At 70.9% G+C, this 57,123-nt stretch carries 55 protein-coding genes (1 of these 55 only partly in view); 39 read left to right on the plus strand and 16 right to left on the minus strand.

Translation table 11 applies throughout. From position 1 onward, the window contains the following. The 4 genes from FJ091_15780 to FJ091_15795 form a co-directional block, all read left to right on the plus strand. Nucleotides 1–395: hypothetical protein (locus FJ091_15780; protein MBM4384812.1), on the plus strand; the 395-nt coding region annotated here is incomplete at its 5' end. Nucleotides 396–399: 4 nt separating this feature from the next. Further along, nucleotides 400–1,008, plus strand: coding sequence for a GNAT family N-acetyltransferase (locus FJ091_15785; GenBank protein MBM4384813.1), 609 nt, complete (start codon nt 400–402; stop codon nt 1,006–1,008). Next, nucleotides 1,001–1,948 (plus strand): DnaJ domain-containing protein, encoded by a 948-nt coding sequence (locus tag FJ091_15790; protein ID MBM4384814.1) that lies wholly within the window; start codon nt 1,001–1,003, stop codon nt 1,946–1,948. The genes FJ091_15785 and FJ091_15790 overlap by 8 nt, the downstream gene beginning before the upstream one ends. Nucleotides 1,949–2,026: 78 nt before the next feature. Next, nucleotides 2,027–2,704 carry a TetR/AcrR family transcriptional regulator gene (locus FJ091_15795; protein ID MBM4384815.1) on the plus strand — a complete coding sequence of 226 codons (678 nt, stop codon included), beginning with the start codon at nt 2,027–2,029 and terminating at the stop codon, nt 2,702–2,704. 7 nt (nt 2,705–2,711) lie between these two features. On the opposite strand, the gene FJ091_15800 is transcribed toward FJ091_15795, so the two are convergent. Then, entirely contained in the window at nt 2,712–4,298 is a 1,587-nt protein-coding gene (locus FJ091_15800) for a sigma-54-dependent Fis family transcriptional regulator (protein ID MBM4384816.1), read from the minus strand. A 168-nt stretch (nt 4,299–4,466) separates the two neighbouring features. Here FJ091_15800 and FJ091_15805 point away from each other — a divergent pair, with 168 nt between their 5' ends. From FJ091_15805 to FJ091_15825, 5 genes are read left to right on the plus strand one after another with little or no spacing between them, the layout of a single operon-like run. Next, nucleotides 4,467–5,813, plus strand: a complete 1,347-nt coding sequence (locus FJ091_15805; protein ID MBM4384817.1) for a porin — start codon at nt 4,467–4,469, stop codon at nt 5,811–5,813. A gap of 42 nt (nt 5,814–5,855) precedes the next feature. Beyond that, on the plus strand, nt 5,856–6,863 hold the full coding sequence (locus tag FJ091_15810) for a sulfate ABC transporter substrate-binding protein (protein ID MBM4384818.1): 1,008 nt from the start codon (nt 5,856–5,858) through the stop codon (nt 6,861–6,863). A gap of 7 nt (nt 6,864–6,870) precedes the next feature. Then, nucleotides 6,871–7,713, plus strand: coding sequence for a sulfate ABC transporter permease subunit CysT (gene cysT / locus FJ091_15815; GenBank protein MBM4384819.1), 843 nt, complete (start codon nt 6,871–6,873; stop codon nt 7,711–7,713). Between the two features lie 17 nt (nt 7,714–7,730). Beyond that, entirely contained in the window at nt 7,731–8,597 is an 867-nt protein-coding gene (gene cysW, locus FJ091_15820; GenBank protein MBM4384820.1) for a sulfate ABC transporter permease subunit CysW, read from the plus strand. Further along, nucleotides 8,594–9,724: a sulfate ABC transporter ATP-binding protein gene (locus tag FJ091_15825; GenBank protein MBM4384821.1), complete on the plus strand. Its 1,131-nt coding sequence runs from the start codon at nt 8,594–8,596 to the stop codon at nt 9,722–9,724. Before cysW ends, FJ091_15825 begins: the two co-directional genes overlap by 4 nt. Nucleotides 9,725–9,730: 6 nt before the next feature. On the opposite strand, the gene FJ091_15830 is transcribed toward FJ091_15825, so the two are convergent. Continuing rightward, the gene (locus tag FJ091_15830; protein ID MBM4384822.1) at nt 9,731–10,276 is read right to left on the minus strand and encodes a gamma carbonic anhydrase family protein; all 546 of its coding nucleotides are present in this window, start codon (nt 10,274–10,276) and stop codon (nt 9,731–9,733) included. Further along, the gene (locus FJ091_15835) at nt 10,273–11,196 is read right to left on the minus strand and encodes a TraB/GumN family protein (protein MBM4384823.1); all 924 of its coding nucleotides are present in this window, start codon (nt 11,194–11,196) and stop codon (nt 10,273–10,275) included. The genes FJ091_15830 and FJ091_15835 overlap by 4 nt, the downstream gene beginning before the upstream one ends. Before the next feature lie 110 nt (nt 11,197–11,306). On the opposite strand from FJ091_15835, the gene FJ091_15840 reads away from it, so the two are divergent. The 6 genes from FJ091_15840 (at nt 11,307) to rplS (ending at nt 14,665) form a co-directional block, all read left to right on the plus strand. Continuing rightward, a complete protein-coding gene (locus FJ091_15840; protein ID MBM4384824.1) occupies nt 11,307–12,254 on the plus strand; it encodes an NADPH:quinone oxidoreductase family protein in 948 nt (315 codons plus the stop codon). Between the two features lie 167 nt (nt 12,255–12,421). Further along, nucleotides 12,422–12,706, plus strand: a complete 285-nt coding sequence (gene rpsP, locus FJ091_15845) for a 30S ribosomal protein S16 (GenBank protein MBM4384825.1) — start codon at nt 12,422–12,424, stop codon at nt 12,704–12,706. Nucleotides 12,707–12,708: 2 nt separating this feature from the next. Then, nucleotides 12,709–12,936, plus strand: coding sequence for a KH domain-containing protein (locus FJ091_15850; protein MBM4384826.1), 228 nt, complete (start codon nt 12,709–12,711; stop codon nt 12,934–12,936). Continuing rightward, a complete protein-coding gene (gene rimM, locus FJ091_15855) occupies nt 12,933–13,478 on the plus strand; it encodes a 16S rRNA processing protein RimM (protein MBM4384827.1) in 546 nt (181 codons plus the stop codon). The genes FJ091_15850 and rimM overlap by 4 nt, the downstream gene beginning before the upstream one ends. A gap of 54 nt (nt 13,479–13,532) precedes the next feature. Further along, a complete protein-coding gene (trmD, locus tag FJ091_15860; protein MBM4384828.1) occupies nt 13,533–14,234 on the plus strand; it encodes a tRNA (guanosine(37)-N1)-methyltransferase TrmD in 702 nt (233 codons plus the stop codon). Next, a complete protein-coding gene (gene rplS, locus FJ091_15865; protein MBM4384829.1) occupies nt 14,234–14,665 on the plus strand; it encodes a 50S ribosomal protein L19 in 432 nt (143 codons plus the stop codon). The genes trmD and rplS overlap by 1 nt, the downstream gene beginning before the upstream one ends. A 38-nt stretch (nt 14,666–14,703) precedes the next feature. Here the strand turns inward: rplS and FJ091_15870 are convergent, their stop codons facing one another. Both FJ091_15870 and FJ091_15875 read right to left on the minus strand, forming a co-directional pair. Continuing rightward, nucleotides 14,704–15,075, minus strand: coding sequence for a cupin domain-containing protein (locus tag FJ091_15870; GenBank protein MBM4384830.1), 372 nt, complete (start codon nt 15,073–15,075; stop codon nt 14,704–14,706). Between the two features lie 45 nt (nt 15,076–15,120). After that, entirely contained in the window at nt 15,121–15,513 is a 393-nt protein-coding gene (locus FJ091_15875; GenBank protein MBM4384831.1) for a YraN family protein, read from the minus strand. 156 nt (nt 15,514–15,669) lie between these two features. Between FJ091_15875 and rsmI the strand changes: the two genes are divergently transcribed. Beyond that, nucleotides 15,670–16,524, plus strand: coding sequence for a 16S rRNA (cytidine(1402)-2'-O)-methyltransferase (rsmI, locus tag FJ091_15880; protein MBM4384832.1), 855 nt, complete (start codon nt 15,670–15,672; stop codon nt 16,522–16,524). Between the two features lie 2 nt (nt 16,525–16,526). Then, nucleotides 16,527–18,203, plus strand: a complete 1,677-nt coding sequence (locus FJ091_15885; GenBank protein ID MBM4384833.1) for a heparinase II/III family protein — start codon at nt 16,527–16,529, stop codon at nt 18,201–18,203. A gap of 50 nt (nt 18,204–18,253) precedes the next feature. Here FJ091_15885 and ligA read toward each other — a convergent pair whose 3' ends face one another. Together ligA and FJ091_15895 are read right to left on the minus strand one after the other, a co-directional pair. Beyond that, nucleotides 18,254–20,455, minus strand: coding sequence for an NAD-dependent DNA ligase LigA (gene ligA / locus FJ091_15890; protein ID MBM4384834.1), 2,202 nt, complete (start codon nt 20,453–20,455; stop codon nt 18,254–18,256). Between the two features lie 9 nt (nt 20,456–20,464). After that, on the minus strand, nt 20,465–20,788 hold the full coding sequence (locus FJ091_15895) for a helix-turn-helix transcriptional regulator (GenBank protein MBM4384835.1): 324 nt from the start codon (nt 20,786–20,788) through the stop codon (nt 20,465–20,467). A gap of 277 nt (nt 20,789–21,065) precedes the next feature. Between FJ091_15895 and FJ091_15900 the strand changes: the two genes are divergently transcribed. The 3 genes from FJ091_15900 to FJ091_15910 all read left to right on the plus strand — a co-directional run bounded on the left by FJ091_15900 (nt 21,066) and on the right by FJ091_15910 (nt 24,574). After that, nucleotides 21,066–22,460 carry a sigma-54-dependent Fis family transcriptional regulator gene (locus tag FJ091_15900; GenBank protein MBM4384836.1) on the plus strand — a complete coding sequence of 465 codons (1,395 nt, stop codon included), beginning with the start codon at nt 21,066–21,068 and terminating at the stop codon, nt 22,458–22,460. Nucleotides 22,461–22,756: 296 nt separating this feature from the next. After that, nucleotides 22,757–23,545 (plus strand): SGNH/GDSL hydrolase family protein, encoded by a 789-nt coding sequence (locus tag FJ091_15905; protein MBM4384837.1) that lies wholly within the window; start codon nt 22,757–22,759, stop codon nt 23,543–23,545. A 6-nt stretch (nt 23,546–23,551) separates the two neighbouring features. Further along, complete coding sequence (locus FJ091_15910) at nt 23,552–24,574, plus strand: glycosyltransferase family 4 protein (GenBank protein MBM4384838.1); 1,023 nt, start codon at nt 23,552–23,554, stop codon at nt 24,572–24,574. On the opposite strand, the gene FJ091_15915 is transcribed toward FJ091_15910, so the two are convergent. From FJ091_15915 to wecB, 8 genes are all read right to left on the minus strand, one after another. Next, nucleotides 24,571–26,439 carry a hypothetical protein gene (locus tag FJ091_15915; GenBank protein MBM4384839.1) on the minus strand — a complete coding sequence of 623 codons (1,869 nt, stop codon included), beginning with the start codon at nt 26,437–26,439 and terminating at the stop codon, nt 24,571–24,573. The two genes, FJ091_15910 and FJ091_15915, sit on opposite strands and share 4 nt — an antisense overlap. Further along, a complete protein-coding gene (locus FJ091_15920) occupies nt 26,399–27,610 on the minus strand; it encodes a hypothetical protein (GenBank protein MBM4384840.1) in 1,212 nt (403 codons plus the stop codon). Before FJ091_15920 ends, FJ091_15915 begins: the two co-directional genes overlap by 41 nt. A 7-nt stretch (nt 27,611–27,617) precedes the next feature. Next, a complete protein-coding gene (locus FJ091_15925) occupies nt 27,618–28,370 on the minus strand; it encodes an SPASM domain-containing protein (protein ID MBM4384841.1) in 753 nt (250 codons plus the stop codon). Continuing rightward, a complete protein-coding gene (locus tag FJ091_15930; GenBank protein MBM4384842.1) occupies nt 28,334–29,173 on the minus strand; it encodes a glycosyltransferase family 4 protein in 840 nt (279 codons plus the stop codon). The genes FJ091_15925 and FJ091_15930 overlap by 37 nt, the downstream gene beginning before the upstream one ends. A 72-nt stretch (nt 29,174–29,245) precedes the next feature. Further along, complete coding sequence (locus FJ091_15935) at nt 29,246–29,398, minus strand: hypothetical protein (GenBank protein MBM4384843.1); 153 nt, start codon at nt 29,396–29,398, stop codon at nt 29,246–29,248. Between the two features lie 48 nt (nt 29,399–29,446). Then, complete coding sequence (locus FJ091_15940) at nt 29,447–31,234, minus strand: carbamoyltransferase (GenBank protein MBM4384844.1); 1,788 nt, start codon at nt 31,232–31,234, stop codon at nt 29,447–29,449. Nucleotides 31,235–31,244: 10 nt separating this feature from the next. After that, nucleotides 31,245–31,502, minus strand: a complete 258-nt coding sequence (locus tag FJ091_15945; GenBank protein MBM4384845.1) for a hypothetical protein — start codon at nt 31,500–31,502, stop codon at nt 31,245–31,247. After that, nucleotides 31,499–32,605 carry a UDP-N-acetylglucosamine 2-epimerase (non-hydrolyzing) gene (wecB, locus tag FJ091_15950; GenBank protein MBM4384846.1) on the minus strand — a complete coding sequence of 369 codons (1,107 nt, stop codon included), beginning with the start codon at nt 32,603–32,605 and terminating at the stop codon, nt 31,499–31,501. Before wecB ends, FJ091_15945 begins: the two co-directional genes overlap by 4 nt. Before the next feature lie 316 nt (nt 32,606–32,921). Between wecB and gmd the strand changes: the two genes are divergently transcribed. The 19 genes from gmd (at nt 32,922) to FJ091_16045 (ending at nt 55,783) form a co-directional block, all read left to right on the plus strand. Beyond that, entirely contained in the window at nt 32,922–33,923 is a 1,002-nt protein-coding gene (gene gmd / locus FJ091_15955) for a GDP-mannose 4,6-dehydratase (GenBank protein MBM4384847.1), read from the plus strand. Then, the gene (locus tag FJ091_15960) at nt 33,920–34,861 is read left to right on the plus strand and encodes an SDR family oxidoreductase (GenBank protein ID MBM4384848.1); all 942 of its coding nucleotides are present in this window, start codon (nt 33,920–33,922) and stop codon (nt 34,859–34,861) included. The genes gmd and FJ091_15960 overlap by 4 nt, the downstream gene beginning before the upstream one ends. Beyond that, nucleotides 34,858–36,165, plus strand: a complete 1,308-nt coding sequence (locus FJ091_15965) for a UDP-glucose/GDP-mannose dehydrogenase family protein (GenBank protein MBM4384849.1) — start codon at nt 34,858–34,860, stop codon at nt 36,163–36,165. The genes FJ091_15960 and FJ091_15965 overlap by 4 nt, the downstream gene beginning before the upstream one ends. Nucleotides 36,166–36,169: 4 nt before the next feature. Continuing rightward, complete coding sequence (locus FJ091_15970; protein MBM4384850.1) at nt 36,170–37,258, plus strand: mannose-1-phosphate guanylyltransferase; 1,089 nt, start codon at nt 36,170–36,172, stop codon at nt 37,256–37,258. Nucleotides 37,259–37,275: 17 nt separating this feature from the next. Next, on the plus strand, nt 37,276–37,959 hold the full coding sequence (locus FJ091_15975) for a Crp/Fnr family transcriptional regulator (GenBank protein ID MBM4384851.1): 684 nt from the start codon (nt 37,276–37,278) through the stop codon (nt 37,957–37,959). A 266-nt stretch (nt 37,960–38,225) separates the two neighbouring features. Next, nucleotides 38,226–39,275 carry a hypothetical protein gene (locus FJ091_15980; protein MBM4384852.1) on the plus strand — a complete coding sequence of 350 codons (1,050 nt, stop codon included), beginning with the start codon at nt 38,226–38,228 and terminating at the stop codon, nt 39,273–39,275. Then, nucleotides 39,272–40,675 (plus strand): sigma-54-dependent Fis family transcriptional regulator, encoded by a 1,404-nt coding sequence (locus tag FJ091_15985; protein ID MBM4384853.1) that lies wholly within the window; start codon nt 39,272–39,274, stop codon nt 40,673–40,675. The genes FJ091_15980 and FJ091_15985 overlap by 4 nt, the downstream gene beginning before the upstream one ends. A gap of 61 nt (nt 40,676–40,736) precedes the next feature. Then, on the plus strand, nt 40,737–43,277 hold the full coding sequence (locus tag FJ091_15990) for a tetratricopeptide repeat protein (protein MBM4384854.1): 2,541 nt from the start codon (nt 40,737–40,739) through the stop codon (nt 43,275–43,277). Between the two features lie 307 nt (nt 43,278–43,584). Then, nucleotides 43,585–44,430, plus strand: a complete 846-nt coding sequence (locus FJ091_15995; GenBank protein MBM4384855.1) for a LysM peptidoglycan-binding domain-containing protein — start codon at nt 43,585–43,587, stop codon at nt 44,428–44,430. Nucleotides 44,431–44,439: 9 nt separating this feature from the next. Then, nucleotides 44,440–44,733, plus strand: a complete 294-nt coding sequence (locus tag FJ091_16000) for a hypothetical protein (GenBank protein MBM4384856.1) — start codon at nt 44,440–44,442, stop codon at nt 44,731–44,733. 185 nt (nt 44,734–44,918) lie between these two features. Then, the gene (gene dprA / locus FJ091_16005) at nt 44,919–45,983 is read left to right on the plus strand and encodes a DNA-protecting protein DprA (protein ID MBM4384857.1); all 1,065 of its coding nucleotides are present in this window, start codon (nt 44,919–44,921) and stop codon (nt 45,981–45,983) included. Nucleotides 45,984–46,234: 251 nt separating this feature from the next. After that, a complete protein-coding gene (trmFO, locus tag FJ091_16010) occupies nt 46,235–47,542 on the plus strand; it encodes a methylenetetrahydrofolate--tRNA-(uracil(54)-C(5))-methyltransferase (FADH(2)-oxidizing) TrmFO (protein ID MBM4384858.1) in 1,308 nt (435 codons plus the stop codon). After that, nucleotides 47,539–48,471 carry a tyrosine recombinase XerC gene (locus FJ091_16015; GenBank protein MBM4384859.1) on the plus strand — a complete coding sequence of 311 codons (933 nt, stop codon included), beginning with the start codon at nt 47,539–47,541 and terminating at the stop codon, nt 48,469–48,471. Before trmFO ends, FJ091_16015 begins: the two co-directional genes overlap by 4 nt. A 68-nt stretch (nt 48,472–48,539) precedes the next feature. After that, nucleotides 48,540–49,994, plus strand: a complete 1,455-nt coding sequence (locus FJ091_16020; protein MBM4384860.1) for a response regulator — start codon at nt 48,540–48,542, stop codon at nt 49,992–49,994. A gap of 242 nt (nt 49,995–50,236) precedes the next feature. After that, a complete protein-coding gene (gene argB / locus FJ091_16025; protein ID MBM4384861.1) occupies nt 50,237–51,115 on the plus strand; it encodes an acetylglutamate kinase in 879 nt (292 codons plus the stop codon). A 530-nt stretch (nt 51,116–51,645) separates the two neighbouring features. Next, the gene (locus tag FJ091_16030) at nt 51,646–52,599 is read left to right on the plus strand and encodes a DnaJ domain-containing protein (protein ID MBM4384862.1); all 954 of its coding nucleotides are present in this window, start codon (nt 51,646–51,648) and stop codon (nt 52,597–52,599) included. Nucleotides 52,600–52,632: 33 nt separating this feature from the next. Next, complete coding sequence (gene dnaK / locus FJ091_16035; protein MBM4384863.1) at nt 52,633–54,207, plus strand: molecular chaperone DnaK; 1,575 nt, start codon at nt 52,633–52,635, stop codon at nt 54,205–54,207. A 53-nt stretch (nt 54,208–54,260) separates the two neighbouring features. Further along, entirely contained in the window at nt 54,261–54,842 is a 582-nt protein-coding gene (locus tag FJ091_16040) for a hypothetical protein (protein MBM4384864.1), read from the plus strand. After that, on the plus strand, nt 54,839–55,783 hold the full coding sequence (locus FJ091_16045; GenBank protein MBM4384865.1) for a PAS domain-containing protein: 945 nt from the start codon (nt 54,839–54,841) through the stop codon (nt 55,781–55,783). The genes FJ091_16040 and FJ091_16045 overlap by 4 nt, the downstream gene beginning before the upstream one ends. Nucleotides 55,784–55,985: 202 nt before the next feature. On the opposite strand, the gene FJ091_16050 is transcribed toward FJ091_16045, so the two are convergent. After that, nucleotides 55,986–57,123 carry the 3' portion of an AarF/ABC1/UbiB kinase family protein gene (locus FJ091_16050; protein MBM4384866.1) on the minus strand. 176 nt of this gene lie beyond the right edge of the window, so the window shows 1,138 of its 1,314 coding nt (coding positions 177–1,314); its start codon lies off the right edge, out of view; the stop codon is at nt 55,986–55,988.

Raw genomic sequence — 57,123 nt, forward strand, 5'->3', positions numbered from 1 at the left:
GGGTGCCGGCGCTCGCGGGCGTCGGGCCGCTGCCGTTCACGCTCGCGTTCATGCTGCACGGCGATCCCACGTTCGCGCTGTGGATCGCGACGCCCGGCATGGCGATCGCGGCGTTCTATCAGGGCCCAAGCTTCGCGACCGTGCAGAACCTCGCGCGCCCCGAGATGCGCTCGGTCGCGAGCGGCCTGATGCTCTTCATCACCACGATGATCGGCTACGCGCTCGGCCCGCCGACGATCGGGCTGCTGAACGATCACGTGTTCGCGCACCACGGCGACTTCGCGGTCCGCTACTCGCTCGCGCTCGTGCTCTCGGTCGCTGGCCTCGCCGGCACGCTCAGCTACGTCGTGGCGGGCCGCTACCTGCGCGCAGACCTGCATCGCGCAGCCGCCTGACGAGGTGAGCGCGCCCGAGCTCTCGCCGCTGCGCGCGGACGAAGTGCGCGAGGCCGCGCGGCTGCTCGCGCGCGCGTTCTGCGAGAACGCGATGAACCGCGTCGTCGCGCCGGGCTCGGCGCGCAGCCGCGAGCGCAGCAACGCCGCCGGCATGCGCGCCGTGCTGCCGCTCGCGCGCGTGCGGGGCGAGGTGCTCGCGGCGCGCGCAGGGCGCGAGCTCGCAGGCGTGCTCGTGGCGCTGCCGCCTGGCGTCGTCAGCGTGGGCCGCCCGGCCGTGCTCGACGCGCTGCGCCTCTTCTTCGTGCAAGGCCCGGGGGTCGCAGGCCGCTGGTCCGCCGTCGCGGAGGCGCTTCAGCTCCATCGCCCCGCCGCGCCCCACGCCTATCTCGCGACCCTCGGCGTCGCGCCCGACCGGCAGCGCGCCGGCGTCGGGCGCGCGCTGCTCGCGGACTGGCTTGCGCGCGTTGACGCTGGGAAACAGCGTGCATATCTCGAAACGGATTCGAGCAAGAACGTCACGTGGTACGAGCGCTTCGGCTTCGCGGTCCGCGCGGAGCTCGAGGTGCTCGGCGTGACCGTGCACCTCATGGAGCGAAGCCCGCGAGATGCCTGAGAAGTCTCTCTACGACACGCTCGGCGTCGCGCGCGAGGCCGACGCGGACGCGATCAAGAAGGCCTACCGGAGGCTCGCGAAGAAGTTCCACCCCGACGCGAACCCCGGCGACAAGAAGGCCGAGGAGCGCTTCAAGCAGATCTCGCGCGCCTACGACACGCTCTCGGACGCGGAGAAGCGGCGCGCCTACGACGAGTTCGGCGACATCGCGCTGCAGGCCGGCTTCGACCCGAACGCCGCGCGCCGCGCGCAGGCCGACTTCGGGCAAGCGTTCCGCGGCACCCACGGCAGCGATTTCGACTTCGGCGGCGCGGACATGGACGACCTGCTCGGGCGCATGTTCGGAGGCGCACGCGGTCGCGGCGCGGGCCGCCAGATGCGCGGGGCGGACGTCGAGGCCGAGCTCGAGCTCGAGTTCCTCGAAGCGGTGCAGGGCGGGGAGAAGAAGCTCACGCTCTCGCTCTCCTCCGCGCGCGGCGGCACGAGCGAGACGGTGACCGTGCGAATCCCGCCCGGCGTCGCCGACGGCGGACGCATCCGCCTCGCCGGCAAGGGCGGCGCCTCGCCCGGCGGCGGCCCGCGCGGCGACCTCTACTGCACGATCCGCGTGCGCCCCCACCCCGTGTTCCGCCGCGAAGGCCGCGACGTGCTGCTCGACGTGCCGATCAGCGTCGCCGAAGCCATCCGCGGGGCGCAGATCGAGGTGCCCACGCTCGAGGGCCGCGCCACCGTCGCGATCCCGCCCGGCACCGACAGCGGGCGCAAGCTGCGCCTGCGCGCGAAGGGCGTCCCCGATCCCGGCGGCGGCCCGCGCGGCGACCTCTACGTCGTGGTGCAGATCAAAGTGCCGCGCGGCCTCGACGCGAACGCGCTCGCCCACGTCGACGCGCTCGCCGAGCACGAGGCGAAGGACCTGCGCGAGGGGCTGTTTCGGGCCTGAGTGGCCATCGGTGCCAGGCACCGATGGCCAGGCGCGACTCGACTCCGCGCGCGCGCGTATGTCAGGCTGCTGCGCGCCATGACGACGCCCCCTACCACGACCGCCTCCGTCGACAAGAAGTCGCGGCGCGCGCGGCGCCCCGACGACGGGCGGCTCGTTCGCGGGCGCAAGAGCCGCGCGAAGATTCGCGCCGCGTTCCGCACGCTGTTCCGCGAGCACGGCTTCGACGCGACCACGCTGCGCATGATCGGCGAGCGCGCGGGCATGGGCGCGAGCTCGATCTACCGCCACATCCGCAGCAAGGAGGAGCTGCTCGTCGAGGACCTCGCCGAGCTGCAGAACGAGGCGTGGAAGAAGTTCCGCGCCGCCTGCCCGCGCCGCCTGCCCGCGCGCGAGCGGCTGCGCCGCTTCCTCGACGCGGAGCACGCGCTGCTCGCGCAGGACCGCGACTTCACCGTGGTGATGCTGCGTGCGACGACGCACCCCGAAGCGCGCGTCGCGAAGCGCGTGCTCGCGCTGCAAGACCGCACGATCGGCCTCGTCGCCGAGATCCTGCAAAGCGCGCGCTCGCGCGGCGAGCTGCGCAAGGACGCCGACGTGCTCGCCGCCGCGCGCACCGTGCTGCACGTGACGAACGGCGCCCGCATCGCGTGGGCGAACGGCCAGCTCGATGCCGAGGAGTGCCGCGAGGCGATCGCGGCGGCGGTGGAGTTGTTGTTCGCGGGGATTGCGGCGCCGGCGAAGAATGCGCGCTAGCGCGCGCTCAGCCGCGAAAGCTCGCCACGTCGATGCGCAGCTTTCGCATGCGCGCGCGCAGCGTGTGCGGGTTGATCGCGAGCAGCTGCGCGGCGCCGCGCGGGCCTTCGACGCGACCGCGCGTGTGCGCGAGCGCGCGCTCGATGTGAGCGCGCATCGCGTCGTCGAGGGTCGCGATGGCAGCTTCGGCGGGAGGCGCGCTTCGGTCGCGTGATGCCGAGGCGGCTCGCGGAGGCTCGGTCCGCTGAGGCCGCGCCGCGCGCGCGGGCGAGCCGAGCGCGGTCGCGACGTCGAGGCGATCCTGATCGCCCAGGATCACCGCGCGCTCCATCACGGCGCCGAGCTCGCGCACGTTGCCCGGCCAGGAGTAGTCGAGCAGCAGCTCGAGATCGCCGCGCGTGGGCAGGCGCGGTGGGCTGCCGAAGCGCGTCGCCGCGCGCAGCGCGAAGTGGGTCGCCAGCGCGGGAATGTCCTCGGGCCGCTCGCGCAGCGGCGGCAGCTCGATCGGGAACACCGCGAGCCGGTACCAGAGGTCCTCGCGGAACGCGCCGTCCGCGACCATCGCGCGCAGATCGCGGTGCGTCGCGGCGACGATGCGCACGTCGGCGTGCAGCGCGCGCTGCCCGCCCACGCGCTCGAAGCTGCCGTCCTGAAGGATCCGTAACAAGCGCACCTGCGCCGCGAGCGGCAGCTCGCCGATCTCGTCGAGAAACAGCGTCCCGCCGTCGGCGCGCTCGAACCAGCCTTTGCGCAGCGCGCCCGCGCCCGTGAACGAGCCGCGCTCGTGGCCGAACAGCTCGGAGTCGACGAGCCCGCTCGGAATCGCGCCGCAGTTCACGCGATGAAAAGGCGCGCCGGCGCGCCGCGAGCGCTGGTGAATCGCGCGCGCGACGACTTCTTTGCCCGAGCCGGTCTCGCCGAGCACGAGCACCGGCACGTCCGAATTCGCGACGCGATCGACGCGCGCCATCACGCTCGCGAGCCCGGCCTCGGCGCCCACGATCGTCTCGCGGTTCTCGCTGCGGCCGAGGCGCGAGAGCAGCGCGACGCGATCGGCCTCGGCCGCCGCTTGCTGCGTGGCGAGCGCGCGCACGCGCTCCTCGTTCTCGAGCGCGGCACTGAGCGGCTCCGCGAGCGCCTCCGCGAACGCGACGTGCTCGGGCGCGAAGTGGGCGCCGCGGCGCGCGACGAGCAGCAGCGCGCCCGCCGGCGCCTCGCGATGCCCGAGCGGCGCGAGCAGCGCGTCGCCGCTCAAGCCGCTCGGGATCGCGCCCGGTGCGCGTGGTTCGAGTGCGCGCGCGCGCCCGTGCAGGACACGTCCGGTCAGCGCCCAGCCGACGAGGTCCTCGAGCTGCGCGGGCTCGAGCTCGCTGCGCTCCGCGCCCGGCGCGTGCGCGTGCGCGTGCGGGGGCACTGCGGCCGACGCGACCGTCTCGACGCACGCGCGCGCCCGATCGATGCGTCGCACCGCGAGCGCGCCGATCGGCAGCTGGCGCGCAACCAGCGGGGCGATCGCCTCGACGGCGGGCGCGAGCGACGAGGCGCCCGAGATCTCGCGCCAGATCGCGAGCAGAGAGGCGTGATGGCGCTGCATGCGTGCTCCCAGGAAATGTGACGGACAAGAATTAGTCATAGATAGCCAGCGAATGTGACGGATCAATCCCGTCCTATTTGACGGCAAATGGCCCAGGCCGCTTCTCAGGCGCCGGCGCGGCTGGCATGCGGGTTGCTCTGCGGCTCCGGGACTCGAAGGAGCCACGTCATGGAGTTGCGGAAGAAGCTCGCTGCGCTGTCGGCGGCGCTCGTGCTCAGCGCTTCACAGCCGATCGTCGCGGAGACGGACGCCGAGCTGATCGAGCGGCTGAACGCGCTCGAAGCGGAGCTCGCGCTGGTGAAGCGCAAGCTCGAAGTGAAACAGGAGGAGGACGAGAACAAGGCGTCGACCGCTGCGCTCGTGACGGCCGACAAGAGCGGCTTCCAGATCACGTCGCCGGATCGCACGAGCTTCCGCTTGCGCATCCGCGGCTACGCGCACGCCGACAGCCGCACCTTCCTCGAGACGCGCTCGCTCACCGCGCGCGAGACGTTCACGCTGCGCCGCGCGCGCCTGAACCTCGAGGGCACGCTGTTCGAGCACGTCGACTTCCGCCTGATGCCCGACTTCGGCGGCTCCGGTCCGTCGCTTCAAGATGCCTACGTCAACCTGCGCTACTGGCCGCTCGCGCAGCTGCAGGCGGGTCAGTTCAAGTCGCCGTTCGGGCTCGAGCGCTTGCAGTCGGCGACGGCGCTCACGTTCGTCGAGCGCGGCTTTCCCACGCAGCTCGCGCCGAACCGCGACCTCGGCGTGATGCTGCAGGGCGACTTCCGCGAAGGCGTCCTCCAGTACCAGCTCGCCGCCGTGAACGGCGTGACCGACGGCGCGAGCGCGACGGGCGACTCCGACGACTCGAAGGATGTCGTCGCGCGCGTGTTCGCGCAGCCGTTCCTCGAGACGAGCTGGGCGCCGCTGCAGGGCCTCGGCGTCGGCTTCGCCGCGAGCTACGGCGACCAGTCGCGCGCGACCACCACCTACCGCACAAACGGCCAAGACGTGTTCTTCCGCACCGTGAACGGCGTGACCGAGGACGGTGAGCGGCTGCGGCTCGCGCCGCAGGCGTACTGGTACTGGGGTCCGTTCGGCTCGCTGTTCGAGTGGACGAAGTCCGAGACGAATCTGCAGAGCGCGACGCTCGGCAGCATCGAGTCCGACGTGCGCGCCTGGCAGGTGGCGGCGAGCTGGGTGCTCACCGGCGAGTCGGCGAGCTTCCGCGGCGTGAAGCCGCGCAACCCGTTCCGCCCGAGCGACGGCACCTGGGGCGCGCTCGAGCTCGCCGCGCGTTACCACCGCCTCGAAGTCGACGACGACGTGTTCGCCGCGGGCTTCGCCTCGCGCACGGTCTCGGCGCAGCGGGCGGACGCGTGGACCGTCGGCCTCAACTGGATGCTGAACCCGTTCGTGAAGCTCGTCCTCAACTACGAGCGCACCGAGTTCGACGGCGGCGGCGCGGTGCTCGGCACCGATCGGCCGGGCGAGGACCTCCTCGCGACGCGCGTCCAGCTCAACTACTAGCGCCGGCCCTCGCGCGGCCTGACATCGACGAAGGATCAAATCATGCGCTCGATTCGCCTGCTCACGATCTCGCTCGCGCTCTCGCTGCTCCCGCTCGCCACAGCGGCGCAGACCTCGCTGCTCAACGTGTCGTACGACCCGACGCGCGAGCTCTACGACGACTACAACGCGCTGTTCGCCAAGCACTGGAAGCAGAAGAGCGGTGGCGACGTCGTCGTGCGCCAATCCCACGGCGGCTCCGGCAAGCAGGGCCGCGCCGTGATCGACGGGCTCGAGGCCGATGTGGTGACGCTCGCGCTCTCGGGCGACATCGACGCGCTCGCGACGCGCGGGAATCTGCTGCCGAAGGCGTGGCAGAAGCGCCTCCCTAACAACTCGTGCCCGTACACGTCCACGATCGTGCTGCTCGTGCACAAGGGCAACCCGAAGAAGATTCACGACTGGGACGACCTCGCGCGGCCCGGCGTGGTCGTGATCACGCCGAACCCGAAGACCTCCGGCGGCGCGCGCTGGAACTTCCTCGCGGCCTGGGGCTGGGCGCTCGACAAGTGGAGCGGCGACGAGGCCAAGGCGCGCGAGCTGCTCGCCGGCATCTTCAAGAACGTGCCGGTGATGGACACCGGCGCGCGCGGCTCGCTCACCACCTTCGCGGAGCGGCGACTCGGCGACGTGATGATCGCTTGGGAGAACGAGGCGCTGCTCGCGCGCGAGTCGCTCGGCGCCGACAAGTTCGAAGTGGTCGTGCCGTCGGGCAGCATCCTCGCGGAGCCGCCCGTCGCGCTCGTGGACGTGGTCGCGCGCCGCAAGGGGACGACCGCGGTCGCGAGCGAGTACCTGAAGCACCTCTACTCGCCCGCGGCGCAGGAGCTGATCGCGAAGCATCACTACCGCCCGTCGGACGCGGGCGTCGCCGCGAAGCACGCCGCCAAGTTCCCGAAGCTGAAGCTGTTCACGATCAGCGACAAGTTCGGCGGCTGGGCGAAGGCGCAGGCGCGCTTCTTCAACGAAGGCGGCGTGTTCGATCAAATTCAGGCGCAGGCGCGGCGGTAGCGCGGCCGTGGCGGCGAAACGCAAACGCCGGGTGCTGCCCGGCTTCGGCCTCTCGCTCGGCTTCGCCGCGACTTATCTCGGCCTCGTCGTGCTGCTGCCGCTCGTGGCGCTGATCGTGAAGGCGGCCGAGGCGACGCCGAGCGAGTTCTTCGCGGCCGCGTTCTCAGAACGCGCGCTCGCTTCGTACCGCGTGTCGTTCGGCGCTTCGCTCGCGGCGGCCGCCTTCAACGCGCTCTTCGGGCCGCTGCTCGCCTGGGTGCTCGCCCGTTACCGCTTCCCCGGCCGCGAAGCGATCGATGCGCTCGTCGATCTGCCCTTCGCGCTGCCGACTGCGGTCGCCGGCATCACGCTCACCGCGCTGCTCGCGTCCACCGGCCTCGTAGGCGCGCAGCTCGCTAAGCTCGGCGTCGAGGTCGCGTACACGAAGCTCGGCATCGCGGTCGCGCTCGCGTTCATCGGCCTCCCGTTCGTCGTGCGCACGGTGCAGCCGGTGCTCGCCGATCTCGACAAGGAGTGGGAGGAGGCCGCCGCCACGCTCGGCGCCGGCCGCTGGCGCACGTTCCGCAGCGTGCTCTTGCCCGCGCTCTGGCCCGCGATCGCGACGGGCTTCGCGATGGCGTTCGCGCGCGGCATCGGCGAGTACGGCTCGGTCGTCTTCATCTCGGGCAACATGCCGTACGAGACCGAGATCGCTCCGCTGCTGATCGTCACGCAGCTCGAGCAGTACGACTACGTCGGCGCGACCGCGATCGCGGTCGTGATGCTGAGCGCGTCGTTCACGCTACTGCTCGCGATGAACGCGCTGCAGCGCCGGCTCGGCGCCGCCAAGGCGCAGGAGGTGCACGCGTGAGCGCCGCCGACTGGAGCGTGCTGCGTCCGAAGCGCTCGCCGCATTCGCTCGCCACGAGCGAGCCGAGCGGCGTGCGCGCCGCGCTGATCGCGTTCGCGGTCGCGTTCGCCGTGTTGTTATTGGTGCTGCCCCTCGCGACGGTGTTCGTGAGCGCCTTCGCGAGCGGCATCGGCGCGTTCTTCGAGGCGCTGAGCGAGCCCGACGCCCTCGCCGCCGTGAAGCTCACGCTCTGGATCGCGGCGATCTCGGTGCCCCTCAACGCGGTGTTCGGCGTCGCCGCCGCGTGGGCGATCGCGCGCTTCGAGTTCCGCGGCAAGGCGCTGCTCGTGACCGCGATCGATCTGCCGCTCGCCGTCTCGCCGGTCGTGTCCGGCCTCATCTACGTGCTCTGCTTCGGCGCGCAGGGCGTGCTCGGGCCGTGGCTGATGGAGCACGGCATCCGCATCATCTTCGCGGTGCCGGGCATCGTGCTCGCCACCACCTTCGTCACGTTTCCGTACGTCGCGCGCGAGCTGATCCCGCTGCTCGAAGAGCAGGGCGACGAGGAAGAGCAGGCGGCGATCTCGCTCGGCGCGAGCGGCTGGCAGATGTTCCGCCGCATCACGCTGCCGAACATGAGCCTCGGTCTGCTGTACGGGATCGTGCTGCTGAACGCGCGCGCGATGGGCGAGTTCGGCGCGGTGTCCGTCGTCTCGGGCCACATCCGCGGCGAGACGAACACGATCCCGCTGCACGTCGAGGTGCTTTACAACGAGTACCAGGGCCAGGCCGCGTTCGCGGTCGCGTCGCTGCTCGCGGCGCTCGCCGTGGTCACGCTCGTCGCGAAGCGCCTGCTCGAAAACCGGCTCGCGCGCGCGAGCCGCAACGCTCCGGAGAACTCATGAGCATCGAAGCCAAGTCGATCACCAAGCAGTTCGGCGCGTTCACCGCGTTGGGCGGCGTCGACCTGCACGTGAAGGAGGGCGACCTGCTCGCGCTGCTCGGGCCTTCGGGCTCGGGCAAGACGACGCTGCTGCGCATCCTCGCGGGCCTCGAGACGCCCGACGCGGGCCGCGTCTTCATCGACGACGTGGATGCGACGGATCACGCGGTCGGCGACCGCGGCATCGGCTTTGTGTTCCAGCACTACGCGCTGTTCAAGCACATGAGCGTGCTCGAGAACGTCGCGTTCGGCCTGCGCGTGAAGCCGCGCCGCCAGCGCCTCGCGGACGCGGAGATTCGCAAGCGCGCGCTCGAGCTGCTGGACTTCGTGCAGCTCGCCGGCCTCTCGGAGCGCATGCCGGCGCAGCTATCAGGCGGACAGCGCCAGCGCGTCGCGCTCGCGCGCGCTCTCGCGGTGCGGCCGCGCGTGCTGCTGCTCGACGAGCCGTTCGGCGCGCTCGACGCGCGCGTGCGCAAGGACCTGCGCCGCTGGCTGCGAAAGCTCCACGACGAGCTGCACATCACGAGCGTGTTCGTGACGCACGATCAGGAGGAAGCGCTCGAGCTCGCCGACCGCGTCGTGGTGATGAACCAGGGCCGCATCGAGCAGGTCGGATCCACGGACGAGCTCTACGAGCGCCCGGCGTCGCCTTTCATCTTCGACTTCCTCGGCGACGCGAACGTGCTTCCCGCGGAAGTGCGCGGACGCAGCGTGTTCCTGCAAGGCGCCGAGCAGCCGATCGCCAGCGACGCGATTCATCCGAGCGGCGCCGCGGATGTCTACGTACGGCCTGGCGACCTGCGCCTCGCCGACGCGGGCGCGGCGGGCGTCGAGGTCGTGATCGAGAGCGTGCAGCGCACGGGGCCGATCGTGCGCGTGGCCGCGCAGCTGCGCGGGGGGCGGCTGCCCGTCGCGATCGAGCTGCCGCACCTGCATCACGACGTGCCGCACTTCGTCGCGGGCGCAGCGCTGAGGCTGCGGCTCATGCAGTTCAGCGTGTTCCCGCGAGAGGCGCGCGCGCCGTCGCCGCCGACACTCGCGGCGCCGGTGCTGATCGGGCGTGAGCGCGAGCGCGAGATCGCGGGCTGAGCGCGCTCACCCCCGCGCCTTCAGCTCCTGGCGAAACTTTGCGAACGCCTCGCCCTCCCACGCGCGATGCTCGCCCTTCGCGTAGGCCTGCGCGTTGCGCGCGTAGTTCCAGGCGTTCTCGCGGTTCTCGCGCGTGAAGTCGCGCTGCTTGATCACCTTGCCGGGCACGCCCGCCACGAGCGAGTGCGGCGGCACGATCATCTTCTCGCGCACCACGGCGCCCGGCGCGACGATCGAGCCGCGGCCGATCACGGCGCCGTCCATCACGATCGCGCCGATGCCGATCAGGCAGTCGTCCTCGATCGTGCAGCCGTGGACCACGGCGCGGTGGGTGATCGAGCACAGGTCGCCGATCACGGTGGGGTCGTCGTAGCCGACGTGGATCATCGTGAAGTCTTGGATGTTCGTGTTGCGCCCGATCTGCACGCGCTGGCACTCGCTGCGAATCACGACGTTCGGCCACAGCGAGGAGCCTTCGCCCACTGAGATGCGCCCGTAGAGCTGCACGCCGGGCGCGATGAACACGCTCGGATGGATCTCTTGCACGCTCACTCCTTCGCGCTTCGCCGCGCGCGCGGCGTCTTCGGGATGCGCTCGACTCGATAACCGAGCGCGGCGAGAAGCTGCGGGATCGCGGTCTCGCCCACCATGTGGCCCGCGCCGAGCGCGACGAACCAGCGCCCGCCCGCGTCGACGAGCTTCGCGATGTCGGCGGCGAAGTCGCGATTGCGCGCGTGGTAGATCGACTCGAAGTACGGGGCCGCGTCCGGCCCGGTGGGCGAGGCGAAGACCGCGCGCGCGAGCGAAGCGAGGTCGCCGCGCTGCCAGGCGAGCGCGAGCGTGTCGACGGGCGATCCCGGCGCCGGGAACACGGCGTCGCGCAGCAACAACTCCTGCGTGGCGAGCGGCATCGCGTCGAAGCGCGCGATCTGCTCTGCGGTGGTCTCGAGGCCGCGCGCCGGCTTCTGCGCGGCGATCGCGTCCGCCGCGAGGCTGCGCTCGACGCCGACTTCGCGCGAGAAGCCCTCGGCTTCGAGCTGATCGCTCGCGAGCGCGAGCGTCACGACCCACGGCTCCCAGCCGAGCCAACGATCGAGCGGGATCTTTCGCTCGCGAAAACGCTTCTCGACGGCGCTGAAGACTTCCGGCGAGATCAGCTCACGGAACGTCTTGCCCTCGGGGAGCTGACCGAGGTCGATGATCAGGTTCGTGACGAGCGGCGAGCCGAGTTCCTCGGGCGCCACTTCGAGCACGAGCTCGTCCGCGGCTGCGAGCGCGCTCGCGATTGCGGGATCGAGCGCGAGCTCCTGCTTCCCGACGTGCAGCGTGCCGAGCAGGTGCGCGCTGCCGCCCGCGCCGTCGGCGCGCGCGATGCGCCAGAACACCAGCTCGCCCGTCTCGCGCGGGCGCGGTGTCGTCGCGCACGCCGACAGCGCGAGGGCGAGAGCGAGCAGCGTGCGCGTCCCGGTCACGTCGCGGCTCGCTCCCTAATCACTCGCGCGCGGCGCTGCGCGCGGGAGCGCTTATCGTAGGTGCTTCTCGCGGAGGAACTCGCGTGCGTGCAGTCGTCGTGGATCGCTGGATGGACCCCTCGGAGCTGCGGGTGTCGGAAGCGCCGGAGCCGGAGCTGCGGCCCGGCGCGCTGCTCGTCGACGTGAAGGCCGCGGGCTGCAACTTCTTCGACATCCTGATGGTGCAGGGCCGCTATCAGCAGAAGCCGCCGTTCCCGTTCATCCCCGGCGCCGAGATCGCGGGCGTGGTGCGCGCAGTGGGCGACGGCGTGCGCGGCTTCGCGCCCGGCGACCGCGTGCTCGCGGGCCCGGGCCTCGGCGCGTTCGCAGAGCGCGCGCTGGTGGCCGCCCGCGATGCGCACGAGCTGCCGAGCGCGATGAGCTTCGCGGAGGGCGCGGCGCTTCCCACGATCTACCCCACCTCGTACGCGGGCCTCGTCTTCCGCGCGCGCCTCGCGCAGGGCGAGACCCTGCTGGTGCACGCCGCAGCGGGCGGCGTCGGCAGCGCGGCGGTGCAGATCGGCCGGGCGCTCGGGGCGCGGGTGATCGCCACGGCCTCGGGCGAGGAGAAGCTGAAGATCGCGCGCGAGGCGGGGGCCGACGTGGCGATCGACTACACGCGCGAAGACTGGGTCGCGCGCGTGCTGGCGGAGACCTGGGGGCGCGGCGCCGACGTGATCTACGACTCGGTGGGCGGCGACGTCTTCGACAAGTCCCTCAAGTGCATCGCCTGGAACGGGCGCCTGCTCGTGATCGGCTTTGCCGGGGGCGAGATCCCGAGCGTGAAGGCGAACCGCATCCTGCTGAAGAACATCGCCGTGGTGGGCCTGCACTGGGGCGCCTACGCGAAGTTCGAGCCGGAGCGCATCCCCGAGACGTACCGGGCGCTCTTCGACATGGCCGAGAAGGGCGAGATCCGCCCGCTGATCTACCGCGAGTACCCCCTGGCCGAGGTGGCCGCTGCGCTGGCGGCGCTCGGCTCGAGGCAGAGCTGGGGGAAGGTGATCCTCGCGCCGTGAGCGGGTCACGCGGTGGCACGCTTGGGGTCAGACCCCGGGCGTGACTCCGCAAATTCCGCGTTGACCCCTCCCGGCGCCTCGCCTAGCTTGCGCGGCCTTTCGCGGGCCCAATTCGGCGATTTCGCGACGAAATTGCTCCCTGCGGCGCGCGGTTCCCCGGAGTCCTCATGGTCAAGATTCGTCTCATGCGTGCGGGTGCGAAGAGCCGCCCGTACTACCGCCTGATCGCGATCGACGAGCGCGCGCCCCGCAACGGCCGCAAGCTCGAAGAGCTCGGCACGTACGACCCCATCGCGAAGGGCGCGCAGATCAAGCTGTACGGCGAGCGCATCGCGAAGTGGGTGGGCAAGGGCGCGCAGATGACTCCCGCCGCCAAGGCGCTGGTGAAGCGCGGCAGGAAGCTCGAAGCGACGCTGCTCGCAGCCGCCGCCGCGAGCGAGGCCTCGGCGTAGTCGTGGCCAGCGCAGCGGAGCTCGTGGAGTTCATCGCGAAGGGCATCGTGGACTCGCCGGACGCGGTGCGCGTGAATGCGCAGGACGGCGGGCGGCTGCTCGAGCTCGTCACCGCGGACGAGGACCGCGGGCGCGTGATCGGGCGCCAAGGCCGCGTCGCGAAGGCGATCCGCTCGGTGCTCGCCGCCTCGCGCAGCGGGCGCGACGTGCGGCTCGACATCGTCGATTGAGTTTTCGCGCGCCCTCGCGCCGAGTGATCGTCGGGCGCATCGCGGGCGCGCACGGGATTCGCGGGGAAGTTCGCGTCGAGCTTCAGTCGAGCGCCGAGTTGCTCCTGGGATTGCAGCGCGTCGCGCTCTCCCGAGTTGGCATCGACGACCCGCAGGCAACTGAAACCGAGATCGAGGGAGGAACGACAGCAAGGCCGGGCGAGGCGAGGCTCAGGCTCAACGGCATTGCGGATCGCGATGCGGCTGAGGCGCTGCGCGGAACGCTCGTGCTCGCGAGCACGCAAGACCTGCCGCCGCTTCCCGCGGGCAGCCACTACTGGTTCGAGCTGGTGGGCTGCGCGGTCGAGAGGGCGAGCGGCGAGCGCGTCGGTGAGGTGAGCGAGCTCTGGGACACCGGCGCCGCGCACGACGTGCTCGTGGTCGCGGGCGACGACGGCAAGCGGCGACTGATCCCGATGGTGAGCGCGCTCCTGCGCACGGTGGACGTCGCGGCGAAGCGCATCGTGCTCGAGGACGTCGCGGGCCTCGCGGATCCGGCGTAGCAAGCGAAGCGCGCAGCAAGCCGAAGGCGAGCGAAGTTCAGCGCGGAGCGCCGCATGAAACGAGTGGACGTCATCACGATCTTCCCCGAGCTGTTCGCGCCGTTTCGCGAGGCGGGCGTGCTCGGGCAGGCGATTGCGCGAGGCGAGCTGATTCTCGAAGCGCACGACCTCCGGAGCTGGACGAAGGACAAACACCGCAGCGTCGACGACATCCCCTACGGCGGGGGTCCCGGCATGGTGATGAAGCCGGAGCCGATCGTGGAGGCGGTCGAGGCGGTGGTGGGAGCGAAGGGCGCGCGCGGGGCGCGCGTGCTGCTGATGAGCCCGCAGGGCGAGAGGTTCACGCAAGAAAAGGCGAAGGAGTGGGCCCGGGAGAGCCATCTCGCGATCGTGTGCGGCCGGTATGAGGGCGTGGACCAGCGCGCCATCGAGCTGGCGATCGACGAGGAGATCTCGATAGGGGACTACGTGCTGTCGGGCGGCGAGGCCGCGGCGATGGTGGTGATCGAGGCAGTTTCGAGATTCGTGCCGGGGGTGCTCGGGAACCCGGCTTCAGCGGAGACGGAGTCGTTCCAACAGAGTTTGCTCGAAGGGCCGCAGTACACGCGGCCCGCCGAGTTCCGGGGGCTCGCAGTGCCCGAGGTGCTGCGCTCCGGGGATCATGCAAAGATCGCGCGCTGGCGGGCGGAAGCGGCGCTCGCGCGCACAAAGCAGCGGCGGCCGGACCTCTTGGCGCGCGGCGAAGGAGACGAGTGATGAATGCAGTAGACGTGATCGAGCGCGAGTCGCACCGCAAGGACCTGCCCCCGTTCCGGTCGGGCGACACGGTGCGCGTGCACGTGAAGATCCGCGAAGGCGACAAGGAGCGGACGCAGGTGTTCGAGGGCGTCGTGATCCGCCGCCGCCGCGGAGGCTCGAGCGGCAGCTTCACCGTGCGCAAAGTCTCCTACGGCGTCGGCGTCGAGCGCATCTTCCCCACCGATTCGCCGAGCGTGGAGAAGCTCGAGATCAAGAGCCGCGGCCACGTGCGCCGCTCGCGCCTCTACTTCCTGCGCGACCTGCGCGGCAAGAAGGCGCGCCTGCGCTCGAAGCTGCGCGACCTCTCGGGCCTCGTGCCCGAGGAAGGCGCCGACGAGCGCGAAGCGGTGCTCGCCGCGGCTGCCGCAGGCGCACCCGAAGCGAAGTAGGCACGCGGCCATCGGTGCCAGGCACCGATGGCCACTCGTCAGGCCTTGCTCGTGCCCTCGCGCCCGAAGTCGTCCTCGATGCGCACCACGTCGTCGAGCTCGGGCGTCGACACCTCCATCACCTCGACGCGCTCGAGCGCGATGAAGCGGTGGATGCGGCCCACCGGCACGCGCCGGTGCTCACCGGGCCCGAGGTCGATCTCCTGCAGCTTGCCCGCATCGTCCTCGAGCACGAGGCGCAGCTGGCCGCGCACGACGTAGATCGTCTCGTCCTTCTTCAGGTGCTTCTGCAGCGAGAGCCGCTTGCCTGCTTCGATCACGAGCAGCTTGCCCACGTAGCGATCCGTGTGCGCCCAGATCAGCTCGTGACCCCAGGGCTTCTCCACCCGCCGCGCGCCGTCGCCTGCCACCACACACCTCGGTCTGGCGAGTATCGGCGCGCCCGCCGCGAGGCTTCACCGCTCCTCGCTCGCGTCGAAGGCCGCCTGCCAGTGGCGCAACTCGTATCCGCCGCCCGGGAGCGCCGCCACTGCGATCACGTCGAAGCGCGCGCGCAGGTGCGCCGCGCGCCGCGCATGGAGCCACGCGTACGCCCCGCGCACGAGCCGCGCACGCTTGCGCGCATCCACGGCTTCCTCCGCCGCACCCGCGAGCGCGCCGCGCCGCGTCTTCACCTCCACGAACACGCACACGCCGCCGCGCAGCGCGACGAGATCGAGCTCGACGCCCTCCGCGCGCGCGTTGCGCGCCACGACGCGATAGCCGCGTCGCGCTAGATACTGCGCCGCGCAGCGTTCGCCCGCGGCGCCGAGCGCGAGCCGCTCGGGATCCCGAGTTGTTACGGCCACGTTCCGTCTCCCGGGACCAGCGGGGCGACCAGCCGACGCTAGCGAGCGAGCGGAGCAAAGGAATGACAGTGGGCGATCGGCAAGCCTGCACGCGCCGCCGAAGTCGGCGGCGCAGCAGGCGCGCAGTGAGCCGCAGGCGAGCGGAGTTCGGAAGAGATGGGAACGCTGCACGTGATCGCGACGCCGATCGGCAACCTCGACGACATCACGCTGCGCGCGCTCGCGGAGCTTCGTGCGACTGAGGTGCTCTACGCCGAGGACACGCGCCGCACGCGCATCTTGCTCGATCGCCACGGCATTCCCGTGCGCGCGCGCTCGCTGCACGCCCACAACGAGGCCGAGCGCTGCGCGGAGGCGCTCGCAGCGCTCGCGGAGGGGCGGCGCGTCGCGCTCGTGTCGGATGCCGGCACGCCGACGGTCTCGGATCCGGGCGCGCGGCTCGCGGCGGAGGCGATCGCGGCGGGGCACACGGTCGTGGCGCTGCCCGGTGCTTCGGCGGTGCTCACTGCCCTCGTCGTGTCCGGCTTGCCCGCGACACCGTTCACGTTCGTCGGCTTTCTGCCGCGCCGTGGGCGTGAGCGTTCGGAGCTGATCGATTCGCTCCGCTCGCGTCCGGAGACGCTCGTCTTCTTCGAGTCGCCGCAGCGCATCGCGGATACGCTCGGCGAGCTCGCCGACGCGCTCGGCGATCGGCGCGGCTGCGTCGCGCGCGAGCTCACGAAGCTCCACGAGGAGGCCGCGCGCGGCACGCTGCGCGAGCTCGCGGCGCGATTCGCCGAGGGCGCGCGCGGTGAGATCACGCTCGTGGTCGAGGGCGCGCGCGCGGAGGATGCGCCGGCGCCGAGCGCGGAGGCGCTGCGCCGGCGCGTCGCGGAGCTGCTCGCGAGCGGGCTCTCGCCGCGCGACGTTGCCGACGCGCTGCGCGGCGAAACGCGGCTCCCGCGCCGCGAGCTGTACGCGCTCGCGCTCACGCTGAGGGCAGAGCGCGCAGCTGAGAGCGAGGCGGAGTGACCGTGGCAGGCGAGGCGACCAGGGGCGGAGCTTCCGAGGGCGTGCGCATCCCGACGCTGCTGCGCACGCTCTGGTACCTGCGCCCCGAGCAGATCGCGGGGCAACTGAAGCGCGCGCTGTCAGGGCGCGAGGTGAAGCCGCGTGCCTTCAGCGGCGAAGCGCCGCGTGCCGCGTTCGAGGCGCCGCGCGCGGCTTGGCTCCCCGCGCCGCCGCACGCGCGCGCGGCGAGTGCGGCGCGCATCGAGCTCATCCACCGCGCGCAAGGCAGCGCGAGCGCCGCCGAGATCGACTGGGCTTCGAACGCGCACGGTCCCCTCTTCGCGTACCACCTGCACCAGTTCGACTGGGCGCGCGACGCGCAGCTCGCGCCGGCCGAGCGCCTCGCCGCGATCGAGAGCTGGATCGCGCGCCATCCGCGCGGCGTCGGCTGGGACAGCGGCCCGATCAGCCTGCGCGCGTTCGCGTGGACGAAGCTGCTGACGACGCGGGCTGCGCTGCCCGAAGCGGCGGACACGGCGCGCATTCGCGCCTCGCTCGCCGCACAGCTCGAGACGCTCGCGGCGAATCTCGAGACGCACTTATCAGGGAACCACCTGCTCTGGAACCTGCTCGCGCTCGTGTTCGCCGGCGCCGCGCACGCCGGCGCCGCGGCGGATCGCTGGCTCGCGTTCGCGCCGCGCCTCGCCGCGGAGCTGCGCGAGCAGCTCCTCGAGAGCGGCCTCCACTACGAGCGCAGCCCGATGTACCACGGGTTGTTACTGGAGAACGCGCTCGATCTCGTGAATGTGGACGCGAGCGCGCCAGGGCGCCTCCCGCGCGAGCTGGCGTCGGAGCTGCGCAAGACCGCAGCGCGCATGCTCGGGGCGCTCGCCGTCGTGACGCACCCCGACGGCGAGATCGCGCTCTTCGGCGACTCCGCGTTCGGCATCGCTCACGTGCCCGCGCGGCTCGCGGAGTACGCCGCCGCGCTCGGCATCGCGCCGATCGCGCCGAAGGAGCCCGGCGTGCTGCGCGACGCCGGCATCGCGCGGCTCGAGGACGCGGCGCTGTGCTGCATCGTCACCGCGTCGCGCCCGTGGCCCGAGCACCAGCCGGGGCACGCGCACTGCGACGCGCTCTCGTTCGAGCTGAGCGTGGGCGGCGAGCGAGTCGTTACGGACAGCGGCGTCTCCGAGTACGCGCCCGGCGCGAAGCGCGACGCCTCGCGCGCGACGCGCTCGCACGCCGTGGTGCAGATCGACGGGCGCGAGCAGGCCGAGTGCTGGGCCGCGCACCGCATCGGCGGCCGTCCCGACGTCGCGCTGGTGCGCGCGGAGCCCGCTCGTTTCGTCGAGGCGGTGTGCGCGGGCTGGGCCACGCCCGAGGTGCTGCACCGCCGCCGCTTCACGCTCGAAGCTGGCGCGCTCGCGATCGCCGACCACTTCGACGCGCCAGCGCCGCACGCGCGCGCGTTCCTCCCGCTCGCGCCCGGCCTCGAGCCTGCGCTGGCGGGCCGCGCCGCGACGATCACGCTGCGCCGCGGTGGCGCGCTGCGCATCGCATTGCCCGAAGCGCTCGCATGGCGCATCGAGCGCGCGCCGTACTTCCCCGAGTTCGGGCTCGAGGAGGAGCGCGCGGTGCTGGTGGGCGAGGGCGAGAACGTGGTGCGCGCGGAGTGGCGGTTCGACGTGCTGCGCTAGCCGCGGCGAGCGTCACTCCGTGCCAAACCCCAGTTGACCTCCCGCGGGGCTCACGGCTCGAACAGATCCCCCGTCTCGCCCGGCTCCGGCTCCGCGCCCTTCTTCGCCTTCCGCCTTCGCTTCGGCTTGCCCTCGCCGTCGCTCGCGGCATCGGCTTTCGCGCTCGCGTCAGCGGGCAGCGCGCCTCCGGCGAGTGCGGCGAGCAGCGTGGCCTCATCGATCACCGTGACGCCGAGCTCCGCGGCTTTGCGCAGCTTCGAGCCGGCCGCTTCGCCCGCGACGACGTAGCTCGTCTTCTTCGACACGCTGCCTACGACGCTGCCGCCGCTCGCCTTGATGCGCGCCTCGGCGTCGGCGCGCGAGAGCGTCGGCAGCGTGCCCGTCAGGACGAACGTCTTGCCCGCGAGCGGGCCCCCCGCCACGGCGCCGGACGCGCGCACCTCCAGCGCGGGCCAGCGCACGCCCAGCTCGCGGAAGCGCGTGATCTCGGCTCGGTGCGCGTCGTCGGCGAAGTAGTGCGCGACGCGCTCGGCGATCACGGGGCCCACGCCGTCGATCGCGGTGAGCTGCTCTGCGCTCGCACTCATCAGCGCATCGAGATCGCCGAAGTGCGCGGCGAGCAGCTCGGCGACCGTCGCGCCCACTTCGGGAATCCCGAGCGCCACGAGAAAGCGCGGCAGCGTCGTCTCCTTCGCGCGCTCGATCGCGGCGACGAGGTTCGCCGCGCTCTTCTCGCCCATGCGCTCGAGCGCGCCCAGCGTCTCGGCGCTCAGCGCGAACACGTCGGGCGCGGCCGTGACGAGTCCGCTGTCGAGCAGCTGCGTCACGATCTTCTCGCCGAGTCCGTCGATGTCGAGCGCGCCGCGGCCGGCCATGTGTAGGAGGCGATTCTTCAGCTTCGCCGGACACGCGCGGTTCGGGCAGCGCGTCACCGCGTCGCCCTCGGCGCGCACGAGCTCGCTCGCACACACCGGGCACTCGCGCGGGAGCTTGTAGGGCTGCGCGTCCGCGGGGCGAAGTGACTTCACGACGGACACGATCTGTGGAATCACGTCGCCTGCGCGCTGGACGACGACCGTGTCTCCAACCCGCACGTCCTTACGGTCGACCTCGTCTTGGTTGTGCAATGACGCATTCGACACAGTCACACCGCCGACGAACACCGGGCGCAACTTCGCTACCGGCGTGACTGCGCCTGTTCGGCCCACGCTGGGGAAGATCGCCTCGACAACGGTGTTTTCCTGATGAGCCGGGAACTTGAACGCAATCGCCCATCGGGGTCTATCGGCCAGCTCGCCGAGATCCCTCTGCAAGGCAAGATCGTTAACGATGAAGACGACCCCATCGATCTCAAAGGGGAAGCTCTCGCGACGAGCCAAGTACTTGCGGTGGACTGCGACCGCTTCTTCGGCGCCTGAACAGAGCGTGCGTGTCGGCGTCGTGAAACCCCAGGCATCAAGGGTCGCAACGAGATCCTCTTGTGTGCGCGTGCTCGCGGGGAGTCCCTCGGCGATCGCGTAAGCAATGAATTGGAGTGCCCGAAGCCGCGGAACGTCGAGCTCATTGATCTGGCGCAAGGAACCAGCCGCCGCGTTCCGTGGGTTCACGAACGGATCGAGGCCCAGCGACTCGCGCGCGCGGTTTAGTCGTCGGAACCCCGCGATCGTCATCACTATCTCGCCACGAACTGAGACACGTTGCTGAAACGCGCGGATGTCGCCTCTCAGCGCGCGGGGGACGTTCACGACCTGCTTTAGGTTCGCCGTGACATCTTCGCCGACTCTTCCGTCGCCTCGCGTGGAGCCGACGCGAAGCTCGCCATCGACGAAGACAAGCTCAACGCCCAGCCCGTCGAGCTTGGGTTCAGCGAGGAGCGAAACCTGGCCTTCGCGATCCAATGATCGTTGGACGCGATCGACGAACGCTTGCATCTCGATTTCGTTCATCGCGTTGTTCAGCGAGAGCATCGGGCCTCGGTGCTCGACTGGTGCGAGGCTGGACTGCGCGTACGGGAGCTCAAGTTCGTCCTGGCGATGGGGTGCGCCGAACCCCTCTGCCGCAGGCGCCCCGACGCGTCGCGTCGGCGAGTCCGGCAGTACGACGCCGGTCTCTTTCTCCAGCGCCTCCAGCTCGCGGAAGCGCCGGTCGTACTCGGCGTCGCTGATCTCCGGCGCATCGAGCTGGTGATAGAGGCGCAGGTGCCGGTTCAGATCGTCGACGAGGGAGCGTAGGCGGGCTTCAGCCTGGGGCACGTGAGGCGCCTACGCCGCGCGCGTTCGCGTGATTAGGCGCGCGAGGTCGCGCGGCGTAGTCCCGACGGCGAGTAGCGAGCGAACCAGGAGATCGAGGCTCACCGAGCGATCCCCCGCCTCCATCTTTGCGACGCGCGATTGACTCGACTCGATCTTCAGCGCGAGTTGCGTCTGAGTGAGGCCCTCCTTGAGGCGGCGCTCCTTCAAGCCTTCCGCGAGCGCGAGCTTCAACTCGACGAAGGCCGCCTCTTCGTCGCCGAGCCCGAGGAACTCGCGCGCCGTTCCGACGGCCCAGCCACTGGCGACGAGACGCCTTCGCTTCGCTGCCTTCATCCCTTGTCTCCTTCGTCCAAAGCGTCGTACTCACGCAACCGCCGTCGGCAGCCCGCTTCGATGCGTGCCTCGGATGAGAACGGCGGTGTCTTGACCTCGCCCTTCAGCCAAACGACCGGCTTGTCACGCCCCGGCATTGGTTGAACATATGTCCGATCTGATATTCGAACAAGTCGAGTCGCGCCTCGGTTCCCCGGTCAAGCCGCCCCCCGCGCTGCGCCGATACGTCGCGAATCGTGGAGGATGCCATGGGCGGCGCGGGTGCAGGGGTGTGCGCGTGAGCGGGAAGGCGCTGCGGCGCGCGCTCGTCGCGGACGACTCGGCGGCCACGCGCGCGCGCATTGCGGACGTGCTCGCGGCGCACGGGCTCGCGGCCGAGCTCGCGGAGAGCGCGGAGCGCGCGCTCGGCCTCGTGCGCTCGGGCGGTCCCTTCGAGCTGCTGCTGCTCGACCTCGGGCTCGCGGGCGAGGAGGCGGGCGACTTGTTGCGGCGCGTGCGCGCGCTCGATCCGGCCACGCCCGTGGTGATGCTCGCGGGCGGCGGCAGCGCACGCGCGATCGTGCAGGCGATGCAGGCGGGCGCGAACGATCTCGTCGCGAAGCCGATCGACGATGCGGAGCTCGCGGCCGCGATCGACCGCGGCCTCGCGCGCGCCGCCGAGACGCGCACGAAGCCGCCGCGCCCGCGCGCCGAGAACGCGAGCGCGCTCTGGGACTCGCCGAGCCTCGCGCGCGTGCGCGAGACGATCGAGCAGATCGCGGACACGGACGTCGCGGTGCTGATCTCGGGCGAGAGCGGCACGGGCAAAGAAGTCGTCGCACGCGAGATCCACCGCAGCTCCGGCCGCCGGGAGCGCGCGTTCATCAAGGTGAACTGCGCCGCGTTGCCAGGCGAGCTGCTCGAGAGCGAGCTGTTCGGCTTCGAGAAGGGCGCCTTCACCGGAGCCGCGGCGCGCAAGATCGGCAAGTTCGAGCTCGCCCACGGCGGCACGATCTTCCTCGACGAGATCGGCGAGATGAGCGCCTCTGCGCAGGCGAAGGTGCTGCACGTGCTGCAGGACCGCGCGTTCGCGCGGGTCGGCGGGAACCGAGAAATTCAGGTGGACGTGCGCATCCTCTCGGCCACGCATCGCCCGCTCGCGGAGCTGGTCGAGCAGCGCCGCTTCCGCGAGGACCTGTTCTTCCGCATCAACGTGGTGAACGTGCACGTGCCGCCGCTGCGCGAGCGCCGCGACGAGATCCCCGTGCTCGCGAAGCACTTCCTCGCGCGCGCCGCCGAGCGCTACGGGCGCGCCGCGCCTAGGCCGAGCGCGCGGTTGATCAATGCACTCGATGCGCACGCGTTTCCGGGCAACGTGCGCGAGCTCGAGAATCTGATGAAGCGCATGGTGGTGCTCGGCGGCGAGTCGCACATCCTGCGCGATCTCGGCGCGCGCGCGCGCGGCCGAGGTCGCCGCCGCTTCGAGGATTTGCTCGCCGAGTTCGACGAGACGGCAGGCCAGCTGCCGCTGAAAGAAGTCGGCCGCCGCGCCGCCGTGCTCGCTGAGGCCGACACGATCGCGCGCGTACTCGACGGCACGCACTGGAACCGCCGCCGCGCCGCGCGCCTCTTGGGCGTGAGCTACAAGACGCTGCTCGCGAAGATTCGGGAGTGCGAGCTGAGCCCGGAGTGAGGGGCAGTGGGAGAGTTGTGAAGCCGAGTCGAGCGATTCTGCTCGCGGGACTTCTCGCAATCGTTGCGGCAGAGATCGGCCTCCGCGTTCTGACCAGTGCGGACAGCCGCTGGAACGTGCGGCTCGGCGCAGCGCGGGAGTTCGATCCCATTGCGGGGTTCCGCAACAAGCCGGGCTACGAGCTGGCGCCGGGGATTCGCACGAACGCCCTCGGCTACCAAGCGCCTCAGCCCCTGAGGGTCGCGCCCCCAAGCGGTGTGCGGCGAGCGATTTTTCTCGGCGACTCGAACTCGGTCATGCCGACGATCGGCGCGTATCCCCAACAGGTCGAAGCGTTGCTCGACGCGGAGCTCCCCGGCGAGATCGAAGTCGTGAACGCGGCGGTCCCGGGCTACTCGAGCGACAACGCGAGGAATCTCTTCGAGCACGAGTTGTCCCGATTCGAGGGCGACTACTTCTTCGTGTATCTGGGCTGGAACGATCTCGGACAGTTCGGGCCCGAGGGGCTCCCGTACAAGCGGCAGGCGACGGGCTACCAGGTGACGCCCGTCCAGCGCGTGCTGTCGAGCATCTATCTGCTTCGTTACGCATTCCTCATGCCGAGCATGCTCGATCGGGAGCGCGAGACCTTCGATCGTCCGCTCGACGCGCGAGAGCAGAAGATCTACGGCGACTACCGTCCCACACACTTCGAGCGCAACCTGCGGCAGATCCTCTCGCTGGCGAAGCGGCGCTATCCGCACGTGTTCGTGATGAACCTCGCGACGATCACCAACGCCGACCCGACCCCGTCCGAGTTGCAACGGGCTCACTTCCCACGCGGAATGGGGAAGAACATGCGCAAGCTCGACCTTCTGGTCAGGCACTACAACGACAGCGTGGCGGTGGTTGCGCGCGAGCAAGGCGTCTCGTTGATCGACTTGCACGCGGCGTTCGACAGCCGCGAAGCGCGCGAGACCTTCACCGACAGCTGTCACATGAACCGGGCTGGCGCGGCGCGAGTCGCGAGGTTGATCGCGGATGAAATCGGCGCCCTCGAGCAAACGCGCGTTCGGGATCTGGCGCGACCTGCCGCCGACTCATAGCCGCGCGTGAAGCCGCTTCGCCTGCTGCTGTTAGGGACGCTCCCGCCTCCGCCGGGCGGGACGACGCTCTTGTTCGAGCAGCTCGTGCGAAAGCTCGCTGCCGATCCCGCGGTGCGCGCGCACGTCGTCGACACGGGCGCGCGCGGGCTGTTCGCTCGCGCCGCGGTACTCGCGCGCTTCGCGGCCGCATTGCCGCGCTGCGACGTAATCGCGCTGCACGCGTCGCCGCCCGGCATCGCGCGTGCAGGCCCGTGGCTGCTGCGCTGCGGTAAGCCGCTCGTCGTGCGCGTGTTCGGCGGCAGCCTCGACGCGGACCTCACGAGTGGCGGCGGGCCGCAGCGCGAGCGACTCGAATGCGTACTCGCCGGCGCCGCGCGCGTCTTGGTGGAGACCGACCTCGTTGCGCAGTGGCTCGCGACGAGTCGCCCGCGCGTGCGCGTCGCGATCCAGCGCAACAGCCGCGAGCTCGCTTCGGGAGCGCCTGCGCCGCCCATCACGGCCAAGCACTTCGTCTTCGCCGGCAGCGTGAGCGAGGTGAAGGGCGTAGGAGAGCTGCTCACCGCGATGCAGGAGCTCGCGCGCGAGGGCGTCACGCTCGACGTGATCGGCGCATGCGAGGACGCGCGCCTGCGAGAGCGCCTCGCGCGCACAGCGGGAGTGCGGTACTCGGGCGAGCAGCCGAACGCGCGCGTCGTGGAAGCGCTCGCGAACGCCCGAGCGCTCGTGTTGCCCACGCGCCACGCCGCAGAAGGCCACCCCGGCGCGATCCTCGAAGCATTCGCGGCGGGGCGGCCCGCGATCGCGACGCGCTTCCGCGCGATCCCGGAGCTCGTCGCGCACGGCGAGAACGGGCTCCTCGTGCCGCCAGGCGATGCGCGCGCGCTCGCCGCTGCGATGCGCACGCTCGCGAGCGACGACGCGCTCGCTGCTCGCCTCGGCGCGGCGGCGCACGAAACCGCGCGCGCCTACGACGCCGCGGTTTGGGCGGAGCGCTTCGTCGCCGTGTGCCGCGAGGTGGCCCGCGCCTAGTTGCCGGCGGGGATCAGCAGCACCTGCCCGCTCTGACACCCGCGGCCCGACAAGACCGTGGCGTTCGTGACGGGTCTTCCGACGTAGCGAGTTGTGCCGCCGCGCGTCGCGAGCTTGGGCAGCGAAACTGCCGCGACCGCCGGGTCCGCTCTCCACTCGAGCTCGCAGCTGGGGTCGGGCAGGCGCGCGGAGTGCGCGATGAAGTCGCCCGCTGCCGTAGGCGCCAGCAGCGACGCACCGGCGCGCCAAAGCGTCCAGCGCTCTGCGTCGTGCCGCACGAACGGGTACGGGCCGATGACGGTGCGCGGATGCGTGCGCGCGTAGCCGGTGAGGTCGAGCGTGCCGGTCGCGTCCGAGTCGGCGCCGAGCAGCGCGAGCCAGCGCGGATCGTGGCGACTGTCGTCGCAGCCCTCGCTGCAGCCGACATCGCTCGCGCTCACGCTCGCGGCGAGCCGCACGCTGCCGGAGCGAAAGCCGGCGCCGAGGTCGATGCCGTTCCAATCGGGCTCCGCTTCGTGCGCGCCATCGAAGCCGCGGTCGCCGCCGACTTCGCCCGTGACGCGAAGCGTGCCGATCGGGAACTTCGTCTCCGGGATCGCGAGTCGGCCGCCCGGACAATCGTTCCGCGGCGGTCCGGCGAACACCGAGTCGACGAAGCCGGGCAGGCCATCGCGCGCGCCGCCGACGCACACGCCGCCGAACAGCCCGAGATTCGGCGCGCGCATCGGGCGATCGCCGCGCGCGTCGCAGCGTGGGGTGGAGCAGTGCGCGCCGCCTTCGCCCCTGAAGTCGACGCGCACGCGGTCAACGGTGCCGAACACGAGCAGGTTTCCGCCCGCGTTTCCTTCGACGACCCCTGATAACTGCAGCGAGCTCAGTCCGGAGTCGACGAACGTGCCGCAGGTCTCGACGCCGTCGCGCGCATCGCCGTCGTCGCCCACGCAGGCGCCGCCCGCCGCGAAGCTGCTGATTGCGCCGCCGCGTGCGGGCGTGCCGAACGCGATGCCAGGCCCCGCGTTCGCCGTGACGTACACGTCTCGATACGACGAATCTGCGGAGCCGAGCGCGAGGACGCCCCCGCCGCCGAACTCGCCGCAGCGCAGTCCCTGCACGCGCACGCCCCAGCTGTGGTGATGGATCACGCACGTGTCGTCGTGATCGCGCGCGGGCCAGCCCGTGGCGTCGAGCGTGAGCTTCGTGAGATCGGAGCGCATCAGGCCGTTCACGAACATCACGGTGCGGCCGGTGCCCCGCTGGCTGAGCAGCGTCTCGGGACGCAGCTCGGGCGCCACGCCCGCGCGCTGGCCGCCATCGCAGTCGCCCTCGAAGTGCACGCGCAGGAAGCCTGATAACTGGACGCCGCCGCTGATCGTGCCGCCCGCGTACTCGTGCGAGCCGGCCTCGTAGCCCGCAAGCCAGCCCGCGCCGAGGAACAGCGCCACGAAGTCGCGCGACTGCCCGCCCTCGCAGCGCACGCGCAGCTCGACGTTCTCGAAGTGAATGCGCGCGAACGCACCGCTCAGCGAGGAGCCGTCGGCTACGGGAGCGCCGCGAAAGAACTTCGCTCGCGTCGTGGGGATCAGCGGCACACAGGCGCGAATCTTCGATTCGAGCGGAGGCCCCGGCCTCGCGCCGCCGGTGCGGTAAAGCACCGGCACGCCGAGCGCATCCGCGCTGCCCGTCAGCGAGCCGGTCACCTTCACGAAGCGCGACGACGCGGATCCTTCGAGCAGCGGCTGGAGTGCCGCGACGATCGGGCGGCACGATGTCTCGCGGTCGAGATCGACCACCGCGTCCCAGCCGTCCTCGCGCGCGAGGGTGGCGCTAGCGAGCAGCGTCGTGAGCGCGAACAGCAGCTTGTGCATGCGAAGGCTTCACCCCCTCTTGAGCGAGCGACTCGAGCGAGAGCCGAAGGATGGCCGCTTCGCGCTCGCGCGTCCTGAGTGGATTCACGAGCAGCGCCTCCGTGGTTTGCGCATCCGGCCGAAGTAGCCGCACGGCAGGATGCGGGCGGCTCGCATCAGGCGTCACCGCCCACTCGTGCACGAGCCGCGGCTCGCCGCGCTCGACGAGCCACAAGGAGGCGCTCGTCTCCGCGAGCGTGATCACGCCGCGCTCGCCGCCGCGCGCGGCGGCGTAATAACCCGGGTGCGGCAGCTCGGCGCGCGACTCGCGCAGCGCACCACTCGCACGCTCCCAGCGCACGACGCGCTTCACCGCGCGTGGCGAATCCATCGCCCACGTCACGGCTTCGTGCGTGAACAAGAAGCTCACCGCGCGGAACGTCTGCGAGCCCGCGCCGACCCAGGTGAAGCTCGCGCCGCCGTCGCGCGAGTAGCCGATGCGGCACTCGGCGTCGCGGTCGCCCGTCGCGACCCAGAGCGCGGCGCCGTGCGGGTCCCACTGCACCGCGTGCACGTGGCGCACGGCGCCCGGCGCGAACTCGTGCGCCATTTCCCACGTGCGCGCGGCGTCGCGGCTGCGCCACACGCGGATCGTCTCGTCCGGCCCGACCGCGCCGGTCGCGTACTCGCCGTAATAGATCGCGCCGCTCGCGTCGCGCGTGAGCCCGTGTGGCATGAGCCCGCGCCCCCTGCCGGGGCCGAAGTAGCGCAGCGTGTGCACCCGCTCGGTGCCGCCGCTCGCCGTGTCGACGCGATAGGCGTCGCCGCCCGCGAAGACGAGCAGCGTGCGCTCGTCGAGTGCCATCGCCTCCACCAGCTCCTGATATCGCTGCGAGTCTCGGAACGTGCGCGAGTAGCCGGCCCACGCGGGGCCGAGGCGCGGCTTGATCGCAGCAACGCGCTCGAACGCGCCGCCCGCGCGGCTGCGGTAGAGGCCGTAGCCGCGGCTCGCCCACACCTCACCGCCGCGCGCGTCCTGCAGCACGAGGCCGTCTGCGCGCTCCGCCGTCAGCGCGCCGAGCTGCGCCGGTTCCCACGCGATCTCGCCCGGGATCCACAGCTCGTAGAGCGCGCCGAGCGCGAGCAGCGCGGCGAGCGCGACGCCGAACAGTCCGCGCCGGGAGAGCCTCACGCGCGCGTCAGCGCTTCGGCGCTTCGGGCGGGCCGTAGGGCAGACCCGTCTGCGAGCGCGGCCGGCGCACGGGATGGCCCGGCCGGCTCAGCGCGGGGTCGTACACGTCTTCCCACTTCACGCGGTTCGCCCACTTGCCGCTCGTGGCATCGATGCCGGTCTCAAAGATCACGAAGCAGCCGTCGCAGAAGTTCTTCTTCAGCGCGGGCTCCGTGTTCGCGCGCTCCGGATTCGAGACGAGCCGCCGCGAAGCCTGATAACTCGCGCCGTTCCAGATCTCGGCGAGCGGCGTCTCGAACACGTTGCCGAACACGCGCGCGTCGGCGCCCGGCGCGTGCTGAGCGGCCATGCGGTGCTCGCAGCACGGGATCACGTCGCCGTTCCATTTCACCACGACCGAGAAGTGCGGCCAGAAGCAGCCGGGTAGGGCGCGGTTCTTCTTCGGCCCGTGCACCGCGTACTGATCGGGCTCGCGGTCCGCGTAGTTGTGGAGCGCGCCCCAGAAGCTCGAGAAGCGGTCGACGCCGAGCTTTTCGCACAGCGCCTTCGCGGGCTCGACCTCGTCGAGGTTGTGCTGGTACTGGATGAACTGCACCTCGACGAGCGGGCTCTTCGCGCTGCGGAACTTCAGCGTGCTCTCGAGGTTGTCGAGCACCCACGCGATGCGGCCGCCGACGCGCGTCTTCTCGTACTTCTCCTGTGAGAGCCCGTCGACGCAAACTGTCAGGTGCGAAAGCCCGCTGTCCACCAACTCGCGCACGCGCGCATCCGAGAGCTTGAAGGAGTAGTTCGTGCTGATGTGAACCTGCAGGCCCGCCGGAGCTCGGCCGCGTCGAGCACGGTGACGAGGCCGTGCGCGAGCCCGAGCGTGCCGACGTAGCCGACGCGGAACGTGCCGCCGATGCCGTGGCGTGCGAGCAGCGCGGGGGTCGCTGCGCGCGGCGTCCAGCTCTCGTCGATGCCGTTGTAGACGAGCGCGATGCGCTGCTCGGGCACGCCGCGCGCGGCGATGTGCTGCGCGAACGCGCGCGTCACCACCACGACGCCGCGCGCGCGGCGATACAGCCAGCGCTCGACCGCCTCGAGCATCCGCACGGCGAGCGAGCCGCGCTCGAGCTGCCCGAGCGCCACGATCGACTCGGGCCAGAGGTCGCGTACCTCGAGCACGAAGGGTCGCCGCTTCAGCGCGGCAACTACGGCGCCCGCGATGAAAAAGAAGAACTGCTGGCTGGTGGCGACCACCACGTCGGGCCGTTCGGCGCGGAACGAAGCGAGCACCGCGGTGAGCATGAAAAGCACGTAGTTCGCGGTGCGCTTCACGAAGCCTTCGTTCGCCGTGACGTACATCCACGTACGGATCACGCGCACGCCTTCGATGCGCTCCTCCTGGAGCCACCGGTTCGCGTAGCCCGCGAAGAGCTCCCCGCGCGGGTGATTGGGCACGCCCGTAATCACCGTCACGTCGTGCCCGTCGCGCGCCCACACGCGCGCGTGCTCGTGCACGCGGTTCGCCGGCGCGTTCACCTCGGGCGGGTAGTAGTGCGTGATGAAGAGGACCCTCACGGCACGGCGACCCGCAGCGTTGTCGGCGCGCGCGCGCGTGGACCCCCTCCACGCGCGCGGAGCGCAGGCGCTCTAGAAGAGCGTGTAGATGAAAGGCGCGACGGCGGAGACCTGTGTGAAGACGATCAAGGCGGAGAGCAGCACGAGCGTCACGATGATCGGCCCGAGCCACCACTTCTTGCGCACGCGCATGAACTGCCAGAGCTCTGAGAGCAAGGAACCCATCGTTTCGTCTCCAAGAAGTCTGTTAGGGAGATCGCTGCTTCGCTCGCCCTAGTCGAGTGCGAAGCGATCGCGCCAATCGAAGTCTTCGACGAGCTCGGGCTGATCCGCCTTGCGCAGGATCTGATTGCCGAGCACGAGCACGTCCATGTTCGTGCGCATGAAGCACAGGTAGGCGTCCTCGGGCGTGCACACGATCGGCTCGCCGCGCACGTTGAAGCTCGTGTTGATCAGCACGGGGCAGCCCGTGCGGCGGTCGAACTCCTTGAGCAAGCCGTAGAACTCGGCGTGCTGGTCCTCCCGCACGGTCTGCAGCCGCGCGGAGCCGTCGACGTGCGTGATGCCCGCGAGCGCGCTCGTGTAGCGCGTGACGGGGCCGTCGCTGCGCTGCACCTCGAGCCTCTCGAGCTGCTTCACCTGACACACGAGCAGCATGTACGGGCTCTCGCGGTCGATGTCGAACCACTCGCCCGCCTTCTCGGCGAGGCACGCAGGCGCGAAGGGCCGGAAGCTCTCGCGGAACTTGATCGCGAGGTTCACGCGCTTCCAGTTATCACGGTTGCGCGAGTCGGCGAGGATCGAGCGCGCGCCGAGTGAGCGCGGGCCCCACTCCATGCGGCCCTGGAACCAGCCGATCACGGCCTGCTCCTCGTCGAGCACGCGCGCGGTCTCCTTCAGCATCTCCTCGCGCGAGTAGACCTGATACGGCGCGCCGCGCTTCTCGAGGAACTTGCGGATCTCCTCGTCCGTGAAGCTCGGGCCCCAGAACGCGTGCTCCATCTTGAACTTGCGCGGGCGCTTCAGCACCGCGTGCTCCGCGAAGAGCGCCGCGCCGAGCGCGCCGCCGGCGTCGCCCGCGGCGGGCTGGATCCACACGTCGTCGAAGATGCCCGCGCGCATCAGGTGCCCGTTCGCGACGCAGTTGAGCGCCACGCCGCCCGCGAGCACGACGTTCTTCATCCCGGTCTTCTTGCGCAGATCGCGCGCCATCGAGAGCACGATCTCTTCCGTGACCTTCTGGATGCTCGCCGCCACGTCCCAGTGGAAGTCTTCCATCTTCGACTCGGGCAAGCGCCGCGGCTGGCCCATCGCTTCTTCGAAGCGCTTGTTGGTCATGGTGAGGCCGTAGTCGAACGCGAAGTACTTCATGTCGAGCTTGAACGAGCCGTCCTCGCGGATGTCGACGAAGTGGCGCTTGATCAGGTCCGCGTACTTCGGCTGCCCGTACGGCGCAGCACCCATCACCTTGTACTCGGCGCTGTTGACCTTGAAGCCCAAGTAATAAGTGAACGCGCTGTAGAGCAAGCCGATCGAGTGCGGGAAGCGGATCTCGTTGATCAGCTCGATCGAGGTGCCGCGCCCGACGCCCGCGGTGGTCGTCGCCCACTCGCCCACGCCGTCGAGCGTGAGGATCGCCGCCTCTTCGTACGGCGAGGGATAGAACGCGGACGCCGCGTGGCTCTGGTGATGCTCGGCGAACAGGATCTCGCCCTCGTAGCCGAGCGCGCTCTTCAGCGCCTTCGGCACGAGCAGCTTCTCCTTCAGCCAGATCGGGATCGCTTTCGTGAACGACGGCAGCGAGCGCGGGAACGTCGCGAGGTACGTCGTGAGAATGCGCTCGAACTTGAGCAGCGGCTTGTCATAGAAGACGACGTAGTCGAGATCGCCGAGGCGCAGCCCGGTCTCTTGGAGGCAGTAGTCGACTGCGCGCTTGGGCACCGACTCGTCGTGGCGCTTGCGCGTGAAGCGCTCTTCGTGCGCCGCGGCGGCGAGCCGGCCGTCGACGAGCAACGCCGCGGCGGCATCGTGGTAGAAGCAGGAGAGGCCGAGGATTTTCACGAGGTTCCTCTCAAAACAGGCGCTTGGCGCGCTCGAGGTCCGGGCTTGCGACGCTGTCGGCCGGGTTCCACGCGCTGCCGGCGACCCGTAACAACTTCTTGTGCAGCAGATCCTGGCGCGTCGCGCTCATGAAGATCGCGACGGGGCCGATCGCGATCGCGTAGCTGAGGAACAGCAGGATCAGCGTCTGTACTTCGCCGAACGCGCCGGCGATCTCCAGCCAGCCCGCACGCAATCGCGCTCCGAATCCGGGTGTCGCTTCGCTCATGCCGTTCGCTCCAGCTCGCGCGCGAGAATGCCCGCGATGCGCTCCGCCGCGTGTCCGTCCCACAGCGCGGGAACGCGCCCGCGTTTGGTCTCACCCGCCTGCAGCTTGTGAATCTCGGTGCGAATCACCGCGGGATCCGTTCCCGCCAGAACGTTGGTGCCCTCGGCGACCGTGATGGGTCGCTCCGTGTTGGCGCGCATCGTGAGGCACGGCACGCCGAGCGCCGTGGTCTCTTCCTGCACACCGCCCGAGTCCGTGAGCACGAAGCGCGCGTCGGCCATCAGCGCAAGAAAGTCGAGGTAGCCGAGCGGCTCGGTGAGGCGCAGTGCCGGCGCTCTGCCGCCGAGCTGCCGCTCGATCACGGCGCGCGTGCGCGGGTGCACCGGGAACACGACGGGGAGCTCGCGCTGCAGTTCCTCGAACACCGCGAACAGGGCGCTCAGCTGCGCGGGATCGTCGACGTTGCTCGGCCGGTGCAGCGTGAGCGCGACGTACTCGTTCGCGCGCAGCCCGAGGCGTGCCAGCGTGCCCTGCTCGCGCGCGCGCGCGAGGTTCGCGACCAGCGTGTCGATCATGACGTTGCCGACGAGATGGATGCGCTCCGGGGCGACGCCTTCGCGCAGCAAGTTCTCGCGCCCGGCGGGCTCGGTCACGAACAGCCAGTCGCTGATCGCGTCGGTGAGCACGCGGTTGATCTCTTCCGGCATCGCGCGGTCGCCCGAGCGCAGCCCAGCTTCGACGTGCGCGATGCGCACCCCCAGCTTCGAGGCGGCGAGCGCGGCGGCGAGCGTCGAGTTCACGTCCCCGACGACGAGCAGTGCGTCGGGCTCCTGCTCGACCAGGATCGGCTCGATCTGGCGCAGCACCTCGGCGGTCATCGCCGCATGGGAGCCCGAACCGACGCCGAGGTTCACGTCGGGCCGGGCGATGCCGAGCTCGCGGAAGAAGCTCTCGGACATCGCCTCGTCGTAGTGCTGGCCCGTGTGGACGAGGAAGCTCGCGAAGCGTCCGGAGCCGCCCAGCGCGCGCAGCAGCGGCGCCACCTTCATGAAATTGGGGCGCGCGCCGGCCACGGCGACCACTCGGAACTTCCTGGCCTGCATGGAGCTCGCGTTCACCTCGAGGGAGTGAGTCACCCGCGTCATCTCGAATGGGGCGGGGCATTTTTCCGTGGCCCCGTGGGGAATCTGGCGACGCCTTAAGGATCGGCGAGTCGCCACGAGCGGTGAAGTGGCCCACCGCCTTTCGGGCGAGTGGAAAACATGTACACACGGAGGGCGATCCGCCGAACAATAGGGGCATCACGAGCCTGCTGTCCCTGCTCGTCGTCGTGCTGCTCACGCTGCGAATCCTGCGAAACTTGGGATTCGCCGCGCCGGAGGAGCAGCCCCCGGACGCCGCGGAGGAGAGGAGCGAGCGATGAGCGCAGGCGTCGCGCTGATCACGGGCATCACTGGGCAGGACGGTTCGTACCTCGCCGAGTCGTTGTTGGCGAAGGGCTACGCCGTGCACGGCGTCGTGCGCCGCTCCAGCACCGAGAACTTCGAGCGCATCGCGCACCTCGCCGGCCGCGTGCAGCTGCATCAAGCGGACCTGCTCGATCAGAGCTCGCTGCTCGCGGTGATGTCCAGCGTCCGCCCGCGCGAGGTCTACAACCTCGCGGCGCAGTCGTTCGTGCCGACGTCGTGGTCGCAGCCGACGCTCACCGGCGAGTTCACCGCGCTCGGCGTGACGCGCATGCTGGAGGCGCTGAAGCTCGTCGACGCGAACATGCGCTTCTACCAAGCATCGAGCAGCGAGATGTTCGGCAAGGTGCGCGAGACGCCGCAGAACGAGCTCACCCCGTTCTACCCGCGCAGCCCCTACGGCGTCGCGAAAGTGTTCGGCCACCACATCACGGTGAACTACCGCGAGAGCTTCGGCCTCTACGCCGTGTCGGGGATTCTCTTCAACCACGAGTCGCCGAGGCGCGGACGCGAGTTCGTGACGCGCAAAATCAGCGAGGCGGTGGCGCGCATCAAGCTCGGCCTTCAAGACGAGCTCGCGCTCGGCAACCTCGACGCGCGCCGCGACTGGGGCTTCGCGCCGGAGTACGTGGACGCGATGTGGCGAATGCTCCAGCAGGAGGAGCCGGAGGATTTCGTGATCGGCACGGGCGAGACGCACTCGCCGCGCGAGTTCGTGGAGATCGCGTTCGCGCACGTGGGCCTCGACCCCGCGGACTTCGTGCGCGTGGATGCGCAGTTCATGCGCCCCGCCGAAGTGGACTTGCTGCTCGCCGATCCGCGCAAAGCGCACCACAAGCTGGGATGGAAGGCGCAGACGCCGTTCGCGGATCTCGTGAAGATCATGCTGGACGCCGATATGGAGGCGCAGGAACGAGCCAGCGGCCGGCGCCGCGGGGGGGCCGGAACGCGATGACGCAGAGCGCACTCGTTACGGGCGGCGCAGGCTTCATCGGGAGCCACCTCGTCGACCGCCTCGTGCGCGAGGGCTGGCGCGTGCGCGTGCTCGACGACTTCTCGAGCGGACGCGAGCAGAATCTCGCCGCCTCACGCGCGCACATCGAGCTGCTGAAGGGCGACCTGTGCGACGACGCGCTCGCCGCGCGCGCGGTCGCCGGCGTCGACGTCGTGTTCCACGAAGCCGCGGTGCCGTCGGTGCCGCGCAGCGTGGCCGAGCCGGTGCGCACCAATCGCGTGAACGTCGCGGGCACGCTCGGCCTACTCGAAGCCGCGCGCCAAGCGGGCGTGCGCCGCTTCGTGTTCGCCGCCTCGTCTTCGGCGTACGGCAACACCGAGAAGCTCCCGAAGGCCGAGGAGATGCCGCCGACGCCGGAGTCTCCGTACGCGCTGCAGAAGCTCGCGGGCGAGGAGTACTGCCGGCTCTACACGAAGCTGTACGGCTTCGAGACGGTGTCGCTTCGCTACTTCAACGTCTTCGGGCCGCGCCAGAACCCCGAGAGCGAGTACGCGGCCGTGGTGCCGCGCTTCATCACGGCGTGTCTCGCGGGCCGCGCGCCAACGATCTACGGCGACGGCGAGCAGACGCGCGACTTCACCTTCGTCGGCGACGTGGTCGAGGCGAACTGGCTCGCGGCGCACAGCGCGAAGGCCGTGGGCAGCGTGATGAACGTGGCCGGAGGCAAGCGCATCAGCCTGAACGAGTTGCTACGGGCGATTCAGAGCATCGCAGGCACGCGCCTCACCGCGAAACACGAGCCGGCGCGCGCGGGCGACGTGAAGCACAGCCTCGCGAGCATGGCGCGCGCGGAGGCGCTGCTCGGCTTCCGCCCGCAGACGACGCTCCTCGACGGGCTCGCGGTCGCGGTCGAGAGTTATCAGGGAGCGCGCTCATGAACGTGTGCGTGATCGGAACCGGCTACGTCGGCCTCGTGACGGGCGCCTGCTTCGCCGAGTTCGGCGTGAGCGTGATCTGCGCCGACAAGGACGCGAGCAAGATCGAGTCGCTGCAGCAGGGCAAGATCCCGATCTACGAGCCGGGCCTCGAGTCGCTCGTCGCGCGCAACGTCGAGCAGGGCCGGCTCTCGTTCACCACCGAGACCGCCGACGCGATCAAAGCCTCGCTGGTCGTGTTCATCGCCGTGCAGACGCCGACGCTCGAAGGCGGCGGCACCGACCTGCGCGCGGTCGAAGGCGTCGCGCGCGAGATCGGGCGCGCGCTGAACGGCTACAAGGTCGTGGTCACGAAGAGCACGGTGCCGGTGGGCGCCACGCAGCGCGTGAAGGAGCTGATCAAGGAAGAGCTCGAGGCTGCCGGGCGCGACGAGAGCTTCAGCGTCGCCTCGAACCCGGAGTTCCTGCGCGAGGGCGCGGCGATCGGCGACTTCATGCGCCCCGATCGCGTCGTGATCGGCGCCGAGGACGACGCGGCGCGCGCGATCCTGCGCGACCTGTATCGCCCGCTCTACCTCAACGAGACGCCCTTCGTGTTCACGAACGTGGCGACGAGCGAGCTCACCAAGTACGCGGCCAATGCGTTCCTGGCGACGAAGATCTCGTTCATCAACGAGTTCGCGAACCTGTGCGAGGCCGTCGGCGGCGACGTGCAGGCGCTCGCGCGCGGCATCGGCCTCGACGGGCGCATCGGCAAGAAGTTCCTGCACGCGGGCCCCGGCTTCGGCGGCTCGTGCTTCCCGAAGGACACGAAGGCGGCGGCGCACTTCGCGCGCGCGCTCGGCAGCTCGCTCGAGATCGTCGAGGCGACCGTGAAGGTGAACGAGGCGCAGCGCGCGCGCATGGTGGACAAGATCGAGAGCGCGCTGGGCGGGCTCGCGGGCAAGACCGTCGCGTTGTTGGGGCTCTCGTTCAAACCCGAGACCGACGACATGCGCGACGCGCCCTCGATCGACATCGCGCGCGGGCTCGCCGCGCGCGGCGCCGCGCTGCGCGCGTTCGATCCCGTGGCGATGCGCGCCGCGGAGCCGCATCTGCCGGGCGTCACGCTCTGCAAGGACGCTTATCAGGCCTGCGAGGGCGCCGACGCGGTCGTCGTGATCACGGAGTGGAACCAGTTCCGCCTGCTCGACCTCGAGCGCGTGCGCGCTTCGCTGCGGCGGCCCGTGCTGATCGACCTACGCAACGTGTACGAGCCCGAGCAGATGCGCAAAGCCGGCTTCGAGTACAGCAGCGTCGGGCGCTAGCCGCGTGGCGATCCCGATCCACGCCGTCGTGCTCGCGGGAGGAGCGGGCACGCGCTTCTGGCCGCTCTCGCGCGAGGCGCGGCCGAAGCCGCTGCTGCGCGTCGCGGGCGCGGGCAGCCTGCTCGCCGACGCCGTCGCGCGCGCGCGCCGCGTCGCGAGCCCGGGCTGCGTGTGGCTCGTGTGCGGGCGCGAGCACGTGGAGGTGGTGCGGCGCGAAGCCGGCATCGCGAAGTCGCGCACGCTGGTCGAGCCCGCGATGCGCAACACCGCGGCTGCGATCGGCCTCGCAGCGGCGCGCATCGCGGCGGAGTCGCCGCAAGCGGTGATGGTCGTGCTGCCCGCCGATCACCGCGTGCCGCGCGCGGGCGCGTTTGCGGCGGCGGTGCGCAAAGCAGCGCGCGCCGCATCGCGCGAGGGTGCGCTCGTCACGCTCGGCGTGCGCCCGACGCGCGCCGAGACCGGCTACGGCTACATCCGCCTCGGCGACGCCGCGGGCGCATCGCACCCTGGTCTGCACCGCGTCGCGCGCTTCGTCGAGAAGCCCGATGCAACGACGGCCGAGCGCTTTCTCGCGAGCGGCGATCACCTCTGGAACAGCGGGATGTTCGTGTGGCGCGCGGGTTCGCTGCTCGCGGAGCTTGCCCAGCACGCGCCCGAGATCGCGCGCGCGCTCGCGCCCGTCGCCGCGCTGCCCGCGAAAGCGGGGTCGCGTGCGGTCGGCGACGCGATCACGCGCGCCTACCGCCGCATGCCGAAGGCGCCCATCGACACCGCGGTGCTCGAGCGCAGCGCGAACGTGTGGTGCCTGCCGGTGAGCTTCCCCTGGAGCGACGTGGGCACGTGGGCCTCGCTCGCGCAGGAGCTCGGCGTGAACGGTGCCGCGAGTTCGGTGATCGCGGGCACAGCCTTCACCTTCGATGCACCGGGAAACTTGATCGCGGCGGGCGATCGGCCGATTGTGCTGCTCGGTGTTCGCGGAGTCGCGGTGATCGACGCAGGCGATGCGCTGCTCATCGCGAATCTCGAGCGCAGCGGCGACGTCCGAAACGTCGTCGCGAGCCTGCGCAAACGTGGGCGGCGCGATCTTCTGTAACGAGGTGAGGAGGGAACATGCCCGGAGCCGACGCACTCGAAGCCCTGCGCGCGATCCCGCTGTTCTCGCACGTGGCCGACTCGGATCTGGACCAGATCGCTTCGCACCTGATCGAGCGGCGCTACCCGCGCAACACGACGATCGTCGAAGAGGGCCTGCCCGGCGACTACATGTACATCGTCCGCGAAGGCCGCGTGAAGGTGACCAAGCTCAGCGAAGACGGGCGCGAGAAGATCCTCGCGTTCTTCGAGCCCGGTCACTTCGTCGGTGAGATGGCGCTGCTCGACCGCGCGCCGCGCTCGGCTTCGGTGAAGGCGCTCACGCCCGTGCGCGTGCTCGCGCTTTCGCGCGCCGACTTCACCGGCTTGATTCGCAAGAGCCCGGACCTCGCGATCGCCGTGATTCGCGAGCTGTCATGGCGGCTGCGCGCCGTGAACGACCAGGCCAGCGCGCTCTCGTTCCAGCGCGTGAAGGATCGCACCAAGGGCCTGCTCGTGCGGCTCGCGAAGGACGAGGGGCCGGACAAGAACCACGTCATGACTCCCGTGCTCACGCACCAGCAGATCGCCGACATGATCGGCACGTCGCGCGAGACGGTGACGCGCGTGGTGAAGGACCTAAAGGCGGCGGGGTGGCTCGGCCAAGAGGGCAAGCGCTACGTCGTGTCGCGCGATGCGGCGGAGAGTGCCGAGGTCGACTGAGGTCTCGGGGCGGTCTCGGTTGGGTCACGGAGGCTCCGGCGTTTCATGTGGGCGTTGCCTCGGGCGGCGTCTTTGGCCGTCTGGCTTCGTTGCGAACGGCTCGGCGTATGGCTGCGATACGCCTTCGCCGTTCGACGCCTCGCCAGCCGGCCAAATCCGCTCGCCCTCGGCTCGGGGCGCGGTTGCTGAGACATTTCGGCCGGGCCGAAATGTCTCAGCGTGGTGGCGCTCTCCAGCGGGCGGCTCGCCGCGCCGATGCGGGCTGCGTGTTGGTGCGAGATCCCGCGTTTGCGCATGCGCTGCTGCTTTCGCTGCGTTCGGGCCTGGTGGCCGTGGACGCGGGCGGGCGTGTGGCTGCGATTTCGGCAGAGGCGGCGCGGCTGCTCGGGATCACGCCGCGTCTCGGCGCTCCGGTGGCGGAGGCGCTCGCTGGGCAGCCGGAGGTGCTCGCGCAGCTCGAGGCGGCGCGCGCGGGCAGGGCGGCGCCGCGCGCGGAGCTGTCGCTGCGCGATGCGGCAGGTGAGGCGCGCACGATCGGGTTCACGGCGCTGCCGGTCGCGTCGGGCGGCGCCGCGATTCTTTTCCGCGATCTCACGCCGATCGAGCGGCAGGGCGAGCAGGAGCGGCTCACGGGCCGACTCGCGGCGCTCGGGCAGATGGCGGCCGGACTCGCGCACGAGATTCGCAATCCGCTCGCTTCGATCGAGCTGCTCGCGGGGATCGTGGCGCGCGAGGCGGGTGATCGCGCCGCGCTGAAGGACCACGCGGAGGAGATCTCGCGCGAAGTGCGCGCGATCGCCGCGACGGTGGAGACGTGCCTCGCGTGGGTGCGCCCGGCGCCGGCGCAGCGCGCGCCGCTCGACCTGGCGCTGCTCGCCGAAGACGCGCTGCGGCGCGCTCTCGCACGCGCGGCGTTCACGGGCGAGATCGCGCGCGACATCGATGCGCGCGCCTCGGGCAGTGGCGACGCCACGCTGCTGCGCTCCGCGCTGGAGAATCTGCTCGTGAACGCGGTGCAGGCGATGAACACGCACCCGCGCAGCGGCGGCCATCGCCTCGTGCTGCGCGTCTCGCCGCTCGCCGGCGACGCCGGCTTCACGCTCGAAGTCGAAGACACGGGCCCCGGCGTGTCGGCGGAGCTGCGCGAGCGAATCTTCTTCCCGTTCTTCACGACGCGCGCCTCCGGCTCCGGCATCGGGCTCGCGTGGGTGCAGAAGGCGGCTGCGGCGCACGGCGGCAGCGTCAGCGTGAGCGACTGCGCCGCGAGCGGCGGGGCGCGCTTCACGCTGCACGTGCCGGACGAGAGGCCCGCGTGAGCTTGCTCGGGGCGAGCGTCCTCGTCGTCGAGGACAACGCGACGCTGCGCCGCGCGATCGCGCGCGCGCTCGAGGGCCGCTGCGAGCGCGTCGTCGAGGCAGAAACCTGCGCGCAGGCACGCGAGCACGTCGCCGCGAACGACGCCTTCACCGTCGTGTTGACCGATCTGCGTTTGCCCGACGGCGACGGCATCGAGGTGCTGCGCGCGGTGCGGGCGCGTGATTCGCGCAGTGCGGTGGTGCTGATGACCGCGCACGGCACGATCGCGTCCGCGGTGGAAGCGATGCGCGAAGGCGCCGTCGATTTCCTGCAGAAGCCGTTCGAGCTCGCGGAGCTGGAGGCGCGCACCCTGCGCGCGGCTTCGCACGCGCGGCTCGTCGGCGAAGTCACCGAGCTGCGCGCCGAGCGCGGCGCGCGCCGCTCGCGCGGTGCGCTCGTGGGCCGGCATCCCGCACTGCTCGCGGCCGTCGCGCTGGCCGAGCGCGTCGCGCCCACGCGCTCGACGGTGCTCGTCACCGGCGAGACCGGCACGGGCAAGGAGCTGATCGCGGGCCTGGTGCACGCCGCATCGCCGCGCGCTGACGGGCCCTTCGTGAAGGTGAACTGCGCGGCGCTGCCCGAGACGCTGCTCGAGTCGGAGCTGTTCGGGCACGAGCGCGGCGCCTTCACGAGCGCCGATCGCCAGCGTATCGGTCGCTTCGAGCAGGCCAGCGGCGGCACGCTGTTCCTCGACGAGATCGGCGATCTCTCGCTCGCCACGCAATCGAAGCTGCTACGCGTGCTGCAGGAGCAGGAGTTCCACCGCCTCGGCGGCGTGCACACGCTGCGCACCGATGCGCGCGTGGTGGTCGCGACGAACAAGGATCTGCGCGCGGCGATCGCGGCGGGCGAGTTTCGCGACGACCTGTTCTTCCGGCTCAACGTGATCACGATCGAGCTGCCGCCGCTGCGCGAGCGCGTGGAAGATCTCGAACGCCTCGCGCAGCACTTCCTCGCCGAGTTCGCGGCCGAGCTGGGGCGCCCGCGCACGGGCTTCACGCCGGCCGCGCTCGCGCGCATTCGCGCCCACGCCTGGCCCGGCAACGTGCGCGAGCTGCGCAACGCGATCGAGCGCGCCGTGCTGATGGGCGACGGCCCCCAGCTCGAGGCCAGCGACCTCGCGCTCACGCATGGCGAAGTCGCGACGGGGCGGCCTGGCTGGCGTCCGCAGCTGCCGGCGTCCGGGCTGGGCCTCGCCGAGGTCGAGCGCGCGGTGGTGCTGGAGGCGCTGGAGCGCTGCGGCTGGGTCCAGAAGGAAGCTGCGGCCTGGCTGCGCATCTCGCGCCGCAAGCTGAACTACCTGATCCAGCAAATGGGCATCACGCACGCAACCTGGCGGCGCAATCGGGACACTGACTAGGACCCGTCCCCGCGCACGCCCCAGCCGATAGATTCGTTTCCCCTTCGAGGAGCTCCCTGCAATGACGCTTTCACGACTTCTGCCCGTCTTCGCCGCGCTCGCGCTCTTCGCATGTCAGAGCGACTCGGAGCGCGCCGCCCAGCATCTCTCGCAAGGCGAGAGCCTGCTGAAGGAAGACAAGTTCGACGAGGCGGTGATCGAGTTCAAGAACGCCACCAAGCTCGATCCCAACAACGCGGCGAGTCATTACGGGCTCGCGAAGGCGCATCTCGGCAAGAAGGACGGACGCAGTGCGTACTGGGAGCTCGAGGAAACGGTGCGCCTCGATCCGGCGAACGTGCAGGCGCGCATCGATCACGGCGAGTTCTTGCTGCTCGGCCGCAACGAGGAGCTGGAGAAGGCCGTCGCGAGCGGCGAGCTCGTGATCAACGCGGAGCCGAAGCGCTGGGAGGGCTACGCGCTGAAGGGCCGGGCGCTCGCGGGCCTCGGCCGCCACGAGGAAGCCGGCATCGCATTCGCGAAGGGTGCGGAGGTCGCTCCGGACCAGGCGGCGGTGGTGCTGCTCTGGGCGAACCACCTGAGGGGCGCGGGCAAGCTCGCCGAGGCGGAAGCGCAGTACAAGAAGCTCGCCGAGATGGCGCCCGGCTTCGGCACCTCGGCTGCGCTCGGCGGCTTCTTCGCAGGAGTCCCCGGCCGCGAGGCGGACGCCGAAGCGGCCTACCGGCAGGCGCTCGCCAACGCGAAGCCCGAGGAGGTCGTGCTCGCGACGACCGTGCTCTCGCAGTTCCTCGGCTCACTGAATCGCGCGGCGGAAGCCGAGCAGGTCATCAAGGACGCGATCGCGAAGGCGCCCGGAAGCACCGAGCTGATCTATGCGCTCGCCGGCTTCTACGCGCAGCAGGGCCGCGCAGCGGACGCGGACGCGATGATCGAGCAGGCCACGCAAGCGGCGCCCGACCAGCATCAGCCCTGGCTCGTGCTTTCGGCGCATCGCGGCAAGAAGGGCGACCTCGACGGCGCGCTCGAAGCCGCCGAGAAGGCGATCGCGATCGCACCTGACGACGACCTCGCGAAGCTGCGCCGCGCCGAAGTGCTCGTCGACATCGGCGCGCGCCGGTCGGAGAGCGCCGTGCTCGCGCAGGCGAGCGCGGTGGTCGACGCGATTCTCGCGAAGAACGAGAACCACCCCGAAGCGAACTTCGTGAAGGGCAAGCTCGAGCTCGCCCGCAACAACTTGCCCGCGGCGCTCGCGGCGCTGCGGCGCACGATCGAGCGGCGCCCGGAGATGGCGCAGGCCTACTTCCTCTCGGGCTCGGCGAAGTTCCTGTCGGGCGATCGCGCCGGCGCACGCGCCGACGCGCAGGAGGCGATCGCGCGCGCTCCGGGCTTCCTCGAAGCGATCATGCTGCTCGCGCGCTCGCACGCCGCGCTCGGCGACCACGCGCTCGCGGTCGAGGCCGGCAAGCGCGCGCTCGCCCTCGGAGGCGGCTCGGACCTGCGCATCGTGATCGCGCAGAGCCTCGTGCAGCTCGGCCAGATTCCCGACGCGCTCGAGGAGCTCGAGGGGATTCCGGAGGACGAGCGCGGCCTCGATGCAAACTTCGCGTTCGGACGCGTGTATCTGTTCCAGGCCGCGCAGCTCGACGCGAAGTCGCGGCGCGATGGGAAGGAAGTGACGGACCCGGGTCGCCAGGCCGAAGCAGTGGCGACTTACGCGCGCGCGCGTGCGCACCTCGAAGCCGCCGCGAAGGACGCGCCGACTCACCCTGAGGTGCTCGCCTCGCTGTTCGTGCTCGACCAGCGCGATGGCCGCGTCGAGCAGTCACTCGAGCGGGTGAACGCGGCAGCGGCTGCGGCGCCGAAGGATGCGTCGCTCGCGCGCCTCGTCGGCGACATCGCCGCGCGCACCGGCAAGCTCGACGTCGCGGAGGCGAGCTTCCGGCGCGCGATCGAGATCGATCCGAACCAGCTCGAGAGCTACGGGCGCCTCGCGGGCCTCTACAACGCGACGGGACGCGGCGCCCAGGTGATCAAGACCTACGAAGACGCGCTCGCGCGCAACCCCAAGTCCGGCGAGCTGCACCTCGTGCTCGGCATCCTCAAGGAGGCGCAGGGCGGCAAGCAGATCGACGCCGCGATGGCGCACTACGAAGAGGCGATCAAGCTGAACGGCGAGCTCGCCGCGGCGAAGAACAACCTCGCGTACTGGCTGGCCGAGCGCGGGCAGGATCTCGACCGCGCGCTCGACCTCGCGCAGGAAGCCAAGGCGACGCTCTCGAAGAATCCACGCACGAACCCGTCCTCGGCCGACACGCTGGGCTGGGTCTTCTACAAGAAGAACCTGCCCGAAGCGGCGGTGAACTACCTGCGCGAAGCCGTGAGCGGCTTCGATCCGACGATTCCTTCGGACGCGCAGACGCGCCCGCTCGTGCGCCACCACCTCGCGCTCGCGCTCCACGCCCTCGGCGACAAGGCCGAGGCCAAGAACGAGTGGACCCTCGCGCTGTCCGAGTACTCGGCGCTCCCCAAAGCACCGAACGCCGCCGAGCCGGCCTGGGTCAGAGACGCGCGCGCAGGCCTCGCCGCGGCGGGCGGGGCCTGAAGGTGGTGCGCCGCTTCTGAGTGACTAGGCGCATCGAGGGCGCGCGCTTTCTCCACGCTTACTCCGCATCGGGCTCGAGGACTCGCCCGCTGCTGCGCGCTTCGCTTGCGGCCTCGGCCGACCCGCTTGGGATGAGCGTTCGACTCCGAGGTCGTTCGGTCGTCTCCTCGCCGCGGCAAGGCAGCGAGGGTTGGCGTGCGCTGAATCACCGCCCTCTCGGTTGGCCGGATCGGCGCGTTGCATAGGGGTTAAGGCGCGGGGGGCGCAGGCCGATGCACTTGGGGAGTACCTGCGGAGGGGGTTCCCCATGCGATTTGGTCGGCTCGCGCCGGTGGTGTGTTTGGCGGTTGCGCTTCCGGGCTCGCTCGGAGCCGAAGAGGCGGCGCAGGCTGCGCCCGCCGCAGTCGCGGCGGAAGCAGCGGCGGAAGAGGCTGCGCCCGCGCAGGAGTTGTTAGGGCCGCTCGGTCACGACGAGCAGGGGCGCCCGGGCCGCGTTCACGTCGTGGTGAACGGCGACACGCTGTGGGACATCTCGGACGCTTACCTCGGCACGCCGTGGGTGTGGCCGTCGATTTGGAAGGACAACACGGCCGAGGTCGAGAATCCGCATCAGATCTATCCCGGCGAGCGCATCTGGATCAGCCCGCACGAGATGCGGAAGATCAGCGCTGCGGAAGCCGCCGAGATGCTCGCGCGCCCCGCGCCGGCGGAAGAGCCGATGCCGGCGGCGATGGCTGACCCCGACGGTCCGCCCCTCGCGCAGCTGCAAGAGACCTACCGCTACAGCGAGATCGAAACGACGGGCTTCGTCACGTCGGAAGAGCTCGAAGGCGCCGCCACGATTCTCGACTCCACCCAGCCGCACGCGATGTTGAGCGACGGCGCCGAGATTCAGGTGGGCCTCGGTCAGGGCGAGATCGCCGTCGGCGATCAGCTCGACGTCTTCCGCCCCGGCGAGATGGTCCGCGACCCGGAGACGAATGGCGTGCTCGGGCACGTGACGCTCCAGCTCGGGTGGCTGGAGATCACCGAGGTTCACGAACAGTCGGCGACCGGCGTGATTCGCCTTTCACGCTCCGAGATGTATCGCGGCGATCACGTGATGCCGCGCCGCGTGCGCAGCATCGACATCGCAGTCGGCCCGCGCGTCTGAGTCGAAGGCGTGATCGCGCATACGCCCAACTCGCGCATGCAGATGGGCAGCGGCGACGTCGTGTACCTGAACCGGGGCTCGCGCCAGGGCGTCAGCGTCGGCAGCCCGCTCGAGGTCTACGAGACCGTGGGCGAGAAGTGGGACGCGATCCGCAAGGAAGATCGCGCCCTGCCGGATCAGGTGCTCGCCAAGCTGATCGTGGTCGACGCCTACGAGGACGCGTCGGTCGCGGTGGTGACGCACACCACGAGCGAGCTGAACCGCGGCTTCAAGGTACGCGGCAGCGACTCGATCCGGCCGTAGCAAGCGAGACGCTCTCGGAGTCTGACGCGAGCGGATTTCGGAAGCGGGCTCGGGGCGCAGCAAGCGAAGCGCGCAGCGAGCCGTGGGCGAGCGAAGTCACCGCAGTGGCGTGAACGCGCGTTCGCGTTGCGAGTGCGGCTGCGCGCGCCACCTTGTGCGCGCCTCCGGTCCCGCGGAGCTGCCCGGTGGAGTTGTTAGACCCGCGCGAGGCGCGCGATCGCGCGCTGCTCGCGCTTTGGCTCGAGGCGCAGCGTCAGTACGCGCTGCATCCGGAACAGGCCCCGCCCGCTCTGCGCCGAGCGCACGGCGCGGCTGAGCTGGCGCGCGCCTTCGAGCGCGTTCCCGGCGCCGAGGAGCGCGCCGCGCGCGACGCCGACACGCTCGCGCGCGTGGCCGCGCGCGCGGTGCCGATCGCGTCGCCGCTCTATCCCGAGCGGCTGCGCAGGCTGACCGATGCGCCCGTGTTGTTGCTGGTGCGCGGCAACCCCGCGCTGCTGCTCGTGCGCGGCGTGGCGATCGTGGGTGCGCGCGCTGCCACCGGCTACGGGCTGCGCGTCGCGCGCGAGCTCGCGGCGGCGGCCGCGCGCGGCGGGCTCGCGGTCGTGTCGGGCCTCGCGCGCGGCATCGACGGCGCCGCGCACGGCGCCGCGCTCGAAGCGGGCGGTGCGAGCGTCGCGTTCCTGCCCTGCGGCATCGAGCGCGTCTACCCGCCGAGCCACCGCCGCCTCGCCGGCGCGCTCGCCGCGAACGGCGCGCTCGTCAGTGAGTTCCCGCCCGACACGGCGCCGCGCGCGCCGTACTTCCCGCTGCGCAACCGCCTCATCAGTGCGCTCAGCGAAGCGGTCGTGGTGGTCGAGGGCCGCGTCGCGAGCGGCACGCTCACGACCGCCCGCCACGCCGCGAACCAAGGCGTCGACGTGCTCGCCGTCCCCGGCCCGATTCACTCCCCCACCAGCGCCGGCCCCCACCAGCTGATCCGCGACGGCGCCGGCCTCGTCACCAGCGGCGACGACCTACTCGCAAGCTTCGGCATCGAGCTCAAGCGCGCCGCCGCGGGCGCAGCCAGCGCAGCCCCGCTGAGCCCACTCGCTGCACGCACACTCGCACTCCTGCACAGCGAAGCCCTCACGCGCGACGAGATCGCCTCGCGCCTGCGCGCCAGCGAAGCCGAGCTCGCCCCCGCCCTCCTCGAGCTAGAGCTCGCCGAGTCCGCCAAAGAAGACCGCGACGGCACCTGGTGCGCGACATAGAACCCGCAACGCGCCAACGGCGCGCGCACTCCAACAAGGACCATTCGACTCAACAGCCCGACCAAGGAAACCCGCGCTGCCACGATCCAATCCGCTGCAGGGTCATGCTCGCAGTCGAACGCTCCACCCAAGCAGGTCGGCCGAGGCCGCAAGCGAAGCGCGCAGCATTCGCCGGAGTCCCCGGAGGCGAATGCGAAGTAAACAAGGAAAACCGCAAGCCCCAGAGCACCCAGACCAGCTACTTCTTCGCCATGCACGCCTCGGTCATAGGAGCCGGCCTCGCCGGCGCGGAAGCCGCGATGCAGCTCGCGGTGCACGGCGTCCAAGTCCTCCTCACCGAGATGAAGCCCGCGCGCTTCTCTCCCGCGCATCAGAGCCCGGAGTTCGCGGAGCTCGTGTGCAGCAACTCGCTGCGCGGCGCGGCGCTCACGAACGCGGTGGGGCTGCTCAAGGAGGAGATGCGGCGGCTCGGATCGTTCGTGATGCGCGTGGCCGACGAGACCGCGGTGCCCGCAGGCCGGGCGCTCGCGGTGGATCGCACCGAGTTCTCGCGGCGCATCACGGCCGAGATCGAGTCGCATCCGAACATCGAGGTGCGGCGCGAAGAGGTCACGGAGCTGCCGCGGGACGGGCTCGTCGTGCTCGCGAGCGGGCCGCTCACCGCGCCGGCGCTGGCAGCGGAGCTCGCGCAGATCGTCGGCGGCGAGTCGCTGTACTTCTACGACGCGATCTCGCCGATCGTGTACGCGGACTCGCTCGATCTCGGCGAAGCCTTCCGCGCGTCGCGCTGGGAAGACGGCGAGGGCGACTACTGGAACCTCGCGCTCGACCGCGAGAGTTATCAGGGGTTCGTGGCTGCACTGCTCGCGGCCGACACCGTGCCGCTGCATCCGTTCGAGAAGGAGCTCTACTTCGATGGCTGCCTGCCGATCGAGGAGATGGCGCGGCGCGGGCCGGCCACGCTGCGCTTCGGGCCGATGAAGGCCGCCGGCCTCACCGATCCGCGCACGGGGCGCTGGCCGCACGCCGTCGTGCAGCTTCGCCACGAGGACAAGCGCGGCACGCTCTTCAACCTCGTCGGCTTTCAGACCAAGCTGAAGCAGGGCGACCAGCAGCGCATCTTTCGCACGCTGCCGGGCATGCGCGAGGCGGTGTTCGCGCGCTTCGGCTCGGTGCATCGCAACACCTTCGTGAACGCGCCGCGCGTGCTGAACGCGGACCTCTCGCTGCGCGGGCGCGAGAACGTGCTGCTCGCGGGGCAGATGGCGGGCGTCGAGGGCTACGTCGAGTCCGCAGCGCTCGGCTTCATGGCCGCACAGTTCGCGCTCGCGCGCCTGCGCGGCGAGCGTTCGCCCGAGCCGCCGCCGACGAGCGCGCACGGCGCGCTGCTGGCGCACCTGCGCGAGGAGAAGCCGCACGGCTTTCAGCCGATGAACGTGAACTTCGGCTTGTTCCCGCCGCTCGACGGCGCGCGCATGAAGCGCCCGCAGAAGAACGAGCGGCTCGCGGAGCGCGCACTCGGGGATCTCGCGAGCTATCAGGCGGCGACGCGTCCGTGAAGTGGGACGACGCGCTCGCCGGCTTCGCGCGCTCGCTGCGCAGCGAGCGCGGCTTCTCGGAGCACACGCAGCGCGCGTACCTCTCGGATCTGCGCCAGTTCGCGGAGAGCGCGAAGAAGCCGCCTGCGCGCGTCAGCGGAGACGATGTGCGCGACTTCCTCGCCGCGCAGCACCGCGCGCGGTCCCCGGCGACGCTCGGGCGCCGCCTCGCCGCGCTGCGCACGTTCTTCAAGTGGCTCGTGCGCGAGGGCGCGCGCGAAGCGGACCCGACGCTCGGCATTCCCGCGCCGCGCGCACCGCGCCCTCTCCCGCGCCCGCTGCCCGTGGACGACGTGACCGCGCTGCTCGACGCGACGCCGGAAGCGCCGCCCCGGGACGAGCGCATCGCGCTGCGCGACCAAGCGCTGTTCGAGCTGATGTACGGCGCCGGCCTGCGCGTGGGCGAAGTCGTCGCGCTCGACGTGCGCGATCTCGACCTCGTGCGCGGCGAAGTGCGGGTGTGGGGCAAGGGTGGGAAGGAGCGCGTCGTGCCGCTGCCTGCGGCGGCCCGCGAGGCGCTTCGCATCTACCTGGATGCGCGCAGCGAGCCGGGCGTGCTCGCGCAGCCGCTGTTTGCCAGCGCGAGGCGGCGCAAAGGCGAGAGGCCGCGCCGCCTCGACGCGCGCGAGGCGCGCAAGCGCCTGCGCAAACGCGCACTCGAAGCCGGCGTCGCGGGCCGCGTGCATCCCCACCGCATGCGCCACAGCTACGCCACCCATCTGCTCGACATGGGCGCCGACCTTCGCGCGATCCAGGAGCTGCTGGGCCACGCGAGCCTCTCGACCACGCAGCGCTACACGGCCGTCTCCGCGGAGCGCATCGTGGCCGTGTATGACAAGGCGCACCCGCGCGCGAAGCGGGGGAGGCCGCCCGCTCCTCGCGCGGACTGACCGGGAAACGGTCATCGCGCGGCGACCTCGCTTTACCGATGTCATGATGAGGTCGCGAGGGGAGAGTCGTGAGCCAGCATCGGGTGCTCGTCGTCGACGACGAGCTGTTCTTTCGCGAGCTGATCGGCGACGTGCTGACGAACGCGGGGATCGGCCACGTCAGCGCCGCGACGGGCGCCGATGCGCTCGAGCTCGCATCCGACCCGGAGGTGGGCGTCGTCGTCCTCGACCTCGAGCTGCCAGATCTCCACGGCCTCGAAGTGTTCCGGCGCGTCAAGGAGCAGCGGCCCACGCTGCGCGTCGTGATTCTGTCCGCGAGCACGCAGGAAGTGCACGTGCTCGAAGCGCTGCGGCTCGGCGCGTTCGACTACCTCGCGAAGCCGCTGCACGAGGAGGAGCTGCTGCTCTCCGTGCGCCGCGCGCTCGAGACGTATGGCATCGCGAGCGGCTGGCAGGGCCTGCGCTCGCGCATCGACCGGTTGCAGGCCTCGCTCGCGGAGCTGTGGTCGCGTGCGCGGGCCGATGGCGCATCGCCCGAGGACTTGCGGTCGCTCGCGGTGCAGGCCGCCGCCGAGGTGTTAGGCGCGGCGCGCACGTCGCTGATGCTCCTCGACGATCGCGCCGATGCGCTCAAAGTCGTCGCCGCGGTCGGCAACAAGGTCGCGACGGAAGAGATGGACGCGGTGCCCGTCGGCCAAGGCGTAGCGGGTCTCGCGCACGCGCGCGGCGAGGCGCTGCTCGTGAGAGACGTCGCGGAAGACGAGCGCTTCGCAGCGCGGCAGGCCGCGGGCGCGTACGGCTCGCGCTCGTTCGCGGTCGCGCCGCTCACGGCCGGCGCGCGCACGCTCGGCGTGCTGTGCGCCACGGAGCGCAGCGGCGGCGGCGCCTTCGATACGGAAGATCTCGCGCTGCTGCGCATCATCGCCGCGCAAGTCGCGCACATGCTGCAGGCGCCTCCGGCGGAGCCGAGCAAGCCCGGCGCGCCGCCGCCCGATCTCGAGATCGACGTCGACCTCGAGGTCGACGAGCCCACGCAGCTCGCGACCGCAGCGGCGCCCGCTGCGGCTTCCGCGCCGCAGCCGGAGCCCTCGCCGTTCAATGCGCCGACCGAGCGCGAGCGCGGCGCCGATCTCGCGCGCGAGATCTGCGACGCGGTCACTGCCGAGGTCGAGCCAGCGCGCGTCCTCGATGCCGCGCTGCGTCCGGTCGCAGCGGCGCTCGGCGCGGCGCCGGTCTCGATCTACCTGCGCAGCCCCGAGACGGGCGATCTCGCGCGCGAAGCGGAGTTCAGCGACGACGGCCGCCGCGCGGTCTCGGTGGCAGCGTGCTCGCGACGGGCCAGCTCGTCGCCACGGCCGACCCGAGCGCCGACCCGCGCTTCGACGCCACGCTCGACACGCCCGAAGACGGCGCGGCCGGCGCGCTGGTCTGCGGCGCGCTGCGCTTCCGCGGCAAACCGATCGGCGTGTTCCGCGCATTCCCCGCCGACGGCGCGAACGCCTCCGCCGAGCTCGGCGAGCTGATCTCTGCCGCGCTCTCCGCCGTCGTGCGCAACGTGCTGCTCTACCGCAGCCTCGTCGAAAGCATCGAAGAAGTCGCCGAAGCCCGCCGAGCCGCGCGCTCCGGCCCTCCAGCAACGTGACGTACGCAGGCACGACGCAGTGCAACGGCCGAACGCGGCTCGAGAAGCGCAAGCGGCCCGAGCGAGCGAAGCTCGCTCAGGCCGCGCGCAGTGAGCCGAAGGCGAACGGAGAGTCGTAACAACTTGAAAGACCTCATCGACAAAGCAGCGGTTCTGATCGAAGCGCTCCCGTACATCCGGCGCTTCCGCGACAAGACGATCGTGATCAAGTACGGCGGCCACGCGATGACCGATCCGCGTTTGCGCGCCTCGTTCGCGCGCGACGTCGTGCTGCTGAAGTTCATCGGCGTGCGCCCCGTGATCGTGCACGGCGGCGGGCCGCAGATCGAAGACACGCTGACGCGACTCGGCATCCAGTCGAGCTTCGTCGATGGCCTGCGCGTCACCGACGACGCGACCATGGAAGTGGTCGAGATGGTGCTCGGCGGCAGCGTGAACCGCGAGATCGTCGGGCTCGTGCAGAGCGCGGGCGGCAAGGCGATCGGCCTCACGGGCAACGACGGCCGCTTGTTGTTGGTGCAGCGCCGCGTGCGCGCGGGCAAGAATCTCGGGCGCGTGGGCGAAGTGGTCGCGGTCGACCCGGGACCGATCACCGCGATGACCGACGCCGGCTTCATCCCCGTGATCGCGCCGATCGGCGTGGACGAAGCGGGCGTGACCTACAACGTGAACGCGGACGACGCGGCCGGTGCGATCGCCGCCGCGCTGCGCGCCGAGAAGCTGATCCAGCTGACCGACGTCGAGGGCGTGAAGGACGCGGACGGCGAGCTGATTCAGCAGCTCACCGAGGCCGACGTGAAGCGCCTCATCGCCGAGGGCGTGATCAAGGGCGGCATGATCCCGAAAGTGCAGTGCTGCTTGGACGCGATCCGGGGCGGCGTAACCCGCAGCCACATCGTCGACGGCCGCATGCAGCACGCCGTGCTGCTCGAGATCTTCACGGACGGCGGCGTCGGGACCGTCTTCATGGCGCGGCCAGCGAAGGCGGCGAAGCGGGGCTGATCCCGCCTCGTCCGAGCCCCGCGGGACCCGCTGAGCGCAGCGGCGCCCCGACCTGTCCGGCCCCTCAGGCTTGCCCCGCGGCAGGCCGATACCAGCGCTCGGGTAGGGCCTCGTGTCTACGGGGCCTTGGGGGCTGTACATGCGAGTTGGCGACACGCTCGGGACTGCGCACGCGCAAGTGCTTGCGCTCGCGCCCGGTGTCGCGCCGACCTCGCTCTCGCTCGATCCCGTTGCCGGGTATCTGCTGTCGCGCATCGACGGCCACACGAACTGGGGAACGCTGCGCCAGATCGGGGCGCTGCCGCCGCACGAAGTCGACCGCCTCGTCGAACGCTGGCTGAAGCAGGGCGTGATCGTCGCTTCGGCATCGAGTGCGATTCGCACGGCGCCACCCGGCGCGTCCGCGAGCGCGCCGAAGCCGCCGCCGCGGCCAGCGGCTACGGCGTCGCAGGCGAAACCGTCGGCTGCGCCCGCAGCTGAAAACGCGAAGCCGGCGCCCCCGCCCCCCCGCGGCCGCGAGAAGCGCAGCGGTGACGCTGCCCGAAGTCGATGCCGCGCTCGACCTCGACGTCGAGCTGCAGCGCGAGATCCTCGAGTTCGCGAAGGGCCTCGGCCGCAAGTACCACGAGATCCTCGGCGTCGCGGCGAACGCCGACACCAAGGCGGTGAAGAAGGCGTACTTCGCGCTCTCCAAGAAGCTGCACCCCGATCGCTACTTCCGGCGCAAGACGGGCTCGTTCGGCCCGCTGATCGAGACGTGCTTCAAGCGCCTGCTCGCGGCGTACGAGCTGCTCTCGGATCCCGCGACGCGCGCGGCCGTGGAGGCCGCGCAGCTCGAGAGGACGACGCAGCACCTCGCGAGCGCCGACGCCGGGAACGCAGCGAGCGCTCGCGCCTCGAGCCTCGACGCGCGGCGCCGCCTGCGCGAGCGCGTCTCTTCGATGCACGCGCACGCGCGACATCACGACGCGCAGCGCCGCAAGGCGAAGGGATTCTTCGAGCACGGCATGTCCGCGTTCGCGGCGGGCAGGTGGATCGAGGCTGCCGGCGCCGTGCGCCTGGCGATCGCGTTCGACCCTGATAACTCCGCCTATCTCAAAGAGTTCCCGAACGTGCAGCGCAAGGCGCACGACGAGCGCGCGAAGCACCTCGTGAAGCAAGCGGAGGTCGCGCTCGAGATGCGCGACTACTCCGCGGCGCTCGATCACTTCGAGGAAGCGCTGCTCTATCGCCCGGCCGACGCAGAGCTCGCATTTCGCAGCGCGAAGCTGTCGATGCAGATCTCGGGCGACCTCAAGCGCTCGAAGGAGTTCGCTGCGCAAGCGGTGGAGTGCGCGCCGGAGAACGGCGAGTACCGGAAGATGCTCGCAGGGATCTACGCCGCCGCGGGCCTGCGCGCGAACGCGAAGCGCGAGTTCGAAGCCGCGCTGCGCATCGCGCCGGACGACAAGGAAGCGAAGGCAGGCCTTCGCTCGGTGAGTTGAACGTGAAGGTGCTGAGGAAGTGAGGAGGGGCTCATGAGTCGCGTCATCGGAATCGATCTGGGGACCACGAACTCGTGCGTGGCCGTCGTCGAGAACGGCCAAGTCACGGTCGTGCCGAACTCGGGCGGGTACAAGACGACCCCTTCGATGTTCGCGATCACGCAGGACGGCAAGCGCCTCGTCGGCCACCTCGCCAAGCGGCAGGCGATCACCAACGCCAAGGGCACGGTGTATGCGTCGAAGCGCCTGATCGGCCGCCGCTTCGACTCGGACGAAGTGCAGAAGTCGGTCTCGCTGTATCCGTACGAGATCGTGCGCGGTCCGAACGACGACGCGCGCGTCGTGGTGGGCGGCAAGTCGTTCACCACGCCGGAGCTCTCGGCGATGGTGCTGCGCGAGATGCGCCGCGTCGCAGAGGAGTATCTCGGCGAGCCGGTCAAGGACGCAGTGATTACGGTGCCCGCGTACTTCAAGGACGCGCAGCGCCAATGCACGAAGGACGCCGGAAAGATCGCGGGGCTCGAAGTGCTGCGCATCGTGAACGAGCCCACCGCGGCGGCGATCGCGTACGGGATGAACCGCCCCGGCAAGGACGAGAAGATCGCGATCTACGACCTCGGCGGCGGCACCTTCGACATCTCGATTCTCGAGCTCTCCGACGGCGTGATCGAAGTGCTCGCGACCGCGGGCGACACCTTCCTCGGCGGCGAGGACTTCGACCGCCGCATCGTCGAGCACCTGATCGCGTGGTTCGACGAGAAGGAAGGCATCGATCTGCGCGGCGACGCGATGGCGATGCAGCGCCTCAAGGACGCGGCGGAGAAGGCGAAGTGCGACCTCTCCTCGCGCGAGAGCGTGGAGATCAATCTCCCGTTCATCGCGAGCGACGACAACGGGCCGCGGCATCTCTCGTGCTCGATGTCGCGCGAGCAGCTCGAGCAGCTCGTGCACGACATCGTGAACGGCACGCTGAAGACGGTCGAGCACTGCATGCTCGACGCGAACGTGCGCCAGCAGGACATCGACCAGGTGATCCTCGTCGGCGGGCAGACGCGCACGCCGCTCGTGCAGCAGGCCGTCGCGGATTTCTTCGGGAAGCGCCCGCACAAGGGCGTGAACCCCGACGAGGTGGTCGCGGTCGGCGCCGCGCTGCAGGGCGAGAGCCTCGTCTCCGAAGATCAGAACCTGCTCTTGCTCGACGTGACTCCGCTCTCGCTCGGCATCGCCACCTTCGGCGGTCACTTCGCGAAGCTGATCGAGCGCAACACCACTGTGCCGGCGCGCAAGGGCCAGATCTTCACCACCACGCGCGACAACCAGACCGCAGTGAAGATTCGCGTGCTGCAGGGCGAGAGCGACACCGCGCTCGACAACGACTTGTTGGGCGAGTTCGTGCTGAACGGCATCCGCCAGGCGCGCAAAGGCGAGCCCGAGGTGGAGGTGACGTTCGACATCGATGCGAACGGCATCGTCTCGGTGTCGGCGCGCGATCTCGCGACCGGCAAGGAGCAGTTGATCACCGTCAACGCGACCGGCACGCTCACCGACGACGAGATTCAGCGCATCATTCGCGACCAGGAGCTGTACGAGGTCGCGCTCAAGGCGTGACGCGGGCACGCGCTGCGGACGGAACATCGAGAACCGTTGGGGAGTAGAGCGCGGTGGCGGATACCAAGGACCAGAAGATCGCGCGGCTGATCGCCGAGGGGCTCGACCGCTACGGCCAGGACGACACTGCTGGCGCGATCGCGCGCTGGCGGCACGTGCTCGAGCTCGATCCCAAGCACGAGGCCGCGCGGGAGTACCTGGAGGTCGCTGGCGCGGGCGCGGAGCCAGCGACGCCGCGCGGGGGCGTCGTGAGTCGCGCGGCGGACTACCTGCGCGAAGGCCTCGAGCTGATCAAGCAGGGACACGATGCGGAGGCTCTCGAGCTGGTGGAGCGCGCGACGCGCGAGTCGCCGGCGCTGCTCGAGGCTCAAGCGACGCTCGACTTGCTGCGGGCGCATCTGCATCAGCGCGCGCGCGTTCGCACGAACGGAGGCGCGGGCGTGCCGCGCGTGAAGCTCGGACCGCAGGAGGTGTTGCGCTTCAACCTGCCGCCGAACGCCGGCTTCATTCTCTCGATGATCGATGGGCGCACGTCGGCGGACGAGATCGTCGCGCTCAGCGCGATGGACCCGTTCGAGGCGCATCACACCCTCGCGAAGCTTCTCGATGCCGGAATCGTGGAGGTGCGCGGGTGAACGGCGCCGAATCGCTGCTCTCGTATCTCGACGCGCCGATCGTCGTGGGCGACCCCGAAGGACGCGCGGTCTACGTAAACCCCGCGTTCGAGGAGCGCTTCCCGCGCGGCGACGACAGCGCGATCGGGCTGCCGCTCGCGGAGCTGTTCGACGGCGGCGCGCGCGAGGCCGTGCTGCGCGGCGTGATGACCGCGTGTGAGACGCGCACGACCGCGCGCTTCCGCCTGCGCGCAGGCGCCACCGGCTACTCGGCGGTTGCGTCGCCGATCGCCAGCGGCGGCCAGGCGGTCGGCGTCGTGATCCTGTTCAAGGAAGAGATCGGCGAAGCGGAGCGCCTGCTCCAGCTCCAGCGCGATCTTCAGGGTGGACTCGAGGAGCTCGCGGGCACGCTCGACGACATCGCGACGCATGCGAGCGGAGCGCGCGCCACGCAACAGCGCGCGCTCGTCTACGACGGCCTGCGCGCGATCGCGCGCGTGCGCAAGTTCAGCGAGGAGATGCAGGCGGCGCTCGCCGGCAAGCCTTCCGCGGCGCGGAGCGAACGAATCGACGTGACTGCGCTGCTCGCGCGAATCGTCGACCGTGCCGAGCGCCTCGCGGGCGGCGAAGGCGTGGCGATCAGCCTGCTCGCGCCCGGCAAGCTGCCCGAGCTGCGCGGTGACGAGGCGCAGCTCGCGCGCGCGCTGCAGCGCATGCTCGACGCGCGCCTCAGCGCGCATCCCGCGCCGGAGCGCATCACCGTGGGCGCTCGCGTCGTCAGCGCCGACAACGGCCGTGCACTGCTGCTCTCGTTCAGCGAGCTGCGCAGCGGCGGCTACGACGCGCCGTTCTCGGACGGATCGGTGCTCGACGAAGCGTTCGGCCCGTTTGGGGCGACGAAGCTCTCGGCTTCGTCGGCGCGGCTTGGGCGGGCGACCGTGGTGAGGTTTCCGTTGGGGTGAGGTGTGCGGGGCTTGTCGGCGATTCGGGGCAACGCCGCGCTTTTCCTTGTTGACTTCGCAAGCGCCTCCGCAGACTCCGGCGCTTGCTGCGCGCTTCGCTTGCGGCCTCGGCCGACCTGCTGGGGAGGGCGTTCGACTGCGAGGTCGTTCTGGCGGCGGGGTGGCGCGTGGTTGGCGCGTAGCTCGGTTCAGCTCGTAGTGGTTACTCGCGTTGCGCGAGGAATCGGAGGAGGTAGGGGGCGGCGAGCTTCATGGGATCGACTTCGGGGGCGAGGTCGCGGGAGAGGGCGAAGACGGTGCTGACAGTTTTTGCGTAGAGCAGCAGGTCGGGGGGGAGTGTCAGGCCGGGCGTCGCGTAGAGCAGGGTCTGCGCTTCGTCCTTGAGCGCGAGCACGCGCTCGCCGGACAGCGCGAGCGCGTTGCCGCCCTCGCCGCGCAGGCGCGTCAGCATGGCGCCGACGGCGTCGCGCACGGCGGGCTCGGCGCCGGGCTCGATCATGCGCATGCGCTGCATGGCAGCGAGGAACTCGTCGAGCTGGTTGTTCAGCAGGGCGAGGATTCCGGCGCGCAGCTCGCGGCGCAGCTCGGTTGTCAGGCGCTGCGACAGGCCGAAGTCGACGAACAGGACGCGCGGGTTCGCGGCGGCGCTCGGCTCGTCGATCACGAACAGGTTGCCCGCGTGCGGATCGGCGTGAAACACGCCGTCGAGGAAGATCTGGCGCGCGTAGGCCCGCAGCACGATCTCGACCACCGCGGTGGGCGCGATGCCGCGCGCGAGCAGCGCCTCGCGCGAGAGCGGGATCGTCGCGATGCGCTCCATCGCGAGCACGCGCTTCGCCGAGGCGTCGGCGATCACACGCGGCACGACCACGTTCTTCTCGGCTGCGAGGTTCGCCGCAATCTCGCGCGCGGAATTCGCTTCGCGCGCGAAGTCGAGCTCGCTCTCGAAGCCGCGCGCGAACTCGCGCCAGGTCGCGTCGTCGACGCGCGCACCCGTGACGACTCGGAGCGCGAGCCGCGCGAGGGCGAGGTCGGCGCGCAGGCTCCGCGCGAGCCAGGGGTACTGCACCTTCACCGCGACTTCGCCGCCCCCGCGCAGCTGGGCCGCGTGCACCTGCGCGATCGAGGCGGCGCCGAGCGGCCGCGCGTCGAGGCGCGCGAAGTGCCGCGCGAGCGGCGCGCCGAGGGCGCGCTCGATCTCGCCGCGAATCCAGCTTGCGGGCAGGGGCGGCACGTCGTCGCGCAGCGCGAGCAGGGCAGCGCGGGCCTCGGGCGCCATCACGTCGACGCGCAGCGCCGCGAGCTGCCCGAGCTTCGCGAACGGCCCCTTCAGCACGCCG

Source organism: Deltaproteobacteria bacterium (assembly GCA_016875395.1).
GTDB lineage: Bacteria > Myxococcota_A > UBA9160 > UBA9160 > UBA6930 > VGRF01.

What these genes read in the sequence shown, in the direction of transcription:
- FJ091_15790 (MBM4384814.1), top strand. Translation starts at nt 1,001, where the DNA reads ATGCCTGAGAAGTCTCTCTACGACACGCTCGGCGTCGCGCGCGAGGCC.
- FJ091_15795 (MBM4384815.1), top strand. Translation starts at nt 2,027, where the DNA reads ATGACGACGCCCCCTACCACGACCGCCTCCGTCGACAAGAAGTCGCGG.
- FJ091_15800 (MBM4384816.1), bottom strand. Translation starts at nt 4,298, where the DNA reads ATGCAGCGCCATCACGCCTCTCTGCTCGCGATCTGGCGCGAGATCTCG.
- FJ091_15805 (MBM4384817.1), top strand. Translation starts at nt 4,467, where the DNA reads ATGGAGTTGCGGAAGAAGCTCGCTGCGCTGTCGGCGGCGCTCGTGCTC.
- FJ091_15810 (MBM4384818.1), top strand. Translation starts at nt 5,856, where the DNA reads ATGCGCTCGATTCGCCTGCTCACGATCTCGCTCGCGCTCTCGCTGCTC.
- FJ091_15825 (MBM4384821.1), top strand. Translation starts at nt 8,594, where the DNA reads ATGAGCATCGAAGCCAAGTCGATCACCAAGCAGTTCGGCGCGTTCACC.
- FJ091_15840 (MBM4384824.1), top strand. Translation starts at nt 11,307, where the DNA reads ATGGACCCCTCGGAGCTGCGGGTGTCGGAAGCGCCGGAGCCGGAGCTG.
- rpsP (MBM4384825.1), top strand. Translation starts at nt 12,422, where the DNA reads ATGGTCAAGATTCGTCTCATGCGTGCGGGTGCGAAGAGCCGCCCGTAC.
- trmD (MBM4384828.1), top strand. Translation starts at nt 13,533, where the DNA reads ATGAAACGAGTGGACGTCATCACGATCTTCCCCGAGCTGTTCGCGCCG.
- rplS (MBM4384829.1), top strand. Translation starts at nt 14,234, where the DNA reads ATGAATGCAGTAGACGTGATCGAGCGCGAGTCGCACCGCAAGGACCTG.
- rsmI (MBM4384832.1), top strand. Translation starts at nt 15,670, where the DNA reads ATGGGAACGCTGCACGTGATCGCGACGCCGATCGGCAACCTCGACGAC.
- FJ091_15895 (MBM4384835.1), bottom strand. Translation starts at nt 20,788, where the DNA reads ATGAAGGCAGCGAAGCGAAGGCGTCTCGTCGCCAGTGGCTGGGCCGTC.
- FJ091_15905 (MBM4384837.1), top strand. Translation starts at nt 22,757, where the DNA reads ATGCCGACGATCGGCGCGTATCCCCAACAGGTCGAAGCGTTGCTCGAC.
- FJ091_15915 (MBM4384839.1), bottom strand. Translation starts at nt 26,439, where the DNA reads ATGCACAAGCTGCTGTTCGCGCTCACGACGCTGCTCGCTAGCGCCACC.
- FJ091_15935 (MBM4384843.1), bottom strand. Translation starts at nt 29,398, where the DNA reads ATGGGTTCCTTGCTCTCAGAGCTCTGGCAGTTCATGCGCGTGCGCAAG.
- FJ091_15945 (MBM4384845.1), bottom strand. Translation starts at nt 31,502, where the DNA reads ATGAGCGAAGCGACACCCGGATTCGGAGCGCGATTGCGTGCGGGCTGG.
- wecB (MBM4384846.1), bottom strand. Translation starts at nt 32,605, where the DNA reads ATGCAGGCCAGGAAGTTCCGAGTGGTCGCCGTGGCCGGCGCGCGCCCC.
- gmd (MBM4384847.1), top strand. Translation starts at nt 32,922, where the DNA reads ATGAGCGCAGGCGTCGCGCTGATCACGGGCATCACTGGGCAGGACGGT.
- FJ091_15960 (MBM4384848.1), top strand. Translation starts at nt 33,920, where the DNA reads ATGACGCAGAGCGCACTCGTTACGGGCGGCGCAGGCTTCATCGGGAGC.
- FJ091_15965 (MBM4384849.1), top strand. Translation starts at nt 34,858, where the DNA reads ATGAACGTGTGCGTGATCGGAACCGGCTACGTCGGCCTCGTGACGGGC.
- FJ091_15975 (MBM4384851.1), top strand. Translation starts at nt 37,276, where the DNA reads ATGCCCGGAGCCGACGCACTCGAAGCCCTGCGCGCGATCCCGCTGTTC.
- FJ091_15990 (MBM4384854.1), top strand. Translation starts at nt 40,737, where the DNA reads ATGACGCTTTCACGACTTCTGCCCGTCTTCGCCGCGCTCGCGCTCTTC.
- FJ091_15995 (MBM4384855.1), top strand. Translation starts at nt 43,585, where the DNA reads ATGCGATTTGGTCGGCTCGCGCCGGTGGTGTGTTTGGCGGTTGCGCTT.
- trmFO (MBM4384858.1), top strand. Translation starts at nt 46,235, where the DNA reads ATGCACGCCTCGGTCATAGGAGCCGGCCTCGCCGGCGCGGAAGCCGCG.
- dnaK (MBM4384863.1), top strand. Translation starts at nt 52,633, where the DNA reads ATGAGTCGCGTCATCGGAATCGATCTGGGGACCACGAACTCGTGCGTG.